Source organism: Nostoc favosum CHAB5714, assembly GCF_020829495.1.
GTDB lineage: Bacteria > Cyanobacteriota > Cyanobacteriia > Cyanobacteriales > Nostocaceae > Nostoc > Nostoc favosum.
This window is the reverse complement of record NZ_JAIVFQ010000019.1, coordinates 56186-106996: the sequence shown is the minus strand read 5'-3', so window position 1 is coordinate 106996 and position 50811 is coordinate 56186. Positions and strand designations below refer to the sequence as shown.

Sequence of the window (50811 nt, the reverse complement as noted above, 5' to 3'; positions counted from 1 at the left end):
CCCAAAAAGAATACGACTCTGTGATCGGAAAGTTCCCCGTATAATAATTTTGTACTATTTTACTCATCGGTTTCTAAACTAAACTGTTTAGTTTGCCCCTGGACGTAGCTTCCGTAACACTACCCCATGTAGAAACGAAAGATGTATATGTAAATATCTGTATTGAGGTTAGAGAACTTCCTGGGCTGAAATCCAAACTAACAGAGATTTGTGATGCCGCAGAGATTGAATATGCCTTTACTAAAGGATTTGGCAAGCAAGCTAAGGTCATGTTCCGGTTAAGTTGATTCCCCATGTTAGGTCATAACTAAACTTAACTTGTTGAAAATTAATTAGCTGGCATTACCCAAGGGGAGCAACGCGATTTTGTGAGGATGGGCAAAAAAGGTGCGATCGCTAAAAACTAGCTTCAGTACAATATAAATATTTACAACAAGTAAGACCGTATTAACACTGTTAGAATTTTATTTTTATTTTCAGATATAAATATGATTTATTACTTCTGCCTAAAAAAAGGTAGGATTCCCTTTGGAGTAAAGGTTTTGATATCTGACATCAAAACGGGGAATGCCTACGCGCTTATGAAAAATCATATATATTCTACTTTTGATTTAAGCAAATCGTTAGAACACTTTCAAGAAAAAGTCACGAAACTTTTAGAACTAACGAATATCTCAGAATGGGATGGACACGTTTTCAGAGAACGTGAGAAAAAAATTAGAGAAATTGCCTTAGTTTTAGCAGGGGAATGTACAGCTTTATTACTCCATAATCTGTCACAATCTCAAGATTTTTTAGATAAAACAGAGCAGGAGACACAGGGGTGGTGGCAAACAAGCACAAAAAAACATGGTTGTAAAGAACGGCAAATATTAACAGTTGGCAATGTCGCAGTAACTTTAAAATTACCGTATGTAGTTGAACGTCAGACTCAACCAAAGAAAAATCAAAAATCTACTCATGTTGGATTTTGTCCATTTTTAAGATATTTGGGAATGTCTGAGGGTTTAACCCCTGGAGTTTTATCGACTATTGCCCGATATGGTGCAATTGCTGGCTCGTTTGAGTCCGCACGGACAACATTAATTGATTGGGGCATAAATATCAGCTTAAAACGTATAGAACGGCTAACATATTACTTTGGTAAAATTGGTATAAATTTACGTGAATCGAAAATAAAAAGTTTAGAGATTGATAGTTTACCTATGAGTAACATTCTTAAAGATCAGCGTGTTGTTATTGCTGTAGATGGGGGGCGTACACGGATTCGGATTAATAAAAAAGGTAGACGTAAGGTTAAGACTAATCGTGTAGGCTTTACAGGAGAATGGATTGAGCCAAAACTATTAACAATTTATGTAGTGAATGAACAAGGTGAAAAAATCAGGAATGGAGAGATTCCAATTACCAATGATGGAACTTATAAAGGATATCAAGGATTTTTGCAGATATTAGAGATGTACTTAGTTAATTTAGGTATTAGTCAGGCGAAACAGGTTTTATTAATTGCGGATGGAGCAGAATGGATCTGGATACATATTCCCCCTTTACTCAAAAAGTTAAAATGCCCACCGGAAACTTATCAATTATTAGACTTTTTTCACGCTGCATCACATTTACAAGACTTTGCTGATGCTGCATTTAGCACAAATAATGAGCGACAGCAATGGTTTCAAAAGGCTCGAAAAAGTTTAAAGAAAGGTCAGGCACTAGATTTAATGAGAAATATGGGTGAATTTATTTTTGAGGCGAACGGAGAGCGCCTTAAAATTTTGGTACGAGAGCGAAATTATATTTTAAAAGCTTACCGACGCAGGCTTTTAAACTATAACTCTGTTACCTTGAAAAACCTTCCTCTTGGTAGTGGCGCGGTTGAAAGTTTAATTCGCCAAGTTGTTAATTTACGGATGAAAGGTAATAGCAAGTTTTGGCTTCAAGATAACGCAGAAATTATGTTGCACCTCCGTTGTCAATGGATAGCTAAAAGTTGGGATAATTTTTCTGACTCTATCTTTAATTCGTTTATCAAACCCCAAAGTGCCTGATAAATTTTATACTTCAATTCGGCATTTAATTTATTTACTGCCATAATTGATACCAAGTCTTAAAGAATTATTGCAGACATATTTGGAAATAATCGTCAAATAATTTACTAGCAATCTTTTTGAGATATCTCATCAAGATAATTTCTCGTGTAATTACGTATACTAGTTGCAAATAAAATTACCTCATACACAAATTTAAGTTTTAGCGATCGCTGGTTTTTGATCCGACCTCACAAAATCGCGTTGCTCCCTTACCCAAGCTATTTTGAAAGTTCCTGACTTAACTGGAAAAGTCAAGTAGGGTATGGGGACTAAAAGTCTTTCCCCTATACCTCATACCATTTCACGAAAAATCTGATACACATATAAACCTTGAAAGATTTGCTGCATCTAAGTTTTTTAATTGCGAATGGGCGAAAAAGCGAATTGTGAATTGGTATCATGCCCTGTTTGGTAAAAACTATTTAGGCACAGTGGTTGCGTTGAGTTCACCCCTTTTCCCTTTTGCCTTCTTGTTTGCACCTTGTGTCACCTTCGGTTCTTCTGACTTACTGGAGTTAACCATTTTCACCAAAGAAGAATTGAGATAACTTTGCGCTGAGATATACAAACTTTCCCAAATGTCTTGATTGCGGCTGATTTTTGTGCCGACTGTATTCCCTGCTGTTTTCTCCGACACCAAATATTTGCGGAAGTAGTTCGTCCATAAGTGTTGGAGAAAATCTTCAGCGAATTCATTAAACGGCAGAATCCATTTATAGTCCTTATCCAGAAATACCCGATAGGACGCAATTATCGGTAGTGCCAGGTCAGTTGGCGCACCAAACCCAAATGAATACTTGCTGTCAGGCAATAACGTAGTTTTACGTATATCAATTGATGCTAAATCGTTAGCACCCTTTCTTCTAGGGTTGCTGATATAGTCTTGGATTATTTCGTAGAGTCTTTGCTCTATCCACAGAGCTTGAGAAAGGAGAGGCAGTAAAGCGGTTAACCGTTCTCTTTCTGCGTCTGTGATGTGACTTGGAAGACTCATCCCTACTGGGTGCTTGGTTCGTTTATTGCCGTCGGGATTGTATTTATTTCTGTCGAGGCAGTAAAGCAGCTTCAGTAAATGGGTGACATTGCACTGAGCGTTTCTGGGAGCGCCGCTTTGGTTTTGGTAATAGGCAATGCGGAATTTCCTATCTTCTGCTCTCTCTAACTGGACTAAATACTGCTTGATGAATTTGTAATCACCTCTGGCGTTAACTTTGGAGCGAGAATCTACTGGCGTTGTAGTATTTGAAGCCAGGGCTATGTCTTTGGCTGATTCTTCAGTCAGTCCGATGTGAATCGTAACTTTTACCCTGGCTTCGGTTAAATCGTATTTGTAATTTTTCGCTTGCTCAAAGGCTAAAACTGTATGCCCCCCGTTGATAATCCCATCGCTACCGCCCTCGTTAGCTTCCAAAATCTCTAGTTCTAGCTCGGTTTTGTTTCTGTTGGGCTTAACTTTATTGGCTGACAGAACGATTCCACTGTGGCGAGAGAAGAATTTTACGGGTTCGGTCGTCAGCGAGTCGAAGATTTGTCTGTAGGTTGCGCTTTTGCGGTTGGGTTCCCGGATGTTCGGTTCTAAGGGGAGGTCTATAGGGAAGCTGTCTACATAGGCTGTGGCGATAATGCAATTGGGATTGGCTTGAAAATAGTTATCTATCTTGATGTTCCAAGTCTTGGGCATACTTTATTTGTTGATGGAAGTAAATTCTATGTTAACCAAAACCCTGATGCTGATATCGCATTTCTTGACACGCCAAGTATCCTTGGAGATTGGACTACAACATATCTCAGCATCTGGGTAGTCAAATTATTTGAACCTGCGGTAGAGCTGACATACCTGAAAAGCCGGAATTCACAGCAAGCGACATTATACTTAATTTGTACAGTCAGTAGACCGAAAAGTTCTGCGGTTGCTAAAAAATAGTAGTGTATGATACAGTTTTTTGAGGAATGTAAAAAAGCTGATTGCCTTGGATAAACTATAAGCTCAACTTATAAATAAGCCCCTAAAGACCAACCAAAATCAGCCGGATGCTAAACAAACTTCGCAGGCTACCCCATAGTTGCGGTCTACTGCTTGGCGTAAAAACTCAAGCATCTGTTTGAGAGTAAATAAATGAGAGAAAACCTGTCTAGTACTTCTCTTTAATCGGCTCAGATAATGCCACACTAGATAAATCCATATATTAATAATTAAAAAAGCTATAGCTACAAATAAAAGCCGAATAGTGGGATTTTTAATAGTAGTTTTTATCCGGCACTGGTTTTTCATTCGGTAGCTGCTTTCAATCCCAAAACGGAGGCGATAGTCATCATGTATAAGCTGCAAAGTTAACTTAACTTTATAGACTGCATAAATAAAAAATTCCCGCCCATGCGCGCGTCTTTTACCATTTTTATATGTACAAACTATCCACACTGGAAAAGTTACTGAACCATATTTATCGCTGTTTAAAGTATAAGTTGTTTTATAACTGCGTCTACCTCTAATTAATTGTCTAGTACCGCCATGTTTACCACGAATAATTACTGGCATCTTCATTGGGGATATCAAGAGCTTGCAACCATCTGATGACTGGCACACAGAAGAATTCCCGGTCTAAATACAATCGTTCTATTTTAAGCTTCAAAGGCTCAATCAGAGCTAAAAGATAAGTAATAATTGCTACTAAAGTATTTTGTTGTTGAACAGCTTTAATAGCTAAAGTGACTCGTTTATTCTTCTTAATTACATAAATAGTAGCGTAAGCATAAAAAGAACAAGTGCCACTTTTAGCTTGACTTCTATAAATATATGGTGCAACTGAAAAGTGATGGCTCACCATAATAAGGAATCAAGTTAAAATCGATGGCAATTTTTTGTCGACCTTCTCGGATTCCATCTGGGAAGCGGCAAAGAAAGTGCAGTATTTAAATCTAATTCCAGAGAGTTCAGGTCGGAATATTTTTCTAAATGATAACGAATATCGTTACTTGTAGGAACATTTTTTAATACTTTACTCGTGTTTTCTATGCTATCTCTTTGGGTAGCTGCCCTAATTAAAATTTCAAATATATTTTGTTGTTCACACTTGCCCTGAGTCTGAATTGGAATGTTTTCGGTTAAACAGTTCACTACTTCGTTCAAGGTTTTACTATCAGTTAAAACTGGCATATTTGCGGTCATAGTCAAACTCAATAATCTTTTAAGTCAAAAATTTTGCTTCTTCACTCCAATACTTTACAAAAATTCCAAGACACAGCACTAGAACATACTTCTGCTACGAGAGCTACCCTTAACTTTTTGGCTAATTTATTAGTTTTACTTATGTTATAGTTACAAATAAGTTTTTCAAAAAGCGTATCAAAAAATACAGTTTTTTAGGCAACAATAAGGTATATAGGTATCCATCACAGAGCGATCGCAGAACTTTTCGGTCTACTGACTGTATTGAGCAGAGCAAAAACTCTTGGTGTCATCTCAGTCTGGCGGAGAATTAGCCACTGTCCCAGCCAGAGTATTGCACCAAAAATCACCGCAGCGATCGCGCTCATGACAATATGATCTGGATATCTGAACGGATCTAGTGTCATATTGATAATCAATGGCACAAATATCAGTGCAGAGAGCAAAAAGCCAATGAATAAGCCAGCAACACTTATCAGGCTCCAGTAGCGACCGAGATAACCGAGCCGGAATTCCAATATCCACTCTTGTACGGGAAGCAAAGTGATGTAAAACGCGATTCCTGCACTGACGTAATCGAGCATTGGCAGTTGTTTTACCTTTGTATTTAGCATATTTGGCATAACCGTGCCAAAACGTACAAGAAAGATACTAACCTAAGACGAATTGAAGCGATTATTGCTGAAAGGTTTCTCACTCCATGCGATCGCTTGTGCAATTACGGTATGCTCATCAAAACTGAGCCTAAAGCTTCTCGTTTGGGTACTAAAGAGATTAGTTGCCATGTAGAAGGAAAGCTGGAGAACAATGTTAATTGGGCAGAAGTTGATGCAGTAGAAGCGTTGATTGAGGAGTTATTAGCGGCGGGTTATTGCTTAAATTCTCCTGACTCTGACAACACAATTGGCGTGATTTCACCTTACCGCCGTCAAGTAAATGCGCTGAGTCAACGCTTAAAATCTCGTTGGTCAGATTTTTCCCCCAAGAGCATTGGTACAGTTCACACATTTCAAGGGGGTCACAAGTCAGTGATAATTTTCTCGACTCGCCAATGTTTTGCAACTGATAGTCTCTGGTTTATTAATCGGCGACCTAATTTACTGAATGTTGCTGTGAGTAGAGCGCGAGAACTGTTTATTCTGGTGGGGAATTTGGGGCGAATTTCTGAAGGGGGGCATACCAAGGAGTTGGTGGAATATATTAGGGAATTTGGCGAAATGCGAGAATTGCAAAAAAGTGGAACTTGGATTTGATTACACGATTTACTGATTTAGTCTAATAATTAATAGCTTTATTGTGGTTAAAAAATTTGTTAATCGGCAATTTGAGTATGTACAACATTGTACAGATGAAATTCATTGCGGGCGAAACCTTCCCAATATGGCTGTTCTGGATTGAAACCAGGTTGTTTGAGAATGGCTTCAAACGCTTCCCTATTTTCCCATTGACCATAATTAAACATCCGAGTACCATCCAGGCTGCGATGAAAGGTTGCTGAGATTAACCCTGGTGAGTTACTCATGGCACGTTCTAATTCAGCAGAGGTTCTTTTAATCATCTCAGGTTGATGAATTGGCATCATACGAAATTCAGCCAAATGAGTTACAAGATTACCTGCAATAATTTCAACTTCTGCTGAATTAGGCATCACCGTGCCGAAAGAGATAATTTGTACGCTAAGGCTGAAACCAAGATGGGGCAGGCTTTCCAAGACGTGCTTCTACCATCATTTTTGTGAAATAACTTATAGTTATACTGCTAGTTTTTATCTAGTTTGAACGAAAAATCGTAGCTTCAGGCACTTGAAATTTTCTTAGTGTACTGTTTTCCCGGATTGGCACGGGGATGCCTAGAATCGCTAGTATCGCTGGCAGCATGATTCACAACCCTTGCTACACCCCAGATGAAAGGTCTGGCTTTGCTTCTTACTTGGAAGGCGCAAAACCACGTTATGCGCGGCTTTATATAAGTCAAGCCAATTGGCTTTATTCCGTTGCAGTGCAACAGAAAACGCAGTAAAGTTTTTGTAACAAATTTATCGCGATCGCCTTTGTCTATATGAGAGAAAAGTCTGCCTAGTTTGGCTTTCAGCCTAGTGAACACTTCGAGCTTATCTGTCCCAACTTAGAAAATATTGCCGAAAACAGAAGCTGAAGGGTCGTGTCAAGGAAGGCTCAAACCTTATTCTTCCGCTCAGTTGCGCTCAGAACATTGCCTAAAATAAGCCAAACTAGGCAATGTTTGAATGTTTTCAAGACATCAATACATGGCTACTTTACACAACTTTACATAGTGATAAATTTTGCGCGTATCTTGTCTTTACCCCAATGTGGGCACGTCAACAGCTAACATTATCTTTGCCTCCTAATCGTGGGCTAAACGGTTGGGTCGAAGTCGTGCCGATAACGGAGGCGGGAATCTCCGTTACCGGGGCGCACCTATTAATAGAGTCTACTATAGTCTCATAGCTTTTATTATAGTCTAGTGGAATTATACTATAGGTTAACCTAGTATGTTCTCATAGAGTATGATCAGAGAAGAGAGTTTATAAGTAAGGTCAATGGCTAAAAGTCCGACATTGAGCGTAATCATCAGTGAAGAAGACAAAGAAAGATTGAAACGTCTTGCTATGCCTGAAAAGCGTTCAGTGAGTCAACTAGCAGCTATTGCTATTCAAGAATATTTGGATAAGGCAGAAGCTACCAAAGAGAAGGGTGCAGCATGAGTGAAGCGACCCCAGATCGGCTCGACCGCATCGAGCGCATCCTTGAAACTGTGACCACCAACCAGCTGTCCCGTAAGGATTCAGTTCGCCAAAACACCGAAGAAATCCACAGCCTCACAGATATCTTGATGCATTCCATCCAAAACGCAGAAACTGACCGCGAGGTATTCCAGGCTGAAATTCGCCGCATCTGGGAATACCTACTAGGGCAGCAGCGTAATGGCAATGGTAGCGGTGGCAGTGACAGTTGAATAGCATCAGGCATTTAACTATTTACTTACATTTTTTAAATAGGGGAAATTATGAGAACAGCTATCGTTTGTTACGATTTAAAAAACGTCAAGTCAGGCGACAATGCTCGCGTAAAGGAAAGACTTGAATTGGAAGACACTGCTACAACCTTTCAAGCGTTAAATGTCAACTCATTATTTCCTGATCGGGTTAATTTGCATTTGCCTAACACTACACTCTACCTGAATGTCAGCAATCCCTCGGTTACTAGTAAACAGATTGCAAACGACGTATACAGTCTTATTCAGTCTGTAGGCGCAACACCCGACAAAGTATATGTTGCATTTATTACAGAAGATTTCATATTGAATGCTCCGTAAGGATAACCTCAAAGCGCGATCGCACAACTTTTAGGCCAGACGATCATTTAACCATCATCTGTGGGCAGGGGGATTAGGGGGCCTTGACTGTCTAAATAGTATATTTATGCTTATCCCTTAAGGATTATCGTGGGGTTCACGCTTTAAAATCCGGCATTGTATACCGATAAGACAGCCAGGCGGTGAAACCATCCTTTTTGGCGATCGCCTGCGGCGGGGCGTAGCCTATCGCTGTTTTCGGGGTACTCAAAAGCGCGATTGTCAATCCCTGCGGTGTCTCAAACCAGTACCCCTGACTTTTCACCGTTTAAATCCCGCTTGATAAACACAACATTTTCCTGCTGATCTATATAACCCAACCCTTGGCGTTCTCCATAGTGTTGTTCTCCTTTTCCATTGTCTTAAAAGGGCTATTCTAGGATAAATTTATCTTTGTAAGTCTACTTGCTGTGTTTGAGATTTAGTTAATATTTTATCAATTTGAGTATTAACATCTTCAAAAGTTTGCAATATCTGTGGAGTTACTTTATTAGTCTGCACCTTGCCAGATTGCAAATTTAAAATTATCTCCCCATTTTTCTGCGAAATAGTTAAATCCCTCTGCTGGGTATTGAAAGCCAAGTCATAAATCTTTCCTAGAACTTGAGTACCATTTTCATCAGACTTACCCCAAACCATGCCAATCCTTTGAGCAATTTGACTTAGCCGACTGATGACTTCAAGCTCAAATGTATCTTGATTCATTACTGTCAACGCTTGGGCTGATAATTGCTCACCAGCTTTAAACCCATTAGCCACTTCTACAATGCGTTTTTTGTAATTCTCCGACTTCCCTAACTTATCTGCGGCATTGTACCAATTTCTCAAATCATCAATAGTGACTGTCGGGGGCTTTTCTACACCTAAAGGTTCGGTTTTTGTACTATTAGTAATGTCTGTTGTAGAAGGATTAGTGGAGAGTAATAGAGTTATAGATTGGTTAGGCGGGGATTGCGCTGTTTGTTCTGGTAGTTTCAAAAATTGTGGTCGTGTGGCAAGGGAGCTAACTTTTTGCTGATACTCAAGAGTAGACTCAATAATTCCTCCGAATTTCTTGGTCATGCTCGACAAAGTTTTAGCAGGGATGGAGCTATCAACCAAGTTAAATACCGCTAGACCTTTTTTTGTTTCCCTGATAACATCTTCTGTTGGGGCAAGCGAGAATTTAACATTTTGAGCAGTTAGCCATTTATTCACCGCTTCGATTTTGTGATTGTCAACCGCCAAACCCATCAATCCTTGTGATTTGTATGAGGGTGTGGCGACAAGCATGGTTGGACGCTCCTTGATTTTTTGGAGAATTGGCGTGGTTCTTTCTATTGCCGCTTGTTGCTCTTCATTAACTATCTGTTGACCAAAAACCTGATTTTCTTTCGTCCATGTTTGGGGATATTGAATGGTGTTTGGGTCAATCTTCACCATCATTGTTGTTGAGATATTACTTTGTAATGTTGCTTGTATTGGAGTCAGCCTCCCAAACTTGAGAACTCCCAATTCTTTCAGCGCTTCCTTATCTTTTTTAAAATGTAATACTCCTAGCGGTTCCCCATTCAAAAACACCGCATCTCTGGTTTTTAATGGTGGTACTTCTAAGGTGACTCGCCTATATCCAGCATCGCTAAAAATCTCACCTTTATAATCATAATGATTAATCTTATTAACTTTAAGCAAATTTTCATTTGGTGAGCTACCAAGAATAAATGTTTGTTCTTTACTTTCAGAAAAAGTTATTAGTTTTAAATTAAGTGGGTTGCCATCTTTAATATAATTAAATGCTTCAAGCTGTTTGACAGAATCAGCATCTAATTCTCCTAACACTTGACCATCTAACTTAATTTTTACTGTTTCACTCGGTACTGGTACTGTACCAATTTCTAAAGTCGCCTGTTGAGCATGGAAAACTTTTTCGGCATGAGCGAATTTCTTAATTTCTCGGACGGTGAACTCTATCGGCTCAGTACCTGAGATAGAAATTGTGGCGTTCGCGGTGTAAGTTTCCCCTGGCAATACATTAGCTTGAGCCTTTGTCCCGATTGGTAATTGTCCCGTTCTCGGTTCCAACGGTGCAAACTCCTTATACTCACCATCGCTATCTTGGACAAATACTAATCTCGAAGCGTGGCGTTCATGACCTGGAGGGTGGTGTGATGCCCTGATTTCAATCGGATATCTCTCACCCTGATTCCAAGTTTTATCCTTGAAGTTGTTCGCCTCATTACCTAATGTCCCGACTCGTAAATCAGTAAATTGCAGATGTGGAAGCCGAGAAATAATTTCATCGCTGAACGCCGCAAACACAAAGTTGGGAGTCTTTTTCTGAATAGGGCTTTTATCTAACTGTTTATCTTCTAACTCATCCTGTCGCGCCGCGCCCACGCTCCACGCCGCCGATGCTGCTGACAATTTCTCCTGCTCTGGGATACTCGAACGAAATTCTTCAGCAAATTTATAAGCTTGCTGGAACATTAATCTGGTTTGCCCTTTAGTTAGTTCAGGTCGGAATTCAACTACAGAAGCATTATTAGCTGACATCCCTGGCTTGAGTCCATATTCTTGAACAGACTGGGGGCTAACTGTACCTAACTTATAGTATTGGGGCTGTCCTGAGTCCCCAATTTCATTATTTATTTGGGCAACTGCCAATAATTTCGATGAGCGATTATCCGCCTCTAGTTTCAAATTAATGGTTTGAGCTTTCCAGATCAGAGGATGATCGTATCGAATTAAGTTTGTAATCTCAAGTTTTGACCCCTGTTGCGTTTGGATGATGGCACTAGGGCCACGCTCACTCTCCCTCCGCCTTTCCATTGCCATAGCTGCGTTAAATAACTTGTCGAACTCGTACTTGGCAGCGATCGCACTGAATCTCTGCTGTGGTGTAAACTCAACACCGTTAAATAAATCGTGGAACTGAACTATGGGGCGTGATTCTAGTTGTGATTGTTGAAAGTATTTATTGGTTTGGTTAATTAGTAACTCAACTGGTGAGTAACCTTCAGTTTTTATCTCAGAATTTAAATAAGCTGTAGGGGATTTTTTATCTTTAATATAATCAACTTGGCGATATAAATAACGGTTGTTTTCCCTAATTAAGCCCATCTCCGGCTTTTTAGAACTTTTGAATAAATCTACGGCTATTTGATTGTGATAACACGCCTCCTCAATCATAAGCCGATATAAGGAGCGATTTTTTTCCATCGATTGGGATATGATTTCATCCGTTCTAGGTGAATTTGCTAAAGCTACAAAATATTTTATGTAAGGCTTATATTCTTCTCTAATTGGTGATGGATTAATAAAGGAATTCTCAGCTTTTAATAATTTTTGATAATGATCTGATACTTTATCTATATACTGGGATTTTTGCTCAGGTGTTCCGTAAAGTTTTAATATTTCAATTTCCGACTCTAATGCCTCTAATGCGGTCACTTGATTATTAATCACGCCTACGCTGATACTATCGCTCATGTGGATAGCGATTTCTTCAAATGGTGGTTGCTTACCATCTATATAAAATGATTGTTTCTTTTCTTTAATAGTTGGACGATAAGCGTTTGGTGGCAGAGTCCTATACTCAGCTTCGGCTGTAAAAGTAGGATACTTGCTTGCAAGTGCTACGCCAATACAATCACCATCAAAATCTCTTCCCTGGCGTTGAGATTCGGTTTCTAATGGTGCTATTTCGCCCTGTTGAAGTCTCGCCTTGATGCGTTCTAAATCTTCATCGTTAACAACAATAACTCCTTTTAACGGCTCACCGTCTGGCCCTAGACGGTCATCAACAAGCTTATTAATTGAAACGCATAAACCATTAGAGTTGAGGAATGGAGAACGGAAGTTTAAAATTTTTTCACCTTCATCCAACCAAGGGACACAGATTTCTCCATTCTTCAAATTCTTGGATGGAATGACCATCCCTCTATCAAAAGCCAGCGTCCGCCCTAGAGCAATATCCCGCCACTCACCCTGGACGAACTTAGCGAGTTCTTTCCTCACCTTCTCTGTTTCTAAAAGCTGATTATGCCCTCCAATTAAGTCAGCCTTAATCAGTTTGTACATTAATAAATCATCTTTCGCTGATTTCTCATTTAAGTCATCACTTGCTTGAAATTGTTCTTCAGCTTGATTGCAAGTGAGTAATTCTAATTCTTTAATAAGTGAAGCATTAGCAACTTGTTCGGGAATTTCCGTTTTTAAAGATAATTTCTGTTCTTCGTTAAAAGTTTTGCGCTGTTCATACTTCTGGCAGTAAAGTTGTGCTATCTTCCTGGGGTCACTTTGGGATTGGGACAGCTTTTGGGCTTGGGCTTCTAGTTCCTCAGCGAAGTCTTTAATGCCTTGGGGGAATGATGCCAGTAGTTGAGATATTGCAGTCTTCCCACGCTCTGATTGCGACTTTTCGCCAAGCCAAATCTTTTGTCTGTAGAGTCTTGGTTGAATCTGCGGCTTACTGGGGCCATCAGGGCGATCCTTGTCTGTGCCTTTGAAGCTGGAGAGAGGCAAAACTAGGTCAATTTTGGGTTCGTTATTAGTATCAGCATATCTTATTTTTTCTAAGTTATAAGGTCTTAGTGTCCCTTTGCCGAAGCGATATTTAGTATCTTGCCCATCTTTTTCTGTCCAACCAAAGCGATGCTGAATAATGCGGTAATCTTGTTGTTCCTCCCTTTTCGTTAACTTGTTATAAAGTTGAGTTGAAATTTGACCATAGCAATCTCCTACTAATTTATAAGCATCTTGTTTGTCAACTACTCCTCCATTTTCTCCATTAGAATCATCGACAATTAAAATATTTAATTCTTCGTTAATTGCATTTTTACAAGCACCCAAAAATATTGAGCCGTAAGCTCCCCTATCTTTTCTATCAGGGCATAGCTTATTGATTACTTCTAAACATTCCGGCGAACCATACAGTAATCTGGTTTTAGAAGATAATAAAAGAGTATGCCCATCTGGATGATTTCTTAAATTTTCTGGGGTACTATATTCATCTAAATGCCCAAAAGAAAATTTCTTACCAGGAAAGTAAAATTCTAGTAGAGTATTATCTAACTTTTCAGTTAAAATTGACTGAGAATTCTTATTATCACCATTGGGATGAATCCACTGGTTTAACCGAGTATCAAAATGCTTAAATTCAAGCGACATAGTTTTATTTAAAGTTCATTTTTTGGGGGGTGTAGTATGTCAAGAATTAAACGCTGGATCAACATGAATCGTAAAGAATTTAATCCAGATGGTACTTTAAAACCTGAAGCCAGAGAACAGATGCTATCTAGAGGTATGAATAATGCAGCAATTGATAGTTATGCTCGTAGATGTAAAGCAGAATACGATGAATGGAAACGCCTGGACGAAACAGATCCAGAAGAATGGATAGAGTATACAGCTTATGATTTCCTTTCTTCAGAAGAAAAGAAACAATTTAATCCAGATGGTACTCTCAGAGCCGAGTATATTGAATCTGCTCTGAAACAGGGAATTAGCGAGGGATGGTTGGCAGAGATGGAACGCCGTCAAAAGATTGAAATAGAAAACTTCAATAAAATGTCAGCATCCCACGCAGAACAAGGCATTAACTATGGTGCTTGGCTCATGCGATCGCTCAAGCCTGCTAACGGCACATACAAACAACGCCTTCAACAAATGGAGGTAGACTTGAGAAACAATGAAGAACCCAGCAGTCTACCTTTCGATAAGGACACGCCCTACTTGTAACCAGGGGGGATAGCACGCGCATAAACAGAAGTCCATTGCTGTTCAGACTGGCAATCATCAGGAGTCACGACAGGAGAAAAAGTTTCAGGCGGATTAGTGATCAGTTCAGCAATGGCATCTTTTTTTTTTCATCAGACAACTGGGTGAGTTTTACTTGGGCTGTTGGCTTAAATTTATCTTTTTGAGCAAGTTGTGCAACAAGAAATGTTCTAGCTTTGTAATACTGAGCATTACTGCTTGGCTTATTCAATCCAAAACAACCCTTTGATTCAACAAAAAGATGAGATTGAACCCCACCTGTATACTGGTGGGTCGGGATTAGCTTGTATCCACCAGTCGCCCCCCAAACTAACATCGTTCGGGTAGATTGAGCATCAACGCACTGATTTAGGAGAGTGCGACCAATACTCACCCTTTTCTGGACACCGCAGACATTCCAGGATACTCGGTACAGTGGAGGGTATTCTTGAGCAAGAGTTTTAACTTTTTGAGTAAAATTATCTGCCGCAGGTACAGACATATTTTGTTCAGTTGAGCCAGCCCCAACGGTCGATTGACAGGAAGCAACAGCTAAAGCCAAGGTAAGAATGAGACTCTTACGAGTAAAATTAGTAGATTGCATTGTCTTTCTAAAGTAGAAGTTGTGGAATCAAACCAGCTAAACAGCTTCTAGATTTTCGTCCCCAGAAATCTCACTAAACAGAGATTTGTAGTTTATGTAACCCAGGCAAATAGCACGAAAAACTGCATGAGTGCGATTTTGCGCCCCTAGTTTTAGGTTGAGAGAGTTTGTATATCCTCGAATTGAACCTGGAGAAACGTGCAAATTGTCAGCTATTCTTTCATTGGAAAATCCCACAGCCATTAACTTAAGAACTCTCATCTCCATTGAAGTTAAAGATTCGCCAAACTTTTTTCCTTTTCTCAAAGAGTTATCCTCCTCTTTGATATCTAAGATAGAACGAGACAGCCTGGGATCAATCCAGCACTGTCCTTGATAGGACATTTCAACTGCATATAATAAAATGTCTGCTCTTGTATCACTTAGCAAGTAGGAATTAGCACCAGCATTAAAAGCCATTTTTAATAGACCTTCATCGGAATGCCCAGACAAGACGACTATTTTGACATGGGGAAACTCTTGATTAATTTCGGAAATTAAATCAATGCCACTGACATCGGGCAAGTCGATTTTTAGAATTACAACATCGGGATGAGTGTCTCTAACCTGTTGCAAGCCTTGTTCCCCTGAATCCGCTTCTTGGACTTGTATATTTACACTCTCTAGGGCAGTCCTGATTCCCAGCCGCAGAATTGGGTAATCATCAATTATTAGTACACGAATCATACTTTTTTGAGTTTTAAAAAACTGAATGCGGGGACAATCTGTAAAAATTCGCAATTCGCAACTAGAATCCATACCTGTCTAATCGGATAATTTAGATGATTTCAGGGGTTTAAGCCTCTAATGATTTTAAAAATGAGCAGTGAATAAGCAACTGGTAGGTTTAAGCTCCCACTAGCAATAACTGTGATTACAAGTTGCGAATTGGATCGGCTCCTAAATTCTTACAAATAACATTGCTAAATTTTACCATTAGAACCTGATAACTGCTGTTGAGAAAAAGTTATTTTATCTCGGATTTTAATATTAGTTAACTTAGCCATACCTGAAGGCAGTTCCAGTACATGAGTAGCAATCGGAGCCGTATATATTTGACAAGGGTGTTTAGGGCAGGGAGTAGCACTATGCACTACAAGTGTCACTACTCCTTGATGAATAAATATTATGTCAAGCGGAAAGTTTACTTTATACATCCAAAACGCTGCATTTTTATACGGCTTTCCCAAATTGAACAACATTCCGCGATCGCTGGCGAGGTGAGAGCGATATTTCAATCCTTTTTGTAATTGGGTTGGTTCCTTAGCCTCTTCTAAATAAAAGGTGTAATTGTTGCGATTCAGCTTATAGCTAATGGGAAGATGCTGTGGACGAGAAGCGATCAAGCTTAAGGATATCGTGCCAACAATAATTGAGATACCAGCAATAGAACCTAGTATCCTTAAACCTTTGATGGCAGCATAATCTAGCTTTCTTGAAATCGGGAGCAACATAATTAACTAAAAATATTAATATTGCCGTGGCTGTAAACCGAATCATCAATTGGGCTTGAAGGTAGTCCTTGCAAAGAAGCTCGGTTTCGCATCCTCTCAACTTTGTCCGCCTCCCTGATAGCTAGCGGATTAATGTTCTGTCTGGCCTCTAATAAGGCGGCAACAGTGATTTCTAATGGCGGGAGTTGGGAATAGTTATCGTCAAAAATAGGGTGTAGGGGGTAGGGGGTAGGGTGCAGTGAAGACGGGGCTTGTACGCAAGAGGTTGTTGGGGCTATTTCTTCCCTCACACCCCACACCCCACACCCCACACCCTGCCCCAACGGGGCTTGGTCATTTGTAGAGTTTTCAAACATCAGACAGAAAGTTGAAGCTGCGGCTTTTTCGACAATAGCTCCAATTTCCGCACCGACACAACGGTATGTTTCTTTCAGGAGTCTGCGCCATTCTTGTTCACTGTAAACGTCAGAGCCATTACGGAAACGCTGATCAAACCTTGCCAAGTGGATTTTAAATATTTCGTGTCTTTCCCCATTGTTAGGCAAGTCCACTTTGAAGATATCGTCAAACCGTCCACATCTGGTTAATTCTGGCGGCAGTAATTCTAAATTGTTAGCCGAGGCAATAATTAAGACATTACTCGTTCGCTCTTGCATCCATGTCAATAACATTCCTGCCAGCCGTCTACCTAAGTCATCATCTCCCGCAAAACCTTTGTCAAAATCGTCCAAATAGAAGATAATCCGGTCTATTCTATCCACCAACGCTAGTAGTTTTTTGAGCTTAAACTGAGCTTGATCCCCGTAACTTCGGAAGTTGCCCCACTCCACAATCATCATTGGTATACCCAACAATTGAGAACAAACTTTAGCCGAGTAAGATTTTCCGGTTCCGGGTGGGCCTATCAGCAGAACACCTTTTGGAATCCGCAGATTATAGGCTTGTGCTAGTGGAGTCATCAGTTGTTTATACTTGAGGAATGACTCTTGCATCAACTCTAACCCGCCTATTTTCATTGCTGGGGGCTGGAGAAACTCTATGTTATGAACTCGTTTGAATAGGTTGACTTTGTAAGCAAGTAAATGTTTTGTAAATTCACGAGGCTCAAACAAACCAGAAGCAATAATGTGTTTGATAGCGTACTCAATGTCTGCTATATATAATCCCACGCCAGCTTGAGCCGTTTCATCAATTTCTGAGCAATTGTATTCGGGCAACAATTGCTTTAAACAAGTAGTAATTTCTGCGATAGTTGGTAGTTGTTGATAAAGAGTGACTACTTCTGCTGCAATATCCGGTGATAAGCTAGCGTTTGGCCCCAAGAGGATGGCAGTTTTAGGCGAATTACGGTTATATAATTTCAGGTTAATCAGAGCCGACTTAATCCACTCACTGGTGAGAAACTCAGAATTGCTAGTTAACCAAGGAAATATCCCCTCTAATATGAGAACGCCTTGTAACTGAGTGAATTTCCAAAAGCGCAAGATTTCAAAATAGTGTTCTTGTCGAGATTTCTCTTTAGGTTGATACTCACTAACGCTTTGTAATGTTAGTTTTCCTGTATCAATTTGTAATTGGTATAAAGAATCATCTTCAAATGACCACAAGTAACATTTGATATTTTGTAATTCACATTCAAAAGCAATATTGCTTAATAAATTTGGTCGTTCTTGTAAAGGATATTCTAGAGCAAATATCGGGTTTTGTAGTTTAATTAACTTGAAAAGTTCTGTCATTAAATCATTCATGAAAAACCGTCCTTGTTATCCCATATTGCTTATTCCCGAAGGTGTTAAACAAGGCCGTTTTGAGCCATTGATTTTACCTTCAAAATCAAACGAAAGCACGAAGTTAGGCGCTTCTGAGATGGATTTTGGCTTGACACTACAAAAGTATTTTGACCCTCACATTTTTTCTCAACAAGAGTTGCTACCTTTGAACCACACAGCCGCTTACAGTGCCGATTTTCTTTTCGTGGAACCAAATACAAACTTGCACATTGATTTAGAGATTGACGAACCATTTACTCTCCTCACTCATGAACCAATTCACTGTGTAGGTATGGATGACTATCGTAATAAATGCTTTGTCCAAGCAAACTGGATCGTCCTTCGTTTTGCTGAAGAACAAGTAAAAAGCCAACCGCTAAGATGTTTACGTGTGCTGGCTAATGTTATTTACCAGTACACGTATAATGACTCTTGGCGGTTATTATTCCAGGATGTTGAACGCTTAACTCCTTTATGGCAATGGACTACTAAAAAATCTGGCAAACTTTCAAAAGATAACTACCGCAATCGTTATCTTTAGCAGGGTGTTGGGTGTAGTGGAAGTCAAAAATATCTTTGGTCTTTACATCCAATGGTTAAGTAGTTTAAAACTCCTTAATTTACAAGTGAAAAATTAATTTTATTTCGCAATGATTACCCTACTAGTCTGCCAACCCAAAATTGCTGGGTGGAGGCCGGCAGGGGAGCAGGGGAGCAGGGGAGCAGGGGAGAGATTTGTACAAGTTCTTTCACCCCTGCCCCTCCGCACCTCTGCCCCTCTGCTTGCCACTACGCAAAGTTTGTGTGGCGAAGCACTACACCCTACACGCTTGTTATTTCTGGATAGATTTCGGTGGCAATTGATTTAAGAAATTAGCTGATGGATTCTGGACTTTGGCCAGAAATATAATCATTCCTAAAATTGCAAAAGCAGTAATGATTACCCTTTGTACGGATTCAAAGGTCTGTCTCTCTTTTGTTTGTCCGTAATAAATTTTGTTCCAATATTGGTCATTGCTACTACTCTGGAAGTATTCAAGAGCCTTAATAGTCCCGGCTACATCTTCTCCTTGTTGCGCTTTCTCAACCAGAAGCATTTCCAGATTCTCTACTTGACTTCCAGTCGGCTTTATAACTTTCGGTTTATCCCTTGACGCAATCGTTTGTTGCAACATACTGGTTAATACAGAAACAAAAATTACGTAAATTGTACGAATTTTTGATGTTAATTACATCCAGCAAAACGCTATTGTTTGAGTGACATTTTGCAGAGAACCACTGCAAAATGTCATAAATCTAGTTCCATTTGTCGTGAAGTTTTGCACATCCTTGGACGGCTACTTACTTCAAACGGGTCAGTATGATCCTCAAAAAGCTCTTGGGATAAGCTTCTGCCGTCTTTGTCAAGATCGCTATTGAGAATGTGGTCTATCACATAAAGAGGCATTCCCTTTTGTAGAGAATAGCTCAAGAGATTTTTCACAAACTCTGGTGTGGCCTCATTATGTTTAAGTACCTCTGTTAAGCAATTACCTTGTTCCACGGTTGTTTGTGGAAGATCGTTAATCCCGGCATCTTGGCAAACTGCTTTAAAAATTTGCACTGTGCGCTCGTCAAAGTGCTGCTCTTGGGCAAATTGTGACAGTTGTTCGGTGTTATTCATGAGGATGAAGATGAGGAAGGAGAATCAACAAGCATGGGTAAAAAGTTTTTCCAACGATCTGGGTGGCAACGTTGAACTGTATTAACAGGTTTAGCTGGTTGGGGAACTAAAGGCCGTTGGCGGTCATACTTGAAATGTATATCCAACATATTGATGTAACTGATATGTGAACCCCAAGCATCAGCCAACCTATTACCTAATTTATGAGTATCTAGAGCAGCAGGTATATCCACTCCACCGTTCCAAACAATAGGTATTGATTCTTTTTCAAAAAACTGGGTCAATTCAGAGCGAACAAATTCTCCTGTTCCGCCACACAGGAGAACTTCATCTACAGATGCAATGGTTCTTATCCATCTAAGTAACGCACGGCAATACTCCCGACGCACAAGTTTTAAAGATTTTTGAAACAAAGCTAAGTCAGACTCTATATCAGCAGATTTAGTTTTGCGTGATAATGACCGCAATGCCTCAAGATTACCTAGATTTGCTTTTACTAAAGCTTCAGGTATATACAAATCATCCTTAGATAGTCCCACAGATGCGTGTTCCACAAATCTTTCTACCAACCAGTTCATTCCTAAATCTGTGGATTCAGCTTTAATTTGGTTTTTGCCTTTAACTACAGTAAAGCTGGCATTGCGATAACCCAACATCAGCATTCCAATAGTTCGTCTAGAATAAGCTTCTCCCAAAGTACGTCGGCGGGCTGCTAAAACACCAGAGCCTTCTATTGAAACTATGAAATTGCACGGTTTAAGCTTTAATCTGCCTGTTGGTGTAACAATTCCCCCTTTAAGTGCTGCTGACAACTGTTTGCCTAAATTTTTACCATCTCTGTATTCACCAGAAGGCAGTAACAAATTTAGGAAAACATCAGCTTCTTCCAAACCCAAATTTTGGCAAGCGAACCAAAGTAACCCTGCTAGCTTCGGTAAAGCATATTGATATTTCAAATCTCTAATTGCTGATGTCCCTGCAAATTTATTTTTAGCCAAACTGCCCAAAGCATAGTATTCGGAGCCTATACCTACCCATGCTGCATCATTAGTTAGAGGATCAACATCTAGCCCAACAACAGATTCTCTTTCTACATCTGCCACTTCTGGAGTCATAGTAATGACTTGCGGCGCGGCATCTGGATAGATTTGGGCAAATATCTTAATGAGACTTGCTCCTAAATCACAAGTTAAAACGAGCTTCGTGGCATCAAAGTTATCTTTGTCAATCATGAATCAACTCCTACAATTGCTTCATTAACGTCCATCATTTCTTCTGAAATCTGTATATCCATATTCCAGATGTCTTCATCATCTTCTTGTTCCTGCTGCTGAGGAGGGGGGGAACCTAGTTGTTTAATTTCTGGAATTGGTTGTGTAAAAGAAGGTACTGATGTAATTGTATTCAACCCGGCCATTCTTTGAATCGAAGCCAACTTTTTTGAGAGATTTTCAGCAGCTTCCCGGCAAGCTTTCCGAAATTCGTCATCGCTGACCTTACCCTCTAAAGCCTCAACCAGATAGTAAGCACTAAGGGCTTCCCCAGTTAACTCAACAGCAGTTTTCCCAGGATAAGCTAACAAATATTCGATGACTTTGCCTTCCCAAGTTGAGGTACTACGTTTGAACCTCGGAAGTTCAACTTTCTTATTTTGTTGTTCTACCATAATCGTTTACTTAAGTATATGCGTATTAAAACACACAAATAAATTACTAGGGTGTAAAGGGGGTGCAGAGGTGGTGTGTAGGGGGTGCAGAGGTGGTGTGAAAAGCCAAAAAATTCGAGTTGGAGCCAAAAAAGCAGGGGGTGTAAAGGTGGTGCAGAGGTGGTGCAGAGGTGGTGTGAAAAAGAGGGTTTTCGGGTAGTTTAGGATAAAGGTATACTCACTTTACTTTCGCGCCCCTGCGGGGTGGCTTCGCCATCCTTCGCTTCGCTCAGGACGCAAAAGTAGTTCGCCCTGCCGGGAGCGCGGAAGTTTTTCAAAGACACTCGTTGCAACGAGAATAAATCAATGGTAGCGTTAGCAATACTACGAGTCGAGAAATTAAAATCATTCGGAAATATTGGGGGAAGTGAAAAACATACTGCCCGACTTCAGGATACTCCCAATGCTGATCCAACGAAACAAAATATCCGATTGATTGGAGCAGAGGATGAGCGATCGCTCGAAGAAGTAGTTAAGGAACTGATAAAATCAAAGACAAACTACCAGCCCAGAAAAGACGCAGTGCTGTGCAGTGAAATATTTTTGAGTGCAAGCCCAGAATACTTTCGTCCTGATGACCTATCAATGGCGGGTACTTGGAACGAAGAGAAGATGCAGGATTTTAGCAATACTTCCCAAAAATGGTTAATAGAAAAGTATGGAGATAAGTGTGTCAGAGCCGAATTGCACTTGGATGAATCAACCCCACACATTCATGCCTATATCGTGCCAGTCAACGAAAAAACCAAGCGTCTCAGTTATAAGGAGATGTTCGGTGGTTCTGTGGCACAGGGACGGCTGAAAATGTCGCAACTTCAAGATAGTTATGCGGTTGCACTCGCTCCTTTAGGCATCCAACGGGGAGTTAAAGGCTCAAAAGCCAAACATATTCAGGTTCAAGAATATTATCAGGCGGTCAACTCTCACCCCCTAAGTTTGGAATTGGAGCGATTTGCGCCCTTGCCAGGAGAAACAGCCCAGGAATTACTTGAACGCATCAAGAACGACCGACGCATTCAACAACTAGATCACCAATTGGCTGACCGACGACGAATTATCCAGTTGGAGAAACGGGCATCCGCCTCGTCAATTGCCTCAGAAAAATTGCGGCAGAAGATGGAAGGGCAAATTGCCTACCTAGAACATGAGAACTTAGAATGGCGACAAAAGGCTGACTTACTGCGCGATTTACCTTTAGCTGATGTGTCCTGGGCGTTAGGGTTAGATTCTGTTGATGGGCGATGGAAGGGCTATGGACACATCATTAGTATTAATAGCTCCAAATTTTACGACTTCGCTCCTCAACAACAGAGGGGCGGTGGTGGTGCAATTGATTTGGTCATGCACGTTAATAATTGCAATTTTCACCAAGCGATCGCGTGGTTATATGAATCATTTGGTGAAACTGGAGTCCAAAAAGCAGCGATCGCCCATTCACTCAATCTGACAAATGAGATTATTCACTCCCAACCCTGTCCAAAATTCCAGCGACCAGTTGAAGATAAAGCCCTCTGGTCAGAAGTTGCTCAATACTTAACGAGTAAACGGGGTATGCCACCCAATTTTGTACAAGCTCTATATCAACGGGGTTTAATTTATGCTGATGCTCATCAAAATGCTGTATTTGTTATGCGGAATTTCGATGATCAAACTAATGGCGCGTTTTTGAGAGGGACAAAGGGAGAGAATAATACTTTTAAGGGCTACCACAAAGGTACAAAGCGGAGTGATAGCTGGTTTTACTTTCACTTAGGAGGCCAAGCTCAAGGTAAGGTAGAAAGAGCAGTGCTGTGTAAATCTCCGATTGAGGCGTTATCATTCGCCACGCTTGAATTGAAAGCCTATAAAGGAATAGTGCAACAACGAACAATGTATTTAGCAGTAGATAATCCCAAAAGTCTACCAGTAGATTTTCTTTCAACAGTCCCGGTGGTAGAAATGGCATTTGATAATGATGCTTGGGGTCATGAAACTGCCCTGACTATTGGCCATCTATTGAAGAATGCAACTACGGTCATAAGCAAAGCCAAAGGTAAAGATTGGAATGAACAACTTGTAGAAAAACTTTACTTTCAACAACAAAAACTTTCGTCACAGCAGGATATTGAAATTTAAATTAGCTATTCTTTATCCTGATTTGGATTAAATAAATTCGATACAATACTTTCATCAATAGGTTCCCATGAGATGGGCAAAAAAAGAATGACAAACAATACCAATAACGCAACCTCTACCAACAGCCGTAGATTAGTGATTGTGACTGGAGATAAGGGCGGTGTGGGAAAATCCACCTTTTCTAGAGCGATGATCCAAACTTACCTTGATACTAAACAAGAATTTGCAGCGTTTGATGCTGATATGTCCAACCCACAAATCAAACGATTCTACGAAACGGAATGTACTGTTATGCCCTTAGATATCTTTAGAAGGGGAGAAGCTGATATTTCTCTGTTAGATGAACTCAAAGACTTAATTTACCCACCGGAGGAGAACGAGATCAATTCCCTCAACAATGATGTAATTAAATCATCAGATCCAGACATGATTAACTCACTCGACAAAGATGAACAACCTGTTACTTTTGTTAGTAAGTCTTTATTTTTACTAGAATTACCACCGCAATCAATTCAGTTTTTTCGCTCCTTTGAGGAAGAAATGGGCTTCTTCAAAATGGTACAGAATAAGCTAGATATGAGAGTCACAATGGCTACTGTAATTAATCGCACGAAGGACTCGGTTAACCAATTTATTCATTTGCGAGATTTTTGTGGGGATAGGGTAGATTACGTTGTTGTCAAGAATTTGTTTTTTGGAGAAAAAGATAGGTTTGAGAGGTATGACAATGCTCCATTAGTTAAAGAACTTAAAAAGCTTAACAAATCAATCCCAGAAATTTATCTGCCAGATTTGATTGCACACGCTTATGATTATCTTGATGAGAATAATTTACCTTTTTCTAAGGGTATAGAACAAAGCAAGAAACTGTCTGTTCAAGGTCGAGTTGAGAAATGGATGGAGAACTTTAAAAAATCTATTGAGCCAGCTAAACACTTGCTGGGGTTAGCTGATGCCAACTTACAGTCCGAATCCTAAACGCTTGATTATGACTGTGGGCGATTCTCGCGTTGGCAAGTCTACAGTAATGCGCTTGTTGATTGACTTGTTTTGCTCACTGGGATACCGATTGAGAGCCTACGATCACGACAACCGTAAAAGGTTAGAACCATATAAATGTCTCCTTCCGGTTGAGAGCATCAATTTTGATGAAGGCACTGATTGGGTCATTGAAGAACTTCGCAATGGCTATGATGCTCTAGCTGTTGATATGCCAGGACAACACATAGATAGTATTTGCAACTACATTGACAAAGTAAACTTGTTTAAAATTTTGGGCAAGGTTAACTGGCGGCTGACTTTTGTACAACCCATTTCACACCGATTAGATTGCGTTGAGTATTTGTCCCAACTTCTAGCTTTTGCTGGAAATAAGGCTGATTATGTTGTGGTTAAAAACCAACACTTTGATCAACTGTTCAAACTTTATCAAACTTCAGGTTATCCCAAGCTCATAGATGTGAGTGGAACAGATATTGCTTTGTCTGGATTGAATAAATACAGCTATGAAGCTATCGAAAGCATTGGCTTACCTTACTCACAAGTCAGGGATAACCTCAAGATTTTTTCTGTCTATAGAGCATACACTTACAAATGGCTTAACAGTTTTTATCAATCTATTGAGTCTAATTCTTTAGCCTCCGAATACTTAGGGCTGCTACAGATACGCCAACAGCAGGAGTCTGGACATGACGATTTCTAAATATACAGAAACCGAAATTGAACGAATTCGAGAACTTTCCGAAGAAATAGGGTTTGACCCCAAAGATCCGATGTTTCAAATTATGAGCATCCTGGGGAATTTTGAGGAAATGATGATTCAATTTCCTACCCAGATGGAAGCACTTATGGAATCTGGGGCATTGATGATGGACAAAAAGCTCACTGATGCCACCAAAGCCGCACAACTGATGCAACACGCTATTATTACTGAAGCTGTACAAGCAAGTCTTAAAGAAGAACTTCCAAAACTCAAACCGACAATTTCTCTGCCTGTAGAAGCACCAACAATTGGTAAAACCAAGCTGGGGATTTGGGCAATTGGCGGCATACTCGGTAGCATGATTGCGATTGGTGCTTTGGTTGGGAGTGCCACTACTTGGACTGTGATTGCTAACTATGTGGGCATCAACTCCGATGGGATTACAGTCAATGACCTGAAGCTTTTACAGTGGGCCAAATCTTCTGAAGGTAAAGACGCTCGAAAACTAATCATTGACAATAAAGCAGATATTGAATTTTGTCGAAAGGATATTCGATTAAATGGACGTTGTGTAGTTAAAATCAGAAAATCAAACTAGCTAGGTTAAAAATATGCGCGGCTCCAAAACTGTGCTAGATAAAGCCGAAGATTTTGTAGAAATTGGCATCTTTATCTGCTTAATTATCATAGCGATCGCCTCATTAGAGACTGATTTTTTGGAGTCCGCATTTTACATCGTGTTAGCTGCGATTATTTCGCCCTTTACAAAAATCAATAAACCAGCAAAACGTTTATTGCTGGTTTCTGGTTTTTTATGGGGTGCGTGGGTGGGATATTTTAATTAGTCAAGCTCTGGCCCTTTATTGAAATCCCGTTTCGGCTGAATTTGCTTTTGTGGTAGTTCTATTTGCGGCGGTTGTTGCTGTCGCTGCTGATTATTAGCCACTATATCTTGAGTCTCTTGCTCTGAAAGATTATCTTTTAAAATCTGAAAGTCACTCGCTCCTAATTTTTCAGCTTTAAATGCGGGATTGGATTGGTTTGGCTGTGGTTGCTTACGGTCTATGCTGAGAATTTGCTTAGTATTCTCAACTTTAAGTAAAGCTCTATAACCCTCATTTTCAAATGCACTAATTTGATTACCCAGGCTTCTACCCTTTGTAATTATTTTATCGAGAACTACCCTAATGAATGACTTCTGAGTTTGCTCTTGATTTTGTGTCTGTTCCTTAAGATTAGTTTTTAGTTCGATTAGCTTTTTAGAAAAACTATTACTTTTTTCAGTAGAAGGTAATGCAGCCTTTTGAATTTCTCTTAATTGTTGAAGCTGAGTAATTAATTTCTGGTTTGCTTGGGATTCTTGTAATTGTGTTTCCTCTAAACCAAATGAGTTTAAATACTGCTTTATATATTGCGCTTTTAGCTGTTGTCTATATTCTTCAATATTTCCCTTTGATAATAGCTGTCCTAATTCTTCTCGGACTTTGGCTTGACGATTCGGCTCTGAATCCTGACGAGAATCTATCGATATTTCCTGTTGGGTAGTGGATTGATTGAGTACACGAGACAATCTCGCCGCCATCATATTATCTGAGATACCACCTGGATTTATTGCTCTAATTTTCTCTAATGTTGAGGCTTGTTTGGCTTCCATAGATTTTACAAAGAAAGGCAGAGGGCAGAAGGCAGAAGGCAGAAGGCAGAAGGAAAGAAGTATTAATAAAAAACTTTAGTTGTGGGACTAAAGCCCACTAGTATAAAAAAATTTGTGTCGAGCGGAAAGTGCCACGAGACACAAGGCGTCCTTACTTCAATCCCACGTTTTTAAACGTGGGTTCCCTTCTGCCTTCTGAACTGTAGGAGTTCAATGCTAATAATTATAGCTCTATGTCAAAAGATGAGGATTTATTATTGTGACGTTTAGGCGGACGATGTTTTGTGTTGAGTTGCCAGGGTGAAAAATTATCTAACATAACATTTTGAGGTGTTGTTTTCACAGCCGAATTCTGCCCGGATGGAGTGGGAATATAATTAGGAATCTCTTGGTCTTGATGACTGTATTCTAACTGTATTCTTTTTGCTATTAATCTCAGATTTTCTATATCTTGTTGAGACAGTTGCATTATAGTCGCTTCATTTGTTTTTAAGTTAATTTTAACAGCTTGTCTATCCAGCCCATCTTTTTCTTTTTTAAAAAGCTTAACGAATGATTCTCCAGTAGACTGATTACTTTGGGCTTTAATTCGGTAACTTCCTATTTGTAGATGTTGAGATTTTGCAGTTTTCAATGAGTAGCTCAACAATTGAGAAACTTCAGTTATCTCTAACCTTTTAATCACTGCTTGAGTACCTAGTGGAGCTAAAGAACCTAGTTGAGCTTTTAGCGTTATCGCATCTTCATAAAATGATGGTAGTTCCTCTACTGATTTGAAGTTATTATTCACTTTTAGGAATTCCTGACGCTCTACCATGAGCATTTTTTCCGGTTTTTTGGTAATTACTGCTTTTCCTTTTTTATCAATCTCAAACTGCATTAGTGGATTAGAAAAATAGCTATTTTTTTCATCATCAGCACGGTGAATGCTATAGGTATCACGAAATTTCCTGATACTAAAAGCTTCACCTCTGTAAACCGTGCTGCCATCGTCTAATTCCACTGCGTAATTATCTAGAAGTTGTTTGGCAGCACTGGCAATATCTTTATTTTCTTTCTCTACTAATAATTTTCTGGGAATTGTTAGGGCATAATTTGGTACGTCTTGTCGTGCTGCCCAATATTGATTATTAGTTAGGAATTGAACAGGATTGGAGTTTTGTGTATTGGAAACTTGTGGCGTTAAAGAACTCTGTACATTTCCCGCTTTCTCATCGGGCTGTCCTTGTTCGCCTTGCTTTGTCGCTTCGTTTTGTGATTGTGCTTCTAGCGGTTTGGAAAGTTGAGGAATAGCCTGTGCAACTTGTTCCTTTGCTAAGTTAGCCGGGTTTGATGTAACAGTTCCGTCAGACTGCTTTTCATACAGATTCAAGACTTGTCCATTTTTCAGTTTGATAAAAAATCTTAAATCAGGCGGTGGATTGCTTTTGTACCATTCCTCTAAAGATTGAGCTTGGTCTATTAAAGCCTGAAATTGTTCGCTGCCATTGTTGACAATAAAATCATCCGCACCTTTATCCGGCCCTGGCAAGCTGATCACGCTAACATCAACCCCGGTTTGTTGCAGTAATAACCCTGTTTTTAATAAAGCTTTATGAACATTGACAATAGTTTTTGGCTTCGTATCGTGGTCAAAGCAAAATTTCATATCTCTACCAGGAGTAGCAAACATCGCAAATTCTTCACGTAACTGTGTTGGAATTGGATTAGATTGCTCATCTTTAGTCCGATAGCCAGCATTTATCCCTGGTAAACCTATTGCTGCATGACCCTGTGACAATATGCTGGCAGCTTTTTTGGCTCCCTCTGTCACAATAATGGGTACATTGTGTTTCCATACACAGTACCAAAATCCACTGCGGCGATCGCACTCGCTTGGTGTAACACCTGCCCTTTGATAAATTACATTAGCAATATCATCTGGTACATCCAGCAAGAAAACACTCAATGGTGTTTTTGGCGGATGCTCATATTTGATAAATTCCTTTGGTTTATTCGAGTGTTCGTCAGGACTGGGAGACTGTTTATCGTCTTGAAGGAACTTAAAATAACTTTGAGAATTGTTCTTTTGCTCAGGTTTTTCTCTCTTGTGGTTGGGTTTCAAGCAACCCCAAAGCTTTTGTTGTGGTACTTCTCCTGGCTTGAGATCCGGAAATGAGCGCGGATCTACACCTGCGCTACACCACCAGCCCCCTTGCTCAATATGCGAATATGTCTTTATATTCTTCAGCCGTCCATCGTTACGCCGTTCAAGACTTTTGCTATACATCAAGTATTCCCAAGCAAGGTTTGCACCTTCAACCGAATCGTGGTGCAAGCTTGTGAAATTAAGGGCGGCGATCTCCGGGTTAACAGCACTTTTTACTACTATTTCATGCCAGTGTTCAGGGTCTATATGTTCTGGGGAAGGAATGGAAATTGTTTCGCTCTCCTGCAATGTCTGTACTTGAGGAGTTGAGCTTGAGGGAGTTTGTTCTACTTGAGGTGTTGATACGGTGGCTGATTCTTCTGCTTGAGAGGTTGAGCTTGAGGGAGTTTGTTCTGTTTGTACTGTTGACGAGGGGGCTGATTCTTCTGGTTCTAAATCAGCCTCCTCGTCCCATTCAATGTCAGCTAATGGATCAATCTCTGACCACACGTAAGCTCCTGACTCATCCTGTGACAGTACAAATGTATTATAACCGATCTCGATTTTTGCTTGTTTGTCCCACTCGTATTGCAATCGCTCCATTGCTGCTTCTATTAATGGAACGATTGCTTCTTTCCAAATCTTGAGTGTATTGTCTAATTCTTTAGATGGCAGCACTGTGTAATTATTAATTAAATTGACACTTCGTTCATCAAACATAGGAATTATTTAAAAATTAACCAATGATTATTTATCTTTGTGTCAAAAACAGTTGCTTTTGCATTTACACCGATTTACTTACACATCTTTGTATATGCTTTATACAGGATTTTATACTGTCTTGTACTTACTTTTAAGCACTTCAAGTCTATAATGTTTGTCTTTGAAATCACGCGATTTAAAATAATTTCTATTTGAGCATAATTCGAGCCATAAGTAATAAATGCTATATATTGCAAGTCGTTCCAGCCTATATCTTTTAAATAACTATCTAGCACTTGCTGATAACTTTTTTCTTGAGATAAATTCTGTAGGTCTTTCAATATCAGCTTGACATATATTCCAAATTTCTTCAGCCTTGGTCTGAGCTTAGACCGCTTATTAAACGCATTGACAATGTACGGGGTAGTCTCACTAACATTTATTAAATTTGCCATTAGTCTTTGTTGCTTTATATCTAATTTATTAATTATTTGAAAATCTGCAAGAGAAGATTCAATAATTAGCATTTCCACTCCTCCTACAAAATTGCTCTCATCCCATCAACGGGTAATGCTTCAACTCCTGCCTCTACTGGTTCTTGCGGTATGGGTAGCTTCCGGTCTACTTCTCTAATTCTTATATCTAAATCTTGCTGAGTTGGAGTTTTTTGAGTGCTTTTAATTGCCATTTTTACTACTAACTTATCCCATTGCTGTTGATTATATTCTTCAAGCAGTAGTATCGTTTGGGGAATTTTAATACTTTTCAGTAGAGGCACTGAACCTTCCTCTTTGTTCGCATAAGCTGGATTGATAAATACACATTTTCCCGATGGTAATTTGAGAAACTGTGCTGATTCAAATAGCTTTTTAGTTTTTTCTTGTTCGCTAACTGTAGTACTAGGTTTACCTCCCCCAGTTGACCTACTCTTATGCTTGTACTTAATTTCTTCATCTCCTAAAAAGCTGGAGAATAATTGTGCTGATTCATTTTCACCAGGATTAAAAACAAATTTGGTACTACAAGCCCCAAGGATAGTTTTCGCTACTTCTTTACCGTAGTTCTTCTCCAACTGCCCCATATTCTGCCAGCCCAGAATGCCGCAGAACCCCTCAGAACGCGACTCATTCAGCCATCTATATAAATCAGGCAGATAAATAGACGGTAATTCATCCAAAGCAACGATTAACGGCCCGGAGTCAATTCGTTTCGAGGCTATATTCCGTGCAATAGTCATGTGTAAAATGCTGGTCATCAGGGGAGAAACAGCATCTCGTCGCTCCCGATCCAAGCCGAAGATGATCATTTGTTTACGCTTGATTTCCAAAGGTAAAGTTGTCTTACCGATGAAACAGCCCAAGGTATTTTTCGCCATAAAACGAGTAAACATTAAGCTAGCGGTGGCTGTAATCCCAGCAACCGTCTTTTCAGAAGCGGCAGAACTGAACAATTGACCAAACGCTATTCTTATCCACGGGTTGAGTGAAGCCGCCATCAGTCGGTTAATCATTTGTTCCGACGATAGTATTGCCGCCGCCGTCATTATATCTGCCATTTCACCAAACTCTTTGGTTAACATTAATATGGCTTGGGTCAACTGATCCCCTGACGGCCCAAAGAATCCATCTTCATTGCTATTATTTAAAATTCGGAAGTTCTTATTTATTACTGTTGCCAGTTGTCTTGCTGTTTCCGCATCACCTGAATCTCGCAAAAAATCTAAGGGATTGCATACTTCTGATTCAGGGAATCCCGGTGCAAAGATGTGTACGTCATACCCCTTTGATTTAGCCTGACTTTTCACGGCATGTGGAAAAGGCCATTTTGAGGGTTTTCCAAACCCTGATTTTTCCGTTAGCTATTTTCATTAACTTAAAGCTATTGACAATTAGGCTGTAGAAAAAGTCACGTTTTTTCGAGGCTTGAAGACTTCCCGTGAAAAGTCAGTTGATTTAGCATACGCAGCAATTTTGGCTTGCGACGGATACTTGAAGTCGTATAATACGATGCCAAACCCTTGCTCAATTGCGGAATAAATCATCGGGTTAATCGCACTGAATGTTTTCCCGCTTCCCGGTGCGCCAATCGCTGCTGTTCCCCTTTGTGCATCTGGTACGTATAAAGGGATTACTTTACTATCTTTAGAAGTTTTTGTACCTTTAAATTGATGCCGACCAATGTAAAGTGCCGCACTATCACATTTGGGATTGGCTATCTGTTGAAGTGCTTTCTTCTTTGCTTTTGTGGTTTCTTTACTTCCTCCCCAATAGCTAGTAGCTATTTTTTTCTTGTTAGAACCATCTCCTAACAACATTTTCATTACTATATAAACTCCTAATGCCCCTAATAGTGCCAGTCCATTAGGTGTGAGAAAGTGATGTGTATACTTGCCTATCTCATGATTAGGATTTTGTAATTGCTCAACCCGAAATGGTTGATTAGTTATAATCAACTGTGATTGAATGCTACTTCTCATTTTATTTAGGTCTGGGAAATTTTTGCTCTACAAGTCTCGCCCTAGCTTCAAACTCTTTAATAAAAGAAAATGTTTCAATATCTTTATACGCACTCCAATCAAATTCTTCTGGTTTAGTTCGGCTTGATGGTAAAATAATTATTTGAGCTAAGTTGTTAATAAAAACTTGTCTACTAGAGGTAACAAATTTAGTTAAATAATTTCTAGACGAAGGGTCTAAAGCTAGGGTGAAACATTCATTATTTTCGGAAATATGCTTACTTAAAAGCAACAGCAAAACACTCCAGATTAAAGGGGCAACAGCTTGATTAAGTTCCCGATTGAATCCAAAAAATATTAACTGTTTGCGCTTAATTTCTTGTGGAAGAGTTGTTTTTCCAATCAAACAGCTTATGCTCTGTGATGTCATAAAATGATTAAACATTGCATAAGTATTAGAAACAATGTTGGCAGCAGTTTCTGATGAACTACCACAACTGAATAATTGACCAAAAGCCATCTTTATCCAAGGATTGAGGTCAGCAGCCATTAGACGTTTCACCATTTGTTCGCTCTTGAGAATGGCAGCAGCAGTCATGACATCTGCAAAGGAGCCAAATTCAAGAGTCAACATGAGGATAGCTTGGGTTAATTGATCTTCAGAAGTCCCAAAGAAACCATTTTCATTACTGTTGTTCAAGAGGCAGAAGTTTTTATTAATAACAGTAGAAATTTGACGAGCAGTTTCAGCATCGCTACTGTCCCTCAAAAGTAAGAGTAAATTACATACTTCTGATTCCAGAAATCCTGGGGCAAAAATATGTACGCTATACCCCTGACTTAGTGCATAAGTGGCTATTTCGATTTGTGATGGATATTGACTATCACAAAGTATAATTGGGCATCCTTGAAGAATTTTTGAGTGAATCATTCTACTGTTTCTAGAAAATTAACAAAAGAACTCAGGAGTCAGGAGTCAGGAGCCAGAATGACTCCTGAACGAAAAAGCTCCTGAGTAAAGGGACTCAAATCCCCACCGTCTACAATTGGTTGGGGTTTGAATCCCCAACCGATTGTGATTCTGAATTCTGTCTTCTGACTTCTTCTTCAATCTGGGAGCGTTGATGGTTGACCAAAAATAATTGGGTCTTTTTCCCGATACTCAATGAACGGGACAGGCCCAATAAAATATGGCGAACAGGTGCGACCAACGAAGGGGATGGTTTTGCAGATTCTAAAAAACATTGCACTTTCCATAGATCCCGTTGATTCATCAATATTCCAAACCACTTGTTTAAAAGCCGAACCAAAGGGATTTCTACCCGTAGGCTCAAGACCGCCGTTCAGTCCTCTCAAAACACCAAACCCACCCCTAACCTTCTGAACTTTGCCTGAAATCCACTGTGTACCTGTTGTTCTACCAATGCCTGCCATCTCTGCATGAGCGCAATTGTCTTGAAGACAGGGTACGTTAAACCCTTGTTGATAGCTCCCGGAGATCGAGCGAATGCGGTTAGCCTCAATATCTCTTAGTACAAGGTCAACCTGACCAACAAAAGATAAGTCAACATTCGACAGCCCCGGAAAATTATCCCAAGTCAAGTTTGATAATCCTGGTACACCGTTAATTTTTGAGTCTTGCCAATTTGCGAACTTGTTAATTGCTGTGTTTTGGATATTTGGAATAGAAGTTAGTGAGTAATTTTTTAAATTAATCCTGCTTCCAATTTGGATATTACGCAATATAGAATTACGACTAGCATTAGCAATTGTGCCAAAATTAATTCCAAATCGACTGGCAAAATCACGGATGGGTCTAACACTTGTGACGCTTCTGTTTCCCAAACCAGGAACAGCTTTTACTAAATCAGATAATTTCTGCCATTTTGTTAGTTGGAAATCATCTAGCCTTTGCTGACTTAAATTGATTCCTTGTACATTAGCAATAGTTGAGATGTTCAATTTTTCTATGGATAATTCCGGGCTTTCAAAGTCACCTAATTCCATAATTTCACCAATACTTTGTCCAGCACTCCAGCTTCTAGTTTCCGTACCGTTTGTTCCGGGATAGCTGACACTACCACTGGTGGAGATAATCATGTTACTAAAACGTAAACGTGACCAATCAGGTACAAACCCACTGGATGACTGAACAACAGAAACTTGTGCCGAGGCTTTGGGCATAATCAAACCAATGGCTTGATTGAGCAGACCAGACTTCCAAAAACTATGTATAAACAAGAAAAATATCAACCCAAGAAATATCAGGCATCTTGTTCGTTCATCTTTTTGGTTTTTAAATTGTTGCTTATCTGATTTTGATTGCTGTTGAGCATCATTGATTTGTCTGGAATGATTCAGGAAAATACACAACATTAAATACATCAAATATTTATTACCAGCTTCGCTTGAATGCTCTGACTGTTGCTCTAATAAAAATTGATTTGATTGCTCTGGTTGCTGACTCATATATTTAGAGATGGACTTTGACCAAGTTGAATTAATTTATTGACTAATTCCATCGAAACTACTGCTTTATTAGCCGCCGTTGACAATTCATCACCTTGAAGCAAGTAAGTAATTACTTGTTCAATGCGACCATGAAGTGGAGACGATGGAGTGAGCAATTTATTTCGGATCGCCACAGCTACACCAAACCTAATTTGTCTAGTAGTATTTATGGTTTGTGCGATCGGCTGTAATGTTCGCGGTGGTGGTGTAACCAATGCAGGCTCGTCATTAATCAGCGCTATTTGGCTATACTGCGGTTTGCCATTAGACGGCGCTACTCTGAAGTGATATGATTTGCGCTCTCCTTCTCTTGTTTGGGTAACAATAGTTAAGTGGGTTGTTGCGACTGCTGGCAAACCACGAATAGAGAGTTTGTGAATCCAGCGTAAGTGAATCAGTCCTGCACCTGGTTCTTCACACTCACGGTCAACTCCTTTTAAACATCTGTCTGTATCAATCAAAATTTGCGATGGGTCGTCAATCCATACTCTCTGTATAATTTCACCCACCCCATAAAATGAAATGCTCACTCCGTGACCTTTCCACACATTGATTGTTTGGAGTTTGGCATTAGTACCACTAGCTTGAGTTTGTTTGATGGTGCGGACAACTGGGGCTGGGGCGGCAATGCTGGAGAGTGGGTTACAGGCAATGACGATCGCTAATGGTATGCCAATCAGTTTTTTCATGGCAACTCCAACTCCAAGGTGCGATTTACCAGGAAAGTAACTTGAGTCCCTTGGGGAATGTAGTAAACATTGGGACGAGCCGTAATCTCTTGACTAGCACGTTGGTTGCGTTGACTCATGTTTTGGCTGACCTGTCCGAAAAATCCTAACATCAACGCCCCAGTAAGATTACGGCGGTTGCCACTAGTGCGTCGGCGAGTTCTGCCATCATCGTCTGACCATTCTTCCTCGGTGTCGGGTTGGTTGATAATTTCACCCACCTTCCCCAATGCAGACACAGCGCCATCGAACAAGCCATTCCTCCCAATTCCACCACCCAAGTCTTGAAACTTCTGGGCTATCAATGGTTTTCCACCTTCCCCGCCAACTGATATTGCACCAGCTGAGATTAGATATTCAGTATTATCTAGAATGAACCCTCGAACATTTGCACTGGCGTAATTTCCCCCATCTACTGACACTAATTCAATTGCCAATAAAGTCCCAGCCGGGATTGCCACTACTCCAAGGTTGTCACGCCAGTCTTGCCTTAGTCGCGCAACAGACCTATTGTTATTGTTAGTTGATGAGGAGGAGTTTCTAATATCTGTTCTACTATTTGTTGCCTTGACTAAGGGTGTTACTATTTCACCAGTGGCAAATGTTCCTACTGTCAGGTAACGAGCTTGCTTGCCCTGAAGGACTTGATTTTCCTCTGGCAAGTAATTTTTAGCCTTTACATTAGATTTTACTGATGACCACCGGGGGCTAATCTTTTCTATCCCATTGTTTACTTCTACACTATCCTCAGTTGTAGGCAATGGTGGCTCATCATCAGTTTGAGAGGGTAGGTCTTGGGTGTTGGTCTGCGTATCTAAATTGGTGATGCCTGCCTTTGCTGAGGTATTGGCATAAGCCACTTGACCAAATGACCCCAGGGAGCGCAGTCGTTCTAATTCTGCAATTGGGTCAGGGGCTGGTGTTGAAGCCGCCACTAGATTACGTTGTGGTGATGAGTATGCCCTTGGTGGCAAATAAGTTCTCTGTGGGGATGAGTAAGTCGTTGCTGGGGACAAGTTAGTTCTAGGCGGTGGTGGCGCAGATGATACTTGCACCGGTTGAGTTTGTTTGGCTACTGGTTTGAGTTCTCCTTTTGAAGGCTTTTGTGTTGGGGCTGGCGTTTTTTCCTCGTGTTGATTAATCTTGTCTAATTGCTCTTGTTGTTTCGCCAGAGCCAACTGTGCATAAACGTCCCCATTTGAATCGTTTGATTGTACCGTTGCTTGTGTTGATTTTTGCTCGTTTTGATTAGGATTATTGGCAGTTGGTTTCCCATTCATGATGTTATTAAACAGGAAATAAAACACTAAAAAGCCAATCCCTAATGGGACACCAATTATCCCTATTCTTGACCAAGGTGATGTAACTAAATTATGCTCGGTTAAATTTTCTGTTTCATCTATAGGGGGTAATTTCTCGTTATCTAAATTTTCTGTTTCATCAAGATTTATTATTTCATCAGCTGTTAAAGATTTTTGATTCATCGACTTTTTCCTAAATTCAAATCTACTATTTGTGTTATTTCTAGCCCACTTTTGCGGATTTTATAAATTTTCTTGGCAAGTTCTGTAGTATTCTCTGGGGGCTTTTGTGGGGTAGTGATAGCTTCTACGGTTACTGTTTTATTTAGTGCTATCCCGTTCCCAGCATTATCTAGTTTTCTGAAAGTGACTAACGTTGAATGGAAATCTATTTCCCACTTCCCATCTTTAATTTTTCGGGCAGGGGATATGTAGTGCGGAATCAGCGCTACTCGCATATTAGAGCTAAACACTTCTGGGTCTACCATTTGTGATAATCTCCGCAAAAATGCCGCACGGAACCCAACTTTTTCTGATAGTGTAAATGCTGCTTCGTATGCCCTGGTAGGAATTTTCCTGGCAGGGTTATTGTCTAATCCCTTAATTTCTACCCCAGGATCACTTTCTACTATCAATTTACCTTGCTCATTGTTTTTCTGAACTAATCCATCCCAATTAAACATCCCCACAAATGAATCCGACACAAACTGCTTTATTGTTTCATCAGAACGTTCGGCTGGTTCTACTGCTTTTGCATAAATTGTTTCCCCTGACGACAATTGAATCAGTGAGGGGATTTCATTCCTGGCTAGTCTCCTAATTGCTCCGTAGTTGAGAAATTGAACAATCAAAGAAATGCTTCCCATCAAGCAACCCATCACCGCTATAATTGCTATCCTTGTGGGGATTGACGAACCATAACTGAGGACAGTATTTTTGAGTTGGTTTTTCGGTTTAGATTTAGGACTTTTTAAATTAACAAGGTTTAACATAATTTCATCTGTGACAATCAAGACCTTCAATCAGCAACAGCCAAGATATAAAAAACTCCTCCCCTGCCCTGCTCCCCCTCCTCCCCCTGTTCCACTACTTCGTTGCTTGTTTATTTGGGACGAATGAATTTAGCCGCCGAACCAGCACCACCTGTAACTACCGTTACAGCAACAGATGAGGCGAAATTTTTCGCTTCATCTGCGGCTTTGTTAATCTGAGTCAACAGTGCAATTCCACCACCTGCCGCTAAACCTGTGGAGAGCGCTGGTGCAAAAATCCCGATTGTAAACAAGAAAAACAGTGGTTGATCTGCGCGAGAATTAGCAATTAATTCCGCCGCAAATCCAGCGATGATGTTGAAGCCCAGTTTGGCTATTCCCACTGAAAAATACCCCGTCAACCATGCCAGCATCGGTTTCGCTCCATAGGGTAACAACGAACCCCCTACCGCTAATGGGCCTAGATAAGCCGACAGCAGCATTGTTAACTCAATCCCCCACTGATATGCTCCTGATAATCCCACCAATATATTGGTGATATTTTCGGCTACTACTGAACCCACGTATGCACTAAAGGGGGATAACAATACTTGAATCGGATTTGCCCCTGATTGAATCGCTTGTTGTGGCGCACTGATTATTGTGTCTATTCTGTCTATTAACCAGGCGAATGGGCCTTCGGCTTTGAAATACTCTGGATATTGCTTTGATAATGTCTGCTTGGCCTGCTCCAAACACTGTACTGTTTCTTGTGGAGAAAGTTGCGATGTCCGGCAAGCTTCAATTTCCCTACCTATCGCTGCTCTGACTGCTGCTACTCCCATTGCTTTTGAGTATGCTGATCTTAAATCTACTCCTACGGCTGTTCTGGTCAGTACGTAGTTGTTGACATTATTGATGTAATCTTTGATTGTAACTGTCGTTTTCCCTAACAGTTGCCCATTATTCATTAACAGCGTTGCAACTAGCAATGGCCATATAAATGAGCTAAATGCCCTTTGCTCTTCATTATTTAATACCTGTTTTGTCCACTCCAATATATAAAATCCCAAGGTAGTAACCGCAAATAGCGTTCCCACCGTACAAAGAGAACCATACAGTTGTCCTCCTAATACTTCTTGCCATAATTCATTAAATCCTTGAGATACTCCAATAGATACTTGAGCCGCTCTATCCGCTAAATTATCGTTAGAAATTACACCATCAAGTATCTGACTAAATAAATATACTAACATCTTATTTTCTCGTATATATAAAACATAATTTAAGGGTGTAGAGGATGTACTGTATATGCTTAAATTAAAAAAACTCGTGGTGATTCTGTTCAATTCTTATACGTAGCATAGGGTTTTCTCAAACAACTAAAAACCCATTTATTGCTCTCAGGATATAATTTTTTTGGTAAGTTGTTATTAGCTCTAATTCTTGAATTAGGAAATAAAAACAATTAACTCTTTCCTTACATCCCCACACCCTTACATTCCTAGTTATTTATTCTCTCGCCGGATCTAGCACAGACATAAATACTAATTCCTGAGTCAAAGACGCTTGTCCTGTTGTCTTAAGTTCTTCTTTTGTGGTGGAATTAGCCATATTTTCTGCCACTTGAGACAGCATTAGATTTGTTTGGGACGCATCTTGTCGTGAAGCTAGCGAATCAGCATGAAAGCGTGTTATTGCTGATGTTATCTGAGCGTTTTGTGCCGCCAGCACTTTCAGAATGTCTTGTGAAGCATCTAATGATTGTGCTTGTTGTGCCAGTGCTTGCGCTTCTTGTGATATTTGCGTAGTGGCTTCAATTTTTTCTTTGGTATCTTTTTGTCCTTCTTCTCCTAAAGTCGATGTGACTGATGCACGAGTTATATCTCGTTCTAAACGTTGAGTCAATGTCTGAGTTTCTGATATAGAACGGCTATTTTTTAATCTAGCTTTCAACTCATCCGTACTTTTTTGTGGGTCTGGTGTTCCCATCTCTCCTATAGCCGATTGAATTGCTTCTTTCGCATCTGTTGATATATTTGCCCATGAATCCTCAATTTTTTGCTGTACTTCTCCTTCTAATCTGCTGTACTCCTGTTTGATGTCACTTAATATCGAATTTATCCAATTAGAAATCGATACTCCAAACGCATAACTTGGAAAACTAATCGATACTATTATCAGCACAAATGTACTAGATAAAATAACTTTAACTCTTATTTTATTCATGGTTACGATACCCTAATTAAAGCTTGTTCTAACAATTGTTTTGCTTCTAATGATAATTCTTGCCCACAAATCATTCGCACGTAATCTTCACTAAATTTGTATAATCCCAACAAGGGATTATTGTTATATTTATTGAGGAATACATATCTGAGTTCTTGTTCTGCTGGATTGTTCGCTACCGCCGCTAATAAACAGTAAGCCGGATAATAACGACAGAATGTCAACTTGCCGTTATCATCTAGCAGCCAACTAGAATAAATCCCGGATTTCTTGGGATAAAAAGATTCTGTACTATTCCTACTAATAATTTCATAAGGATACTTAAATCTCTCCACAAATGGGTCGATTGCCGATGACTGTATCCTCCCTACTAATCGGGTAGTGATATTCGCAAATATTTTCTGCGCTGACTTACTTTGATATATACTTTCTGGCTCTTGGGCTGATAATATTACCCTAATCCCTGCTTTTGCACCATTAGCGCACAAGCGTCCAATTAAATCAGCGATCGCATCAAACTGGAATAAGATCGGTGCTTCATCCAGAAAGAATATCGAAGCTTTTGAACTTAAAGCGCGACGCAGTGCCGCCGCATAAGCACTCAACGCGAGAATGGCTGCATCACTATCACTAGATAGGTTTCTCAGTGCGAATACCAGTAATTTGGCATCAGCCCTAAAGCTTGAAGGCGACGAGATTGATTGCCCTACTTTAGACGATAGCCAATACTTTAATCTCATCTGTATATGCCCTAATGCTTGGGTTACTTCCGTGCTACTTGTAGATAATGAATCTAGATTTATGTATCCTGGTGAGCAATATTGGCAGAAGTCTTTGAGTGTTGGTGTATCTAGCCATTGTGGAGTGCCTATTCCTGCTCTTAATGCTGCTTGATATCGCAGTTTTATTTCTTCATCATTAAAAAATGTTTGTAGTGCTAACGATAACAACGATTCGATGATTGACACCATCGAAAAACTCACTCCTATTGAGTTCGTCCCTATAATCATCGTCATCAACACTGATTTCAAAAACTCTTTGAAATCTGACATCCGCTCTTTGATGATTTCTTCATTCATTGAGCGTAAGTCTGGTAACTCAAACAAGTTGTTATATTCTTTAGCTATATCAAAGTAAGCCCCATCTGCTCCTAATAATCGGGTGTAATCTGTAAAGGTTGATGTCCCATCTGGTTTTGGGTAATCTAGGGCAATTACTGGTATATTTTGGGCTATCGCTGGGGTCAATATTCCTGCCACTAACACTGACTTTCCGCTTCGTGTTGTCCCAAACACTGCCAGATTTTTGTGATTTTGATATAAGTCTAGATGTACTGGTGTTCCTCCTTCTGCGGCTATTAGCTCAAATCCTGTTTTATCCCCTGTAGCTGTGCGAATTAGCGGTGTTATCCCAGGGCACTCCGATGTGAAATACATCAACCTCCTGTTGAAGGGTTTGGTTAATAATGCCTCCCAAACAATCGGCGTACTTTGCAACCATACTTTCCACGCATACTCTGTTTCTCTGTCTATCACTGCTGGCCGCAAGAAGCAACTTGCTAAATATCGGCAATCCTCATCTAGTTGTGGCAGATTTTTTCGGTGTATTAAGAACACTACTGCTGTATGTAATACCGCACTTCCTTTGTATAGTGTGCGTTGTGCTTCTACCGACTCTTCTATATTTAATCCTGCCTTCACATCTATACTGCCAGAATCAGTTGACATCGCCGTTGATGTGATTGACTGTTTTGTTAATCGCTGTAAATTTGTCTTTGTTATTGTCTCGTTTGCTTTACTTACTTGGCAAATTATCTCTGTATCCGAAATTTTCTCACGAGACATTACTTCCCAGATGTATCGCAATTGAGAATATTCATCTACCCACCCCCCTGGTTTTTGGCTGAAATTCAATGCCCCAATATACTTATCCTGGATTTTTATCCACTTTTTATCAAATACTGGTACTGAAGATTCATTCTCTAGTAGATGATGCCTGATATGAAAATCGCTTGTTTGATTTTCAGTTAATTCCAGATGAGTTAGTTTCAAAGGATTAGGAACAGGCGTTGGCAGCGAATTGTTAAATATTTCCCATACTGTACCCCATATTTCTGATGCACTCAACGGTGTTACTGACAACCCCATTTTATTTGAGATTATTTGCTCCCAACTTTGGAATCCATCTAAGAATGAGTTCCTTAATATATTTTCTATCCGATTTTTATTTAACGAATGTATTTCTCCTGTAAATGAGTACCAAATTTTTTGCAGCTTCTTGAGTCCTATCTCCGCAAAATCTTCTATTTTCTCATCCGACTCTACTGTATATGTACACCATAGCCTCAGAAACTTATTTTTTCTCACTCCCGACTGTGTGAGTTTTCTGAGCCGCATTCTTTCAGAACGTAACAGTAATTTTATTGGCTCCAAGGGACATTGAGCCTCTATTAAAGATATTTCTCTTTGTCTTGTTTCATCAGAGGTAAATGAGCCAAAATGTATTGTCAGTCTTTCTCTTAAAGGTATTTCTTTTAATCCCCCCTCTATCCCTTCAAATATTGGTACTATTTGTTCTGCTGCTAAGTTTGGGTGGATTCCCAAACAATCAAAGGCGAATTTTATTTGGATATTTTCTTTTTGTTGAATAATTAATGCTCCTATTCCTTTTCTCCCTCCTAACTCCATTTCGCATATCCCTGCTAGGTTTACCACATCTTCAAATGGGGTCAACGTTAATGTTTTCTTCCCTAACTTATCTAATTTTTTAGTCATGGCTTTTCTGGAATATTATTTAAATTTAAATATATCTTTTTAAAATTTATTCAATTTTAATCACTGATTTAGTTTATCTGATTGTTTTCTTAATTACCCTACGCCGACTTTTATTATTATCTTTATTTCCTTGGGTAGCATGATTAATTAATGAATCAAAGGACATATATCCTCTACTGATACGTGGTGTACCTACAAATTTTCCTAAAAAACTTTTATTGCTCGATACAAACCACCATGTTGCACATCCCCATAATGATGCAAATAGCGTTGCTAACCATCCTAAATTCAACATATAGTAAAATCCAAATATGCACCCTATTGTTATTACTAACCACGGGAATATTTGCTCTGCTGGCAAAGGCCCTATTTTTGGTTGCGTTCCTAAGCTTTGATTCACTACACGGAATTTTTTTTCTGGCAACATCCTCTTATACCAATTGACAATACAACTCTTGGAGAGGCTACGCCCTTCTCCTTCAAAGACGAAGTGCGTGAACGGCTTCGCTCGATTACCGCTCCCGTCGAAACTCAGGGCAGGACGCGAGCGTACAAGTTCGCAGTTCGCAATTAATTTGCTTGCATAGCAAACAAATTATCAATTCACAGTTAGCAATTAAGTTATTCACTACGTAAACTAATTAATAATTATTAATTGTTACTAATTGCGAATTGCGAATTGCGAATTGCGAATTGCGAATTGCGAATTGCGAATTGCGAATTGCGAATTGCGAATTGCGAATTGCGAATTGCGAATTGCGAACTGGTATCAGGTAATTAATGTTGTTAAAAAGTCGGCTCCAAATACACCAACTAGAATAATCAATGGCGTTCTGGCTGCACTCGCCCAGTCTTCATCTCTTCTGACTGCTTGAATCACGTTGACCACAGACACCGCTATATACAACAAAAACAAGATCCGCAGAATATTGAAAATTCCTACCACCGTATTCTGAGTATCCGGGTTGAGCGCACCTCCGAAACCAGTGTTAGTAATCCAGTCTTGAGCTTGTTGAAAAAACTGTGCGTTGGCTGGTGCTGCCGCAAAGTCCAACATAAACACTAATGACAATAACGCAAATAGTATGCCGTAAATATTTATCCTATAGGAGCGCCCTTTGTTGTCCCATTTGCGAAATAATTCATTTATTTGCTTTTGGAACATTACTGCCATTGATGCTGATAATATTAGCCCTCCTAACATCACTCCATGCAAGCTCATCTCTGATATCATCAATACACCATCCAGCCACATTAATGCGATTGTTCCCCTTTCGGCTACTTTGTTCTTGGGCTTCATCACTGCTACTGACTGATATTCTGACTGCTCTTTTTCTCTATTTGGATAGTATGTTTGCATACCCTGCCTCGTCTCATGAGAAAGTATTCCCCTAGTATTCATTCCCCACGAGCTATTTTCAACTGACAAACTGCTAAACTTCTTGTGACAAAATGCAGAACTTCTCTACTTTTTGTTAGGTTTGACGATTGACTTTTTGTTATGAATAGAGTGTAGGTGTAGGGAAACAAACAGCCCCAACAAGCAAATGACACGCTTGTTAACGGCAAACCCATTATTTATAAGGATGAGTGGATGTGCAGTGTGGGGGGTTGTGAGTCAGAATTTTGAGTATGTCATGTACGGCGATCGCGCTGCTACAAGGTCGCTTCAACTTCTAGGGCGACTCCAAAAACTTCTGCACAGATTTCTCCAGTGAGGTAGAATACACTCGACTTAAGCGATCACCTACGGTGGGCGGTTACGCCATCGCCTGGGCGCTTGAGCCATCGCATCCAACCAGACTACTGCTTAACTTACACTTTTAACATTTATGGCTATTCCAGCAGCAGAGTTAAAGATCGGGCAATCGGTGAAGTATCTGATCGGCACTCGAAGCGGTATGAGTGCGGCAATAACCGATATCAGCAAATCATCTCTTAGTCTCAAAAATACTCATATTGTTACTTTGACTTTTGATGACGATTCATTGCCAAACCACTTAAAAACACAACAACTAACCGTTTATGACGAATTGCTGTCAGGTTGTGAAATAATCACATTTTAAAAAATTAAAATTGGCAACAGCAGAGCGCACATTCGCCGCTACAAGTTGAAATTAATTAAAATACTAACTTGCAGGCTGATATAATCCCGTATTTTCGTTAAATTCCCACCCCAACCCTGCTCTATCCTTCCCCTTACACCATGCTACAAAAAGCGGTGGCGGAAGTTTAATTCGCTCCTTGCGTACACTTTCTTCACTTACACCAAGTCTCTGGGGCTTTACCTTCTTCAGTTAACGGTTGCATTCTAGGAGTATGCGCTTTGAAGGATGAATTATTGTAGTACGATTTCTGTCCCCGCTTTTGTTGGTTGTTGAGATAGTCTTGTATTTTAATGATCGCCTCAGCCAACTGTGTCATTCGGGCATACATCTTCTCCACTTTTTGTTCTAAATTGGCGAGATTATCAATTGCTGTGGTTTGGTTGCTATTAGATTCATTTAAAAACTCTGACTCGAGCTTATCAAGTCGTGAGCAAATAGCTTTTATCGTTTCATTAGTTAAACTATTGTAACTTTTATTACTCGCAATTAAGTACTTCTCTACACTTGCCTTAATCTTTGAGTCTAGGCGTTCGTCTAAATCGTTACCACCTATTGCATCAAGCTTATCTTGGGAATCGCCTAAGTAGAGATCGATAAATTCGAGCAGCGTGGCTGTTGCTGTTGTGCCTTTTGAGTTGCAACAGGCGATAAACTGCTCCCACTTCCTTTGGTCACAGTTGAAAGATGCTAATTTTTTTTTACGCCCTGTATTGCTCATGTTCACGTATCATCTAGGTAAACTTGGACTGTCCACGCTTATTAAATCGTGTAATTCCTCATGATGAATTACCTTGATACTATCATCGCCAAATGTGTCAGCGCATTCTTCAAGCGATGGCTTTTGTAAAGAGATGCTACTGCCAACGGCTACCATTGGCTCCTGGCGTAACCGCCCACCGTAGGTGATCGCACTCGGTAGCTGTGCGGTTACGCCGGGAGCAAATAAATATAGACATTACCCCGTAGCAATTCCAGCATCAACCATCTTCGCCAAACATGGGGTATTAAATCTCCTCAGTGATTCCACTACTTCCTGAAAATACCCATACTGCTCATCTGCATAATCGCTCGGTTCCATTTCTTGTAGTTCACCGACCCCTTCTCCTGTAAAGACGCACTCGCGTTCGGGGTAGAGAATAGGGAACAGGCAACAGTAGGATTGAAGCTCAAAGAAAAATTGCCTGTTCCCTTCTAAGAGAGAAAACCCTTCGATTTGAAGCCCCCTTCTTTAGGACGAGCGTTTAGGTATAGTTTTAAATCCCCAGACAAAACCTTTTGTTCCCCAGACAAAACCTTTTGTTGCCTATTCCCTATTCCTTTTTAAAAAACTTTAAATAGTCAACCCGCCAGCTAAATTCAGCAATCGCCGTTGCAAATCTTTTTCTTAATTCCCCACACCCAAAAATAGCACCTCCCTCTACTACAAGTTAGCCGTGTATAAACGGCATTTTTTCGCAGGAAATACCCGGCTTTCAATCCGCGAGGAATAGTCAATAATGGTATTGCTTGTATCACCTTTCTGCGTATTATGAGTGTACTATACGCAAAAAATGAGAATTTTTCCGTTGTGAAACAGTGAGTTGAAATGCACTCTTTGAAGGACAATAAAAATCAGACACTATAAAACCAGACGAAACTAAAATTGTGTCTGATTATTAAGGGAGTAATAAAAATGACGCTCTCTCTTGTCCACCTAACAGCACATAGAAAGGCGATCGCTTCCTTGCCAGTAGCGCAGGCGGAGGCGAAGTTGATTGCACTGTGGTTGGAGGGAAAAGCAGAGTCATCTATCATCTCTTACCGACGATACACTAGGCGATTTCTGGATTTTCTGGACAAACCCCTCAAAAAAGTGACCTATGAAGACTTGGTAGAATACGCCGCTGACTTTGGAGGCAATGCAGAAAACACAAAGCGGATATACATTGCTGCGGCTAAGAGCTTGATTAGTTTCGCTCATAAAATTGGATATCTCCCTTTTAATGTGGGTATGGCGCTAAAACTCGGTGAACTGCCGGATGTAATCAACGAACGCTATTTAGACGAAGCTGATATTAAATTGTTGGTAAGAGCAGCTTCTAAGCATTTAGCTGATGCTAAAACTCCTAAGCGCCAGTACACAGCCAAAAGAAATTTGTTAATTATCAAACTCCTGTATCAGGCAGGGTTACGGGCAAGTGAAATCTGTGATCTGACTTGGGGAGATTTGACACCCCGTGGTGAGAGTGGTCAAGTTTACGTGCGAAAAGCCAAGGGCAGTAAAAATCGGACAATTCTCATCAAGCAAAAGCTTTGGTCGGAATTAATGGAGTTCAAAGCTTCGGCTCACCCTACTTCAGCAGTGTTTCCAAGTCAAAAGGGGGGACATTTAGACCGTCAAAACTTGCACCCGATTGTCAAAGCGATCTCCCAAGAAGCCGGATTAAGCGAACTGGTTTCTGCTCACTGGTTACGTCATGCCCACGGTTCTCACGCGATTGAGCGCGGGACTAATCCAGTGCTGGTGAAAGAAACTTTGGGTCATGCCAATTTAGCCATCACTGATCGCTATCTCAAGGCTAGACCCAATGATAGTAGCGCTTTGAACTTGATGGATCTTTGACATTTACACAAACTCTAAGATTTGAACGAGTGAGAATGCAGCACAAATAAGAACCAGTGGCATCAATTGCTATTGGAAACTAAGCAGAAAAACTGCTTTCAAATGCCAAAAAGATTTTTTCCCTAGCCAGCCCCCTCCATAGGCAACACTTCTTCATTTAGCAAGGCGTAAAATTCTGGTACTGCCGACTCAAGCTTACGCAGCTCATTTGCCGCGACCGTCTCCAACTCCAGTACCGTCTCCCAGCGCAAATCACTCTGCCATCGCTTGAGAATGCCTTTAATTGCATCCACTCCACGAGAAATACCAGAGCGAAGTATTTCCACGCAATGAAGTAGAGTAATCCGGTCAGTTTGGGGCGGTTCAGAATCGGTAGTATCCTCCCCTTGGCAATGGGAGTTACCTATAGCATCAAGGGGAGGGGTGGATACGGGCTGCTGATTAGGGTTTACACTGTATTCAGACTGGGTTTGAGCAGCATAATAGGTTCGATTCTCTTTTTGATTACGCTTCGTGTCACGATGAGCAATTACTTGGAGAGCAAATTCCAATTGCTCTTTAGATAAAGAGAAAAGTTTCACCTGTTGACCTCGTTTACCAAGCTTACGGAAAGTCAACTTTAGACCCAGCTGCTCTACCATTGTGGCCAGCAACCAAATAGGTTTACAGTCACTGGGAATAGTAAACCCAAGAATTGCTTTAACGTGAGCAGCACAATGTATAGCGATCGCTGTCATCTTGAGTAAGGTGGCATCCGAGGCAGTAAATTCATCACCCCTCACTAGGCGCTTAAGAATCTGATGCAGCCCCAGGTTAAATCTAGCCAGCCAGCGTGCCGAGTAATTACCCCAGTCGATGCACAAAGGTAGATTGTCCCGCTCGGTGCGGTCTTTTTGGGTGACAATTGTTGGTGGGGTAGGATAAGTTTGCCCAGTTTTGGGGTCAGCAATTGATTCTTCGGGTGGGGCTAAAATGGCCTCAAGTCCGGCAATTGCTCTTATTAAGCGACCACCTTTATCCATTTCTACGAGTGATTCGGTTACTTCGATGCCGTAAGAATCAGAAATGCGGAACTTTTCACATTCAAAAATTTCATTAGGGTCAAGGTAATCTTTGCTCTGACGGGCACGGTACTCACTCAAAGTAATATTCTTAGCCTTGGCAACAGCCGAAGTGTGGGCACGATCCAAAGCTTGTGCTGCTGCTTTTAGACTTTCTCTTGCTTGGGGATCTGAGTCGCTTCCTACACATATAAATGTATTGCCCATTTCGGTGAGGAGCGATCGTAAATCATCACGCAGATTATTTAGAGAATAGTGACGGTTGGCCAGAATTTGACAGTAAGCCTCAAGCGCCCAATCTTTCTCGGCTCCACGCTTGCCTGTTTGACGGTCAATCCGCAACAGAAAAGCAGTCACTTCATTGGATTGGAGGAGGCGTTCTTTAATCTTGGCAGCGTTGGTATCTTGGTAGCCAAATGGGGGACGTGGGACCACCCAAATATGAAAGGGGACTTTAGGGCGATAGCGGTACAGTTGTTGGGCGCATTCGGTAGCAGTTTGAGAAACGCCGTGAAACACACCAAACACGGCATCAAAATGATACTCGGAAATATCTAAACCAGTACCGAGACTGGGAGAGGTGAACAAGGCATCAAAGTTTTTGACGGCGTTGGTGATATCTTTGATGAAAGCAACATTTTCCTCACTTCCAGAATTATCGGAATGAACCGACCAGATGCGCCATTTTTGAGATGTATGGGATTTGTCAGAGTTAGATTGTTCGCACTTGATAGTAAAAGATTTGTCGAGTTTTTTGATAAAACGCTTGGAGTCACTGGCAACCATGATTTTCTCACCCATCATCAGTGCTGCCGAAATCTGGGCAACTAGGGCGCTCTCATTACTGCCTTCATACCAATATATAGTGCGTCCTCCATTGCGCCACTCGTTTTTGACGATGTAAGGAACTTCATCTTTTGGTCGCATTGCAAGAAAGAAGTCTACTGTCAGGTCATCCATGTGTGCATCAGCGATGACGACCAGTGGCGCGTTGTATACTATATATTCCAGTACCTCCAAGATTGCTGCACGGTGTTGTTTGCAAGTATTACTGTGTAGTAGGTGGGTGAGATACTGGCAAGCTTCATCGATAAAGATGCAACCGTACTTTAGGGCTTGGGTATTCAGCTTATGCAAGCTGTCAATGGTAATACTAAGGGCTTGTGCTTTGGCTAAACCTGTGTAACCCAAGTCTGAATACATCGCCGTCCGCAAGCGTTGGCCAAGATTTTTCAACAAGTTAACCCGATGTCCATTGTTGAGAAATCTGGCATCAGGATTTTGGTCACGCCACCAGCGCATAAGTTCAGTTTTACCAGTGCCCATGTCGCTCCACAGTACGACTAATCCTTTTTCGGGAAAACGGAAGGATTTTTTCGGGGAAGAGGGAAAAGAGGCAGGGGGGCAGGGGGGCAGAGGGGCAGAGGGGAAATAATTTATACAAAAATTCTCCTCTGCTCCACTACTCCCCTGCTCCCCTGCACCTCTGCCCCCCTGCACCTCTGCTCCTTTAACACAGGGAGTAAACAATTGTTCTTCTGCCAGATCATAAAGAGCCGGGACAGATGAACATTTTTCTGATAAGTCAGTCAGGCAGAGTGCTTGGGTCAAATATTTAATATTGACTGTGACATCCGGTTTGTATTTACTTAGTCCCCATTTCTTAGCCCGATACGAGCGCTGGTAATCTTTGAGTGATTTGGCATCGTTTATAATTGCAGTCAGCAGGGCATTGGCATCTTTGCCCCTTTCCACTACGAAATCATCAACACCTTTCTCTGGCCCCGGCAGTAATGCAACTTCACATTCAGAACCAGCAGCTAAGATTGCTTTTGCAGTGCGAATAGTGGCTTGAAACACCGACCACCTGGTTTTAGCTTTTGTTTCGTGGTCAAAAAGAATTATGAACTTGCGCCCCGCCTGAGCCATTGGTACTAAGTCAGGATGCAAGCGTTCATCGAAATCTTGTTTGCCGACGCGTCCATTCCAAATTCCCGGCAGTGCAACTGCTACAAATCCGAGACTCAGCAAGCAAGCAGCCTTCTTCTCGCCCTCGCATAATATTATTGGAATCTCTGGATGCTGCTTTATCCACTCCCAGAAAGTGATTTGTATATCTTTCTGCTGAGAGTCGATGAAATTCAGTTTGTGCTGCCCAACACATAACCAAAA

General features: G+C 40.4%; 45 protein-coding genes and 2 pseudogenes (1 of these 47 running past the window's edge). 16 read left to right on the top strand and 31 right to left on the bottom strand.

The features are described from left to right. Positions 1–92 precede the first annotated feature (92 nt). A complete protein-coding gene (locus LC586_RS15590; RefSeq protein ID WP_229485683.1) occupies positions 93–287 on the top strand; it encodes a hypothetical protein in 195 nt (64 codons plus the stop codon). A gap of 294 nt (positions 288–581) precedes the next feature. Next, entirely contained in the window at positions 582–2045 is a 1464-nt protein-coding gene (locus LC586_RS15585; RefSeq protein WP_229485688.1) for an ISLre2 family transposase, read from the top strand. A 460-nt stretch (positions 2046–2505) separates the two neighbouring features. On the opposite strand, the gene LC586_RS15580 is transcribed toward LC586_RS15585, so the two are convergent. From LC586_RS15580 to LC586_RS15560, 3 genes and pseudogenes are all read right to left on the bottom strand, one after another. Beyond that, complete coding sequence (locus LC586_RS15580; protein ID WP_229485682.1) at positions 2506–3768, bottom strand: AIPR family protein; 1263 nt, start codon at positions 3766–3768, stop codon at positions 2506–2508. A 342-nt stretch (positions 3769–4110) separates the two neighbouring features. Next, positions 4111–5253, bottom strand: a pseudogene (locus tag LC586_RS42640) (ISH3 family transposase). A 224-nt stretch (positions 5254–5477) separates the two neighbouring features. After that, positions 5478–5867: a hypothetical protein gene (locus tag LC586_RS15560; RefSeq protein ID WP_229485678.1), complete on the bottom strand. Its 390-nt coding sequence runs from the start codon at positions 5865–5867 to the stop codon at positions 5478–5480. Positions 5868–5978: 111 nt separating this feature from the next. Between LC586_RS15560 and LC586_RS15555 the strand changes: the two genes are divergently transcribed. Further along, entirely contained in the window at positions 5979–6506 is a 528-nt protein-coding gene (locus tag LC586_RS15555; RefSeq protein WP_229485677.1) for an AAA domain-containing protein, read from the top strand. Between the two features lie 59 nt (positions 6507–6565). Here LC586_RS15555 and LC586_RS15550 read toward each other — a convergent pair whose 3' ends face one another. Continuing rightward, entirely contained in the window at positions 6566–6964 is a 399-nt protein-coding gene (locus LC586_RS15550; RefSeq protein ID WP_229485676.1) for an antibiotic biosynthesis monooxygenase family protein, read from the bottom strand. A 134-nt stretch (positions 6965–7098) separates the two neighbouring features. On the opposite strand from LC586_RS15550, the gene LC586_RS15545 reads away from it, so the two are divergent. From LC586_RS15545 to LC586_RS15530, 4 genes are all read left to right on the top strand, one after another. Then, positions 7099–7272 carry a hypothetical protein gene (locus tag LC586_RS15545; protein WP_229485675.1) on the top strand — a complete coding sequence of 58 codons (174 nt, stop codon included), beginning with the start codon at positions 7099–7101 and terminating at the stop codon, positions 7270–7272. A gap of 541 nt (positions 7273–7813) precedes the next feature. Continuing rightward, positions 7814–7978: a ribbon-helix-helix domain-containing protein gene (locus tag LC586_RS15540; RefSeq protein ID WP_229485674.1), complete on the top strand. Its 165-nt coding sequence runs from the start codon at positions 7814–7816 to the stop codon at positions 7976–7978. Positions 7979–8028: 50 nt separating this feature from the next. Continuing rightward, complete coding sequence (locus LC586_RS15535) at positions 8029–8229, top strand: hypothetical protein (RefSeq protein ID WP_229485673.1); 201 nt, start codon at positions 8029–8031, stop codon at positions 8227–8229. A 51-nt stretch (positions 8230–8280) separates the two neighbouring features. Continuing rightward, entirely contained in the window at positions 8281–8589 is a 309-nt protein-coding gene (locus LC586_RS15530) for a hypothetical protein (protein ID WP_099102958.1), read from the top strand. 136 nt (positions 8590–8725) lie between these two features. Here the strand turns inward: LC586_RS15530 and LC586_RS15525 are convergent, their stop codons facing one another. Both LC586_RS15525 and LC586_RS15520 read right to left on the bottom strand, forming a co-directional pair. Further along, positions 8726–8893 (bottom strand): hypothetical protein, encoded by a 168-nt coding sequence (locus tag LC586_RS15525; RefSeq protein WP_229485672.1) that lies wholly within the window; start codon positions 8891–8893, stop codon positions 8726–8728. Between the two features lie 122 nt (positions 8894–9015). Beyond that, positions 9016–13776: a hypothetical protein gene (locus LC586_RS15520; RefSeq protein WP_229485671.1), complete on the bottom strand. Its 4761-nt coding sequence runs from the start codon at positions 13774–13776 to the stop codon at positions 9016–9018. A gap of 36 nt (positions 13777–13812) precedes the next feature. Here LC586_RS15520 and LC586_RS15515 point away from each other — a divergent pair, with 36 nt between their 5' ends. Then, entirely contained in the window at positions 13813–14346 is a 534-nt protein-coding gene (locus LC586_RS15515; RefSeq protein WP_229485670.1) for a hypothetical protein, read from the top strand. A 100-nt stretch (positions 14347–14446) separates the two neighbouring features. Here LC586_RS15515 and LC586_RS15510 read toward each other — a convergent pair whose 3' ends face one another. The 4 genes from LC586_RS15510 to LC586_RS15495 all read right to left on the bottom strand — a co-directional run bounded on the left by LC586_RS15510 (position 14447) and on the right by LC586_RS15495 (position 18209). Next, positions 14447–14968 carry a hypothetical protein gene (locus LC586_RS15510; RefSeq protein ID WP_229485669.1) on the bottom strand — a complete coding sequence of 174 codons (522 nt, stop codon included), beginning with the start codon at positions 14966–14968 and terminating at the stop codon, positions 14447–14449. Positions 14969–15004: 36 nt separating this feature from the next. Then, positions 15005–15694, bottom strand: coding sequence for a response regulator transcription factor (locus LC586_RS15505; RefSeq protein WP_229485668.1), 690 nt, complete (start codon positions 15692–15694; stop codon positions 15005–15007). A 236-nt stretch (positions 15695–15930) separates the two neighbouring features. Then, a complete protein-coding gene (locus tag LC586_RS15500) occupies positions 15931–16461 on the bottom strand; it encodes a DUF192 domain-containing protein (protein WP_229485667.1) in 531 nt (176 codons plus the stop codon). Positions 16462–16463: 2 nt separating this feature from the next. Continuing rightward, a complete protein-coding gene (locus LC586_RS15495) occupies positions 16464–18209 on the bottom strand; it encodes an AAA family ATPase (RefSeq protein ID WP_229485666.1) in 1746 nt (581 codons plus the stop codon). Between LC586_RS15495 and LC586_RS15490 the strand changes: the two genes are divergently transcribed. Beyond that, a complete protein-coding gene (locus tag LC586_RS15490) occupies positions 18208–18771 on the top strand; it encodes a hypothetical protein (protein WP_229485665.1) in 564 nt (187 codons plus the stop codon). The two genes, LC586_RS15495 and LC586_RS15490, sit on opposite strands and share 2 nt — an antisense overlap. Before the next feature lie 292 nt (positions 18772–19063). Here LC586_RS15490 and LC586_RS15485 read toward each other — a convergent pair whose 3' ends face one another. The 4 genes from LC586_RS15485 to LC586_RS15470 all read right to left on the bottom strand — a co-directional run bounded on the left by LC586_RS15485 (position 19064) and on the right by LC586_RS15470 (position 21559). Beyond that, positions 19064–19405, bottom strand: coding sequence for a hypothetical protein (locus tag LC586_RS15485; protein WP_229485664.1), 342 nt, complete (start codon positions 19403–19405; stop codon positions 19064–19066). A gap of 113 nt (positions 19406–19518) precedes the next feature. After that, positions 19519–19893, bottom strand: coding sequence for a hypothetical protein (locus tag LC586_RS15480; RefSeq protein ID WP_229485663.1), 375 nt, complete (start codon positions 19891–19893; stop codon positions 19519–19521). After that, on the bottom strand, positions 19890–21125 hold the full coding sequence (locus LC586_RS15475; protein ID WP_229485662.1) for a ParM/StbA family protein: 1236 nt from the start codon (positions 21123–21125) through the stop codon (positions 19890–19892). The genes LC586_RS15480 and LC586_RS15475 overlap by 4 nt, the downstream gene beginning before the upstream one ends. Beyond that, positions 21122–21559 carry a hypothetical protein gene (locus LC586_RS15470; protein ID WP_229485661.1) on the bottom strand — a complete coding sequence of 146 codons (438 nt, stop codon included), beginning with the start codon at positions 21557–21559 and terminating at the stop codon, positions 21122–21124. Before LC586_RS15470 ends, LC586_RS15475 begins: the two co-directional genes overlap by 4 nt. Before the next feature lie 345 nt (positions 21560–21904). Between LC586_RS15470 and mobV the strand changes: the two genes are divergently transcribed. The 5 genes from mobV (at position 21905) to LC586_RS15445 (ending at position 26260) form a co-directional block, all read left to right on the top strand. After that, positions 21905–23713, top strand: coding sequence for a MobV family relaxase (gene mobV / locus LC586_RS15465; RefSeq protein WP_229485660.1), 1809 nt, complete (start codon positions 21905–21907; stop codon positions 23711–23713). A gap of 87 nt (positions 23714–23800) precedes the next feature. Then, entirely contained in the window at positions 23801–24691 is an 891-nt protein-coding gene (locus LC586_RS15460) for a P-loop NTPase family protein (RefSeq protein WP_229485659.1), read from the top strand. After that, the gene (locus tag LC586_RS15455; protein ID WP_229485658.1) at positions 24666–25415 is read left to right on the top strand and encodes a P-loop NTPase family protein; all 750 of its coding nucleotides are present in this window, start codon (positions 24666–24668) and stop codon (positions 25413–25415) included. Before LC586_RS15460 ends, LC586_RS15455 begins: the two co-directional genes overlap by 26 nt. Then, positions 25402–26013 carry a DUF6753 family protein gene (locus tag LC586_RS15450; protein ID WP_229485657.1) on the top strand — a complete coding sequence of 204 codons (612 nt, stop codon included), beginning with the start codon at positions 25402–25404 and terminating at the stop codon, positions 26011–26013. Before LC586_RS15455 ends, LC586_RS15450 begins: the two co-directional genes overlap by 14 nt. A gap of 13 nt (positions 26014–26026) precedes the next feature. After that, positions 26027–26260: a hypothetical protein gene (locus LC586_RS15445; RefSeq protein ID WP_229485656.1), complete on the top strand. Its 234-nt coding sequence runs from the start codon at positions 26027–26029 to the stop codon at positions 26258–26260. On the opposite strand, the gene LC586_RS15440 is transcribed toward LC586_RS15445, so the two are convergent. From LC586_RS15440 to LC586_RS15370, 14 genes and pseudogenes are all read right to left on the bottom strand, one after another. Continuing rightward, positions 26257–27069 (bottom strand): hypothetical protein, encoded by an 813-nt coding sequence (locus tag LC586_RS15440; RefSeq protein ID WP_229485655.1) that lies wholly within the window; start codon positions 27067–27069, stop codon positions 26257–26259. The two genes, LC586_RS15445 and LC586_RS15440, sit on opposite strands and share 4 nt — an antisense overlap. Before the next feature lie 223 nt (positions 27070–27292). Continuing rightward, complete coding sequence (locus LC586_RS15435) at positions 27293–29917, bottom strand: DUF3854 domain-containing protein (RefSeq protein WP_229485654.1); 2625 nt, start codon at positions 29915–29917, stop codon at positions 27293–27295. A 74-nt stretch (positions 29918–29991) separates the two neighbouring features. Next, a complete protein-coding gene (locus LC586_RS15430) occupies positions 29992–30426 on the bottom strand; it encodes a hypothetical protein (RefSeq protein WP_229485653.1) in 435 nt (144 codons plus the stop codon). Positions 30427–30437: 11 nt separating this feature from the next. Further along, positions 30438–32375: pseudogene (locus LC586_RS42635) on the bottom strand (type IV secretory system conjugative DNA transfer family protein). Between the two features lies 1 nt (position 32376). Then, complete coding sequence (locus LC586_RS15415; protein WP_229485652.1) at positions 32377–33285, bottom strand: type IV secretory system conjugative DNA transfer family protein; 909 nt, start codon at positions 33283–33285, stop codon at positions 32377–32379. Between the two features lie 176 nt (positions 33286–33461). After that, complete coding sequence (locus tag LC586_RS15410; RefSeq protein ID WP_229485651.1) at positions 33462–34823, bottom strand: hypothetical protein; 1362 nt, start codon at positions 34821–34823, stop codon at positions 33462–33464. Further along, a complete protein-coding gene (locus LC586_RS15405; RefSeq protein WP_229485650.1) occupies positions 34820–35554 on the bottom strand; it encodes a hypothetical protein in 735 nt (244 codons plus the stop codon). The genes LC586_RS15410 and LC586_RS15405 overlap by 4 nt, the downstream gene beginning before the upstream one ends. Next, on the bottom strand, positions 35551–37077 hold the full coding sequence (locus LC586_RS15400) for a TrbI/VirB10 family protein (protein ID WP_229485649.1): 1527 nt from the start codon (positions 37075–37077) through the stop codon (positions 35551–35553). Before LC586_RS15400 ends, LC586_RS15405 begins: the two co-directional genes overlap by 4 nt. Next, positions 37074–37886 (bottom strand): hypothetical protein, encoded by an 813-nt coding sequence (locus tag LC586_RS15395; RefSeq protein ID WP_229485648.1) that lies wholly within the window; start codon positions 37884–37886, stop codon positions 37074–37076. The genes LC586_RS15400 and LC586_RS15395 overlap by 4 nt, the downstream gene beginning before the upstream one ends. A 110-nt stretch (positions 37887–37996) precedes the next feature. Further along, the gene (locus LC586_RS15390) at positions 37997–39121 is read right to left on the bottom strand and encodes a hypothetical protein (RefSeq protein WP_229485647.1); all 1125 of its coding nucleotides are present in this window, start codon (positions 39119–39121) and stop codon (positions 37997–37999) included. 256 nt (positions 39122–39377) lie between these two features. After that, a complete protein-coding gene (locus LC586_RS15385; protein ID WP_229485646.1) occupies positions 39378–40094 on the bottom strand; it encodes a hypothetical protein in 717 nt (238 codons plus the stop codon). 2 nt (positions 40095–40096) lie between these two features. Next, a complete protein-coding gene (locus LC586_RS15380) occupies positions 40097–42868 on the bottom strand; it encodes a putative type IV secretion/conjugal transfer ATPase (RefSeq protein ID WP_229485645.1) in 2772 nt (923 codons plus the stop codon). Between the two features lie 73 nt (positions 42869–42941). After that, positions 42942–43295, bottom strand: coding sequence for a hypothetical protein (locus LC586_RS15375; protein WP_229485644.1), 354 nt, complete (start codon positions 43293–43295; stop codon positions 42942–42944). A 342-nt stretch (positions 43296–43637) separates the two neighbouring features. Beyond that, a complete protein-coding gene (locus tag LC586_RS15370) occupies positions 43638–44228 on the bottom strand; it encodes a hypothetical protein (protein WP_229485643.1) in 591 nt (196 codons plus the stop codon). A gap of 472 nt (positions 44229–44700) precedes the next feature. Here LC586_RS15370 and LC586_RS15365 point away from each other — a divergent pair, with 472 nt between their 5' ends. Further along, complete coding sequence (locus LC586_RS15365; protein WP_229485642.1) at positions 44701–44934, top strand: hypothetical protein; 234 nt, start codon at positions 44701–44703, stop codon at positions 44932–44934. Between the two features lie 193 nt (positions 44935–45127). Here the strand turns inward: LC586_RS15365 and LC586_RS15360 are convergent, their stop codons facing one another. After that, entirely contained in the window at positions 45128–45694 is a 567-nt protein-coding gene (locus tag LC586_RS15360; protein ID WP_229485641.1) for a hypothetical protein, read from the bottom strand. A 237-nt stretch (positions 45695–45931) separates the two neighbouring features. After that, entirely contained in the window at positions 45932–46054 is a 123-nt protein-coding gene (locus LC586_RS40650; protein WP_267921680.1) for a hypothetical protein, read from the bottom strand. 594 nt (positions 46055–46648) lie between these two features. On the opposite strand from LC586_RS40650, the gene LC586_RS15355 reads away from it, so the two are divergent. Continuing rightward, positions 46649–47578: a tyrosine-type recombinase/integrase gene (locus LC586_RS15355; protein ID WP_229485640.1), complete on the top strand. Its 930-nt coding sequence runs from the start codon at positions 46649–46651 to the stop codon at positions 47576–47578. 122 nt (positions 47579–47700) lie between these two features. Here the strand turns inward: LC586_RS15355 and LC586_RS15350 are convergent, their stop codons facing one another. Further along, on the bottom strand, positions 47701–50811 hold the 3' portion of the coding sequence (locus tag LC586_RS15350) for a plasmid replication protein, CyRepA1 family (protein WP_438822905.1). Its footprint extends 390 nt past the window's final position; the window shows 3111 of its 3501 coding nt (coding positions 391–3501); the start codon falls outside the window, past its right edge — the gene reads right to left on this strand; it ends in the stop codon at positions 47701–47703.

Coding starts and splice junctions, on each gene's coding strand:
- LC586_RS15530 (WP_099102958.1), top strand. CDS start 8,281: ATGAGAACAGCTATCGTTTGTTACGATTTAAAAAACGTCAAGTCAGGC.
- LC586_RS15440 (WP_229485655.1), bottom strand. CDS start 27,069: ATGGAAGCCAAACAAGCCTCAACATTAGAGAAAATTAGAGCAATAAAT.
- LC586_RS15555 (WP_229485677.1), top strand. CDS start 5,979: ATGCTCATCAAAACTGAGCCTAAAGCTTCTCGTTTGGGTACTAAAGAG.
- LC586_RS15580 (WP_229485682.1), bottom strand. CDS start 3,768: ATGCCCAAGACTTGGAACATCAAGATAGATAACTATTTTCAAGCCAAT.
- LC586_RS15400 (WP_229485649.1), bottom strand. CDS start 37,077: ATGAATCAAAAATCTTTAACAGCTGATGAAATAATAAATCTTGATGAA.
- LC586_RS15405 (WP_229485650.1), bottom strand. CDS start 35,554: ATGAAAAAACTGATTGGCATACCATTAGCGATCGTCATTGCCTGTAAC.
- LC586_RS15510 (WP_229485669.1), bottom strand. CDS start 14,968: ATGCAATCTACTAATTTTACTCGTAAGAGTCTCATTCTTACCTTGGCT.
- LC586_RS15460 (WP_229485659.1), top strand. CDS start 23,801: ATGACAAACAATACCAATAACGCAACCTCTACCAACAGCCGTAGATTA.
- LC586_RS15385 (WP_229485646.1), bottom strand. CDS start 40,094: ATGAATAAAATAAGAGTTAAAGTTATTTTATCTAGTACATTTGTGCTG.
- LC586_RS15515 (WP_229485670.1), top strand. CDS start 13,813: ATGTCAAGAATTAAACGCTGGATCAACATGAATCGTAAAGAATTTAAT.
- LC586_RS15495 (WP_229485666.1), bottom strand. CDS start 18,209: ATGAATGATTTAATGACAGAACTTTTCAAGTTAATTAAACTACAAAAC.
- LC586_RS15480 (WP_229485663.1), bottom strand. CDS start 19,893: ATGAATAACACCGAACAACTGTCACAATTTGCCCAAGAGCAGCACTTT.
- LC586_RS15505 (WP_229485668.1), bottom strand. CDS start 15,694: ATGATTCGTGTACTAATAATTGATGATTACCCAATTCTGCGGCTGGGA.
- LC586_RS15375 (WP_229485644.1), bottom strand. CDS start 43,295: ATGTTGCCAGAAAAAAAATTCCGTGTAGTGAATCAAAGCTTAGGAACG.
- LC586_RS15445 (WP_229485656.1), top strand. CDS start 26,027: ATGCGCGGCTCCAAAACTGTGCTAGATAAAGCCGAAGATTTTGTAGAA.
- LC586_RS15585 (WP_229485688.1), top strand. CDS start 582: ATGAAAAATCATATATATTCTACTTTTGATTTAAGCAAATCGTTAGAA.
- LC586_RS15520 (WP_229485671.1), bottom strand. CDS start 13,776: ATGTCGCTTGAATTTAAGCATTTTGATACTCGGTTAAACCAGTGGATT.
- LC586_RS15490 (WP_229485665.1), top strand. CDS start 18,208: ATGAAAAACCGTCCTTGTTATCCCATATTGCTTATTCCCGAAGGTGTT.
- LC586_RS15450 (WP_229485657.1), top strand. CDS start 25,402: ATGACGATTTCTAAATATACAGAAACCGAAATTGAACGAATTCGAGAA.
- LC586_RS15435 (WP_229485654.1), bottom strand. CDS start 29,917: ATGTTTGATGAACGAAGTGTCAATTTAATTAATAATTACACAGTGCTG.
- LC586_RS40650 (WP_267921680.1), bottom strand. CDS start 46,054: ATGGAACCGAGCGATTATGCAGATGAGCAGTATGGGTATTTTCAGGAA.
- LC586_RS15395 (WP_229485648.1), bottom strand. CDS start 37,886: ATGTTAAACCTTGTTAATTTAAAAAGTCCTAAATCTAAACCGAAAAAC.
- LC586_RS15410 (WP_229485651.1), bottom strand. CDS start 34,823: ATGAGTCAGCAACCAGAGCAATCAAATCAATTTTTATTAGAGCAACAG.
- LC586_RS15365 (WP_229485642.1), top strand. CDS start 44,701: ATGGCTATTCCAGCAGCAGAGTTAAAGATCGGGCAATCGGTGAAGTAT.
- mobV (WP_229485660.1), top strand. CDS start 21,905: ATGGTAGCGTTAGCAATACTACGAGTCGAGAAATTAAAATCATTCGGA.
- LC586_RS15415 (WP_229485652.1), bottom strand. CDS start 33,285: ATGATTCACTCAAAAATTCTTCAAGGATGCCCAATTATACTTTGTGAT.
- LC586_RS15390 (WP_229485647.1), bottom strand. CDS start 39,121: ATGTTAGTATATTTATTTAGTCAGATACTTGATGGTGTAATTTCTAAC.
- LC586_RS15540 (WP_229485674.1), top strand. CDS start 7,814: ATGGCTAAAAGTCCGACATTGAGCGTAATCATCAGTGAAGAAGACAAA.
- LC586_RS15370 (WP_229485643.1), bottom strand. CDS start 44,228: ATGCAAACATACTATCCAAATAGAGAAAAAGAGCAGTCAGAATATCAG.
- LC586_RS15355 (WP_229485640.1), top strand. CDS start 46,649: ATGACGCTCTCTCTTGTCCACCTAACAGCACATAGAAAGGCGATCGCT.
- LC586_RS15560 (WP_229485678.1), bottom strand. CDS start 5,867: ATGCTAAATACAAAGGTAAAACAACTGCCAATGCTCGATTACGTCAGT.
- LC586_RS15485 (WP_229485664.1), bottom strand. CDS start 19,405: ATGTTGCAACAAACGATTGCGTCAAGGGATAAACCGAAAGTTATAAAG.
- LC586_RS15475 (WP_229485662.1), bottom strand. CDS start 21,125: ATGATTGACAAAGATAACTTTGATGCCACGAAGCTCGTTTTAACTTGT.
- LC586_RS15545 (WP_229485675.1), top strand. CDS start 7,099: ATGCCTAGAATCGCTAGTATCGCTGGCAGCATGATTCACAACCCTTGC.
- LC586_RS15360 (WP_229485641.1), bottom strand. CDS start 45,694: ATGAGCAATACAGGGCGTAAAAAAAAATTAGCATCTTTCAACTGTGAC.
- LC586_RS15455 (WP_229485658.1), top strand. CDS start 24,666: ATGCCAACTTACAGTCCGAATCCTAAACGCTTGATTATGACTGTGGGC.
- LC586_RS15430 (WP_229485653.1), bottom strand. CDS start 30,426: ATGCTAATTATTGAATCTTCTCTTGCAGATTTTCAAATAATTAATAAA.
- LC586_RS15470 (WP_229485661.1), bottom strand. CDS start 21,559: ATGGTAGAACAACAAAATAAGAAAGTTGAACTTCCGAGGTTCAAACGT.
- LC586_RS15500 (WP_229485667.1), bottom strand. CDS start 16,461: ATGTTGCTCCCGATTTCAAGAAAGCTAGATTATGCTGCCATCAAAGGT.
- LC586_RS15380 (WP_229485645.1), bottom strand. CDS start 42,868: ATGACTAAAAAATTAGATAAGTTAGGGAAGAAAACATTAACGTTGACC.